The sequence below is a fragment of the Streptomyces sp. Ru72 genome (assembly GCF_002920635.1).
GTDB lineage: Bacteria > Actinomycetota > Actinomycetes > Streptomycetales > Streptomycetaceae > Streptomyces.
On record NZ_PQSR01000020.1, the window covers coordinates 55,764 to 107,956 of the forward strand.

Here is a 52,193-nt window from a genome sequence, read left to right on the forward strand (position 1 = left end):
CGCTCGTCGGCGAGGACCTCGGCCCGGTTATCGGCCAGAGCGCGCATGGTCTGCTCGGCGACGTCCTCGGCGCCGATCTTCGGCGCGTCCGTCCAGTTGGCCAGGTCCGTGTCCACGAAGCCCGCGTGCACCCCGACCACCAGGGTGCCCTGGTCCCGCAGCCCCTCGCGCAGCGCGCCGGTCAGCGACCACTGCGCCGCCTTCGAGGCCGCATAGCCGGGCCAGCCGGGCCGGCTCGCCCAGGACGCCACCGACAACATGTTCACCAGGGCGCCGCCCCCGTTCCGCGCCAGGACGGGCGCGAAGGCGCGGGCGACGGCCCAGGTGCCGAAGAAGTTCACCTCCAACGCCTCACGGGCGCCGTCGAGGGAGCCGTCGAAGAGCTTGGTGCCCCAGCCGCCCACACCCGCGTTGTTGATCACAATGCTGACGTCACCCGCCGCGGTGGCGGCCGCGGCGACCTCTTCGTGCCGGGTGACATCCATACGCAGCGGCGTGACGTCCGGGTCCTTCACGCTCTCCGGGTCACGCGCCGCCGCGTAGACCTTGACGGCACCGTGGTCGAGCAACGCGCGGGCGAACGCCCTGCCGATGCCGCGGTTGGCGCCCGTGACCAGGGCCACCGATCCGGCGATGTCCATAGCTCCTCCTCATGCCGTGGGACGGGACTCGTGCGTCCGCCGACGCACCGTCGCCCCGGGCCCATCCTTCCCGGGGGACGGCGTCGACTCGCGGTCAACGTCGTGACGACGTGTTCCGCGGCGCGACTCGGCTGTCGCCCGCTCTGCCCTCCGCATCACCATCACGTGTGGCGCGGCGATGCGCACCTCTGACCGGCCGCGGCCGGGATCCGGTCCGGCATTACCTGTCGAGGTGGTGACGGGAATCTCGGGTCACCATCGAGGCCACGCCGCCCGGGCGGAGGCCCGGCCCGCCCGGGGTCACCGGGCAACCGCGCCCCGGAACGCCCTTCGGGCGCACGGGTTCCGAGTCCCGTACGCCCGAAGCATCAACGGCTCAGCGCCTCATTGCCGAGAGGCTCAACCCTCGTCCTGCTCCACCGCCACCTTCTCCGGCCGCGGCGGCACGAACCCGTTGAGCCCGGCCGTCCCCGCCGCCGGCGCTGCGTTCTGGTTCATCGAGGACAGCAACTGGCGGGCGAGCCCCAGGCCGGTGCCGCCCATCGTCAGGGCCTTGGCGAACATGTCGGCCATGCCGTCCGCCCCGTTGAGCAGCACCATGTTGTCGACGTTGCCGAACGCGGACGCGCCCGCCTGGACGATCTCCGGCCACTTCTCGGCGAGTTGCTGCGCGACCACGGCCTCCTGGTTGTCCGCGAGGGCCGCGGCGCGCGCCTTGATGGCCTCCGCCTCCGCAAGGCCCTGGGCGCGGGTCGCCTCCGCCTCGGCCAGACCCTTGGCCTGAGCCGCGGCCGCCTCGGCCTCACCGGTCGCGCGGGTCGCCTCGGCCGCCGCCGCTCCGCGCGTCTTGGTGGCCTCGGCCTCCGCCGCCGCGGCCGTCTTGACCCGCGTCGCCTCGGCCGCCGCGGCCAGCTCGGTCTCCTTCGCGTTGGCCTGCGCCGCCGAGATCCGCGCGTCACGCTCGGCCTCGGCCAGCGTGCGCTTCTCGTAGGCCTTCGCGTCCGCGGGCTTGCGGACGTCGGCCTGGAGCTGCTGCTCGCGCCGGTGCGCCTCCAGCTCCGCTACCCGGGTCTCCTGCACCACGACCTCCTGGCGGGCCGCGGCATCGGCGAGCGGACCGGCCTGGCGCGCCTTGGCGGCCGCCTTGTCCCGCTCGGCCTGGTAACCGGCCTGCAGGATCTCGCTGTCCCGCGTCGCCTCCGCCATGCGCGCGAACGACTGCTGCTCCGCCTCGGTGGCGAGACGGTTCGCCTCCGCCTGCGCGATGCGCGCGTCCCGCTGCACCGCCGCAGCGTGCGGCGCCGCCAGGTTCCGGATGTACCCCGTCGGGTCCTCGATCTCGTGGATCTGCAGCGAGTCCACGATGAGACCCAGCTTCTCCATCTCCGTACCGCAGGCGGCCCGGGTCTGCCCGGTGAGCTTCTCCCGGTCGCGGATCATGTCCTCGACCGTCAAACCGCCCACGATGGACCGCAGATGACCGGCGAACACGTTGTGCACGCGCTCCGACATCAGCTTCTGCTGGTCCAGGAAGCGGCGGGCCGCGTTGGCGATCGACACGAAGTCGTCGCCCACCTTGAAGATGACCACGCCCCGCACCTTCAGCGGAATGCCCTGATGGGTCACGCAGTCCACGTGCAGTTCCGTCTCGTTGAGGTCGAGCGACAACTTGCGCACCGCCTGCACGCCCGGCAGGACCAGCGTGCCGCGCCCCGTGACGATGCGGAAGCCCATCCCTTCCTCGAGACCCTCCGTCCGATGGTTCGAACCGGAGATGATCAGTGCTTCGTTGGGCTCCGCGACACGCCACATGAGCTTGAAGACCCCAACGATGACAAGCAGCGCGAGGACGACGGCCCCCGCGACGACGCCGATGACCATCGGCATACGCCCCCTTTGCCTGGTGCCGGGTCGGCACCGAACGAAGGCGAGTCTGCGCCTGCGCAAGCCCGGGGTGAAGACACTGACGGAACCTTGTTGCAATCTTGACGCCTGTGCCTCTCACCTGCGGTGAGAGGGGCTCAACTGTCGTACATGGCCTCGACGTAGACGGTTCGGGGCGGCAGATACTCCACCACCATCACCACCGCGCCCCGCTCGATACGGCCCGTCCCGTCCGCGGGATACGCGAGGAAGTGCTCGGCCCCGCCGCGCACGCGGACGATCACCTCGCCGACCAGTCCGGGCCCGACGGTACCGGTGACACGTCCCATCAAGCCGACCATCGGCGCATCGTCCATGGTCACAGGGTACGGTCCGCACGCTCCTGCGTCGCCGGTGCGTCCAGGGCGGCCGCGTACCGCGGCCACTGCCTGAACCAGCGCTGGTCCGCCTCCAACTGGGCCGCCAGCGACACCAGAAGAGGCTCGCTGTTCGCCGGGCCCAGCAACTGCGCGCCCACGGGCAGACCGTCACCGACGAAACCCGCGGGCACACCGACCCCCGGCCAGCCCAGCACGTTCCACGGCCAGGCGTACGGACACGCCGCGATCATCGCCCGGTCGGTGTTCCAGCCGTTCATGTTCGCCAGCGTTCCGATGCGCGGCGGGGGAGCGGCCGTCGTCGGTGCGAGGAGGACGTCGTACGTCGTGAAGAGCGCCCCCACGCGCCGGTGCAGCGTCGCCTCCGCCCGCCGCGCCACGCGCAGCGGAGCCCCACCGAGCAGCCGGCCCAGGCGTGCGGCGTCGCGGGTGCGCCGGTCGAGCAGGTCCGGGGACGGCACGTTGCGCACCCACTCGGCCAGGCCCGCGGTCGCCCGTGGCACGAACGCCAGCCCGATCTGCCCGTACCGCGGCTCCGCCTCCTCGACCACGTGACCGAGCGCGGCGAGACGCTCCGCGAGCGCGAGCACCCGCTCCCGTACGCGGGGATCGAGCCGTGCCGGCAGCGCAGTGAAGGGCGGCTTCAGCGAGAGCGCGATCCGCAGCCGGCCCGGGTCGCGTCCCACCGCGGCCGAGACGTCCAGTGCGGGCGGCCGGTGCCGTTCGCCGTCGTGGTTACCGCTCGCCGCGTCCAGGAGCAGCGCCGCGTCCGCGACCGTACGGGCGAGCGTGCCGTTGACCGTGATGCCGTAGAAGGACTCGGGGCTCGGCCAGGTCGAGATCCGGCCGCGTTGCGGTTTGATGCCGACCAGGTGCGTCCAGGCGGCCGGGATACGGATCGACCCGGCGCCGTCCGAGCCCAGTGCCGCCGGCACCAGGCCCGCCGCGACCGCCGCCGCGGAGCCGCCGGACGACCCGCCCGGCGTGTGGCGGAGGTTCCACGGGTTGCGGGTGGCGCCGAAGGCGGGCCCCTCGGTGAACGGCCACTGGCCCAGCTCGCAGGTGTTGGTCTTGCCGACGATCACCGCGCCTGCCGCCCGCAGCCGCCGTACCGCCTCGCCGTCCTCGGCCGCCGGCGGGAAGTCGCCCGGGCAGCCGAACGCGGTGGGCTCGCCCGCCACGTCCATGTCGTCCTTGACCGCCACCGGCACCCCGAGCAGCGGCCGCCGGACCCCGGCAGCCAGCAGCCTGTCGGCCGCCTCCGCCTCGGCGAGCGCGGCCTCGGCGCGCACCACGCGGAACGCGTTCACCGTGGGCTGCGCCGCCTGGATCCGGGCCAGCGTGCGCTCCACGAGTTCCCGGGAGGTCAGCTCGCCGGCGGCGAGCGCGCGGGCGCACTCCACCGGTCCCGGAATGCGGTCGGACGTCATGGGGACACCTCCGCGGAACCCTCTTGTACCGAACGGTAACCTGTGCGGGCGGCGTGCGACAGCGATTGCGCAACTTCCCTTGTGGGAGGGGCGGTTACGGCTACGAACGCACCCCGGGAACGCGCGGTGTGAGCGTTCTGCGAAGATGCGGTACGTCATGGTGCAGATACCGGAACAGCCCGTCCCTTCGTCGCCCGCACCACCCGCCGTGCCGACGAGTGCCGATGTGGCACGTCTGGCCGGTGTCTCGCGCGCGACCGTCTCCTACGTCCTCAACAACACGAGCGCCGTACGCATCAGCGAACCCACCCGCCGCCGCGTCCACGAGGCCGCCAAGGAACTGGGGTACGTCCCGCACGCGGCCGCCCGCAGCCTGCGCGCCGGACACAGCCGCATGGTGCTCATGCCCTCCCCGAACGTGCCGGCGGGCCCGCTGTACAGCCGGTTCCTGAGCGAACTGCAGTGGGCGCTCAGCCGGCTCGACTACACGGTCGTGCAGTACGGCGGCATCGGCCTCGACCGCGACGAGGCGGCCCGCGCCTGGGCGGAACTGCGGCCGGTCGCGGTCATCGTGCCCGGCGGCGGCCTCGGCGCCGAAGGCGTCCACGTCCTCAAGCGCTCAGGCGCCCGCGCCGTCGTCACCCTCGGCTCCGAACGTGTCGAGGGCGCGCACGCGCTGCTCCTGGACCAGGACGGGGTGGGGCACAGCGCCGGGGTCCATCTGCTGGCCCGCGGCCGCCGCCGCGTCGGTGTGGTCATGCCCGAGGAGCCCGGTCTGGAGTCCTTCTCCAGGCCCCGCCTTCAAGGTGTGCGGCGCGCCCTGGAGGGCACCGAAGCGACCGTCACCGAGCTGCCGCTCGCCTACGAGGAGGACTCCGCCGCCCGGCTGGCCGGGCGCTGGCGCTCCCTGTGCCTGGACTCCGTCTTCGCGTACAACGACGAGTACGCCATGCTCCTGATGCGCGCCCTCCAGGACGAGGGCGTGGACGTCCCGGAGGACACGGCCGTGGTCGGCGCCGACGACCTGATGCTCGGCCGGCTTTTGCGCCCGCGGCTGAGCACCGTCCACATCGAACTGCCGTCCGGCCGCGATCTCGCCGAGCTGGTCGACCGCGCGGTGCGCGATCCTGGAGGTGTGCCGGAGGTGCACGAGGTGTTCGGGGCACGCATCGTGCACCGCGAATCGAGCTGAGCACGCGGGACGGGGACCCTCACGGGCACCGTGCGCCCCGCCCGGTGCCGGATCGGAGAGCCGTCATGCTGCTCGACACGCGGACCTGGCAGCCGCAGGCGCTGACGGGCGCCGAGTACACCGTCACCGAGCCCGCCACCGGCGAGTCGCTCGGCACCGTCACGCTCGCCTCCGAACAGGACGTCGAGACCGCCGCCCGGGCCGCCGTCAGTGCCCAGGGCGCCTGGGCGAGGACCCCGTACAGCACGCGCGCCGCCGTGCTCCGCAGGGCCGGCGACCTGCTCACCGCGCACACCGACGAACTGCGGGACTGGCTCGTCCGCGAGTCCGGCTCCGTCCCGGACAAGGCCGGCTTCGAGCTGCACGTCGCCGCGCAGGAGTGCTATGAGGCGGCGGCCCTCGCGTCCCACCCGACGGGGCAGGTCCTGCCCTCGGAGGCGCCCCGGCTGTCGTACACGCGCCGTGTCCCCGTCGGCGTGGTGGGCGTGATCGCCCCGTTCAACGCCCCGCTGATCCTCGCGGTCCGCTCCGTCGCACCGGCCCTCGCCCTCGGCAACGCCGTCGTACTCAAACCCGATCCGCGCACCGCCGTCTGCGGCGGCCTCGCCGTGGCCGCCGTGTTCGCCGAGGCGGGGCTGCCCGAGGACCTGCTGCACGTCCTGCCCGCAGGACCGGACGTGGGCCAGGAACTGGTCGCCGACCCGCGCGTCCCGGTGATCTCCTGCACCGGGTCGACCGCCGCCGGCCGCGCGATCGCCGAAGCCGGCGGACACCACCTGAAACGGGTCCACCTGGAGCTCGGCGGCAACTCCGCGCTGATCGTCCTGGACGACGCCGACCTCGACGCCGTCGTCTCCACCGCGGCCTGGGGGTCCTTCTTCCACCAGGGCCAGATCTGCATGGCGACCGGCCGCCACCTCGTCCACGCGTCCCTGTACGAGGAGTTCGTCGAGCGGCTCGGCGCCAAGGCCGACACACTCACCGTGGGCGACCCGTACCGCGAGAAGGTGCACCTCGGCCCCGTCATCGACGCGAGCCAAGTGGCCCGGATCCACGGTCTGGTGGCGGCCAGCACCGCCCGCGGCGCGAAGCTCGTGGCGGGTGGCACGCACCGCGGCCTGTTCTACCGGCCGACGGTGCTGGCCGGAGCCGACGACACGACACCGGCCTACACCGAGGAGGTCTTCGGGCCGGTCGCACCCGTACGCCCCTTCACGACGACGGAAGAGGCCGTCGGCCTCGCCTCCGCGGGGCCGTACGGCCTCTCCCTGGGAATCGTCACGCGGGACGCCGCGCGCGGCCTCGACCTGGCCGAGCGGATCCCGACGGGCATGGCCCACATCAACGACCAGACCGTGGGCGACGAGGCCGTCGCGCCCTTCGGCGGCCTCGCCGCCTCCGGCACCGGCGCGCGCTTCGGCGGTGAGGCCAATCTGGACGCCTTCACCCACCTGCGCTGGACCACGGTGCGCGGGGACGTGGCCACTTACCCCTTCTGACCGCCTGCCGGCAGCCGTCACTCGCCGTTCTGCTCGGCCTTCTCCTGCTGCTCGGCCACCGCCTTGCGGACCTCGTCCATGTCCAGCCTGCGGGCCTGCCCGATCACGTCGTCCAGAGCGGCCTGCGGCAGGGCGCCCGGCTGCGCGAACACGGCGACCCGGTCACGGACGATCATCAGCGTCGGGATGGACTGGATGCCGAACGCCGCCGCCAGCTCGGGCTGCTCCTCGGTGTCCACCTTGCCGAACACCAGGTCAGGGTTCTCCTCGGCGGCCTTCTCGTACACCGGCGCGAACTGACGGCACGGCCCGCACCAGGACGCCCAGAAGTCGATCAGGACGAAGTCGTTGTCCTGGACCGTCTGGTCGAAGTTCTCCTTGGTGAGCTCCACGGTGTTGCTCATGGCGTATCCCTCTTCCTGATGTCGGGGCCGAGCCGCTGTCGTCAACTGTCACACTTGGTCACGTATTCCGCGCCCTACCCGTGTGGCCCCCGGGCACACCACCCACCAGACTGTCCCCATGACGGAAACGGAATCCATCGCGTACGACGTCGTGGTGCTCGGAGCCGGGCCCGTGGGGGAGAACGTCGCCGACCGTACCCGCGCGGCCGGCCTGTCCACCGCGGTCGTGGAGAGCGAGCTGGTCGGCGGTGAATGCTCCTACTGGGCGTGCATCCCCAGCAAGGCACTGCTCCGCCCGGTGATCGCCCGCGCCGACGCCCGCCGCGTCCCGGGTCTCGCCCGGCTCGCCGAGGGACCCCTCGACGCCGCCGCGGTCCTCGCCCACCGGAACTACGAGGTCGGGGACTGGAAGGACGACGGGCAGGTCTCCTGGCTGGACGGCATCGGGACCGACCTCTACCGCGGACACGGACGACTGGACGGGCCGCGCAGGGTCACGGTGACCGGCCCGGACGGCGAGCGGCACGTGCTGACCGCCCGGCACGCGGTGGCCGTGTGCACCGGCAGCGACGCCCAGCTGCCCGACCTGCCCGGGATCGCCGAGGTGAACCCGTGGACCAGCCGTGAGGCGACCAGCGCCCAGTCCGTCCCCGGCCGGCTGGTCGTCGTGGGCGGCGGTGTGGTGGCCGCAGAGATGGCCACCGCCTGGCAGGCCCTCGGCTCCCAGGTCACCGTCCTGGTGCGTGGCAAGGGCCTGCTGCCCCGCATGGAGCCGTTCGCCGGGGAACTGGTCGCGGAGGCGCTCACCGAGGCGGGCGCGGACGTGCGCACCGGCACCTCGGTGGAGTCGGTACGGCGCGAGGGCGACACCGTCGTGGTCGTCACGGACGCCGGCGACCGCCTCGAGGCCGACGAGATCCTCTTCGCCACCGGCCGGACGCCGCGCACCGGCGACATCGGCCTCGACACGGTCGGCCTGGAGCCCGGCTCCTGGCTGCCGGTCGACGACACCCTGAGGGTGGCGGGCAGCGAGTGGCTGTACGCGGTCGGCGACGTCAACCACCGCGCCCTCCTCACCCACCAGGGCAAGTACCAGGCGCGCATCGCGGGCGCGGCGATCGCGGCCCGCGCGGCGCACGTCCCGCTGCTGGAGACGGACCGCTGGGGCGCCCACTCCGCGACCGCCGACCACGCGGCCGTCCCGCAGGTGGTCTTCACCGACCCGGAAGCGTCGGCCGTGGGCCTGTCACTGGCCGAGGCGGAGCAGGCGGGCCGCCGGGTGCGCGCCGTGGACGTCGAGTTCTCCTCGGTGGCGGGCGCGAACCTGTTCGCCGACGGCTACCGCGGCCGCGCCCGCATGGTCGTCGACCTGGACAGCGAGACCCTGCTGGGTGTCACGTTCGTCGGCCCCGGCGTCGGCGAACTCATCCACTCCGCGAGCATCGCCGTCGCCGGCGAGGTGCCCATCGACCGTCTGTGGCACGCGGTGCCGTCGTTCCCGACGATCAGCGAGGTGTGGCTGCGGCTGCTGGAGGCGTACCGGGGCTGACACCGGACCCCTCAGCCGGGCAGCGTGAACCCCAGTTCTCGCGCTGCCCGTTCCGGCGTCGGCCCGCCCCACCGCGCCGCCACCGCCTCGTTCGACGACAACGAGCGCAGCTCGGCGCGGTCCAGGTAGAGCGTGCCGTCCAGATGGTCCGTCTCGTGCTGGACGATGCGCGCCGGCCAGCCCGTGAACTCCTCGTCCACGGCGGCCCCGTGCTCGTCCAGCGCGCGCAGCCGCACCCGGGCGTGCCGGGCCACCACGGCCTGCCAGCCGGGCACGCTCAGACAACCTTCGAAGAACGCGGCGCGCTCGGTGCCGACCGCCTCGTACGACGGGTTGACCAGCACCCGGAACGGCTGCGGCACCCGCCCGCGCACCACCCGCACCTCCTCCGGGACCGGCGCCGGGTCCTCGATCACCGCGATCCGCAACGCCACCCCGACCTGGGGCGCGGCGAGACCCACACCCGGCGCGGCGTGCATCGTCAAGCGCAGGGCCTCGACGAAGCGGGCCAGCAGCGCGGGCCCCAACTGCCCGTCGAACGGCTCGGCGCCGGAGCGCAGCACCGGGTGACCGGCGGCGACGATCGGCAACGGGCCACCGGCGGCGAGCAGTTCCTCGACCTGCTCGGCCAGAGGCTTGTGGTCACGCGGAGATCCCATCGCGCCAGCATGCCACGGCCCCGTCGGCACCCCCGTGTGACGCACGCCACGTACACCTGCGGGAACTCCGCCCCGGCCTGCCCCGACCTCTGGACCGCCCGCGCTGAGACACGAGCACCCGGAGAGGCCCGCCGATGCCCACCGCTCCCTCGCCCACGACGGACGAGTCCCCGCAGTCCGTCGCCCCCTCACCCTCGCGATGGGCGCCCCTGCGCCCCCTGGTGCTGCGTCTGCACTTCTACTCCGGTCTGCTCGTCGCCCCGTTCCTGCTGGTGGCCGCTCTGACGGGGTTCCTGTACGCCGCCTCGTTCCAGGCGGAGAAGATCGTCTACGCCGACGAGCTGACCGTCCCGGTCGGCGACGGCAAGCTGCCGATCAGCGAACAGGTCGCCGCCGCCCGTAGGGCCCATCCCGAGGGCACGCTGTCCGCCGTACGGCCCTCCCCGGCGAGGGACGCCACGACCAGGGTGCTGCTGTCCGGCGTCCCCGGCGTCGCCGAGGACCACACGCTCGCCGTCTTCGTCGACCCGTACACCGGGAAGGTGCGCGGCGCCCTGGAGCAGTACGGCTCCACCGGCGCTCTGCCGCTGCGCACCTGGATCGACGAGTTCCACCGCGATCTGCACCTGGGGGAGAACGGTCGTCTCTACAGCGAACTCGCCGCCAGCTGGCTGTGGGTGATCGCCGGTGGGGGGCTCGTGCTGTGGTTCGCGCGCCGGCGCTCACAGCGCGCGGTCCGCGGCACGACCGGCCGCCGCCGCACCCTCGGTCTGCACGGCACGGTCGGCGTGTGGGCCGCCGCCGGGTTCTTCTTCCTCTCGGCGACGGGCCTGACCTGGTCCACCTACGCGGGGGCCAACGTCGACGAACTGCGCACCTCGCTCGGCCAGGCCACCCCGTCCGTCTCGGCGGCCGTGAGCGGCGAGCACGCGGGCCACGGCTCGACCGCGGCCGCCGGCGGCGGCGAGCACGGCGTGGGCCTCGACGCGGTGCTGGCGGCGGCACGCGGGAAGGGGCTGAGCGACCCGGTGGAGATCGTCCCGCCCGCCGACACGACCTCCGCGTACGTCGTGAAGCAGGTGCAGCGCAGCTGGCCCGAGAAGCAGGACTCGGTCGCCGTCGATCCGGCCACCGGCGAGGTCGCCGACATCGTGCGCTTCGCGGACTACCCGGTCCTGGCCAAGCTGACCCGCTGGGGCATCGACCTGCACACCGGGGTCCTCTTCGGGATCGTCAACCAGATCGCCCTGATGGCCCTCGCGCTCTGCCTGGTCCTGCTGATCGTCTGGGGATACCGCATGTGGTGGCAGCGCGGCCGGGCGGGCGCGTTCGGGCGGCCGATCCAGCGCGGCGCCTGGCAGCACGTGCCGCCACAGATCCTCGTGCCCTGCATGGCGGCGATCGCGGTCCTCGGCTACTTCGTGCCGCTGCTCGGCATACCGCTCGCGGCGTTCATCGCGGTGGACGTCGCGCTGGGCGAGATCGCCCATCGGCGCGGCAGGCGCACGTACGGCGGCCGCGAGGCGTGATCCGACGCGCGGAAGCGGACGCCGGACCGAGACGACAGGTGGTCCACCAAGTCACGTCCTACGAGGGCGGTCGCGCCGGTTGGCGTAGTCGTCGACGTTGAACGGGATGGGGCTGATGCCGCGAGCGCTCTCCAGGGAGCGATGTCGAGGCGGCATCCGACGGCCGAAGTGCTCCGCCGGATGCCCGTCACGTTCACGGGGCCCGGCCCGGCGACCAGGAAGTCGATCCGGGCCTGTCCCTCACGGCATCAGGACAGACTCCACTGCTGGCTCGTCGCACCGGTGCCCGTCTCCTGGTCCACTGCCGCCCCCTTGGTGGTGGAGGCGCCCGCCACACCGACGTTCAGGTCGCTGCCCACGCCGGCCAGCATGTACGTGCTGCCGGTGTAGCTGCCCACCAGGTCGAGGAACCACTGCTGGTTGGTGCCGCCGTTGCAGGTCCACTGCTGCAGTTGCACGCCGGTGGCCGTCGACTGGTCGGGCACGTCCAGGCACAGGCCGCTGTTCACGCTCTTCAGCGTGTAGACGTTGTCCCCGACCCGGGTGAAGGTCCACTGCTGGTTGGCGCCACCCGTGGACGACCACTGGATGACCTTTCCGCCGGTCGACGTGGAGGCACCCGACACGTCCATCAGCAGGGTGCTGTTGACGTCGGTGAGGGTGTGGACCCCTGCCGCGGGGATGCCGCTGTCGGCGGTCCAGGTGCCGGCGCCGGCGTCGAGGGACCACGTGGGGTACTGACCGAGATTCACCGTGCGTCCCCTGATGGTCAGCGGCAGCCAGATCAGCTTCGACGAGCCGAGGTCGGCGGTGTTCCAGCGGTCGCCTGCGTAGATGTAGGTCGTCCCGGAGGTGCCCTGGACCGTGATGACGTTCGCCGTCTGGCTGCCGTAGGTGTGGGTACCGGGAGCGGCGAAGTTCCGGAACGCCGACCAGGGGCCGCCCAGTGACGTGGCGGTGGCGTAGATGTTGTCGTTCAGGCTCCACCCGGTGAGGTGGGAGCCGAACACGTAGTAGACGCCGTCGACCTTCACCATGGCGGGTGCCTCGACGCTGTTGCTGCCACTGCCGCCCAGCACCGCCACCGCGCTGTCCACGGAGAGGTAGTCGGCGGAGAGCCGGTCGATGCGCAGGCCGTTGTTGCGGTCCTCGCTCAGCAGATAGGCGGTGCCGTCGGTGTCCTGGAACAGCCCGATGTCACGGCTGAGGTTGCCCAGCGGCCGGAAGCTTCCCCGGTAGGTGTAGGGGCCGCACGGGGTGCTGCTGGTCGCCACGCCGACCTTGGCCTCGGAGTAGTTCGTGCTGTCGATGTGCATGTACATCACGTACGTGCTCGTCGAGGCGTTGAAGATGACCTTGGGGCGCTCCACGATGCGGCCCGGCCCCAGGTCGCCGCTGCTCTCTCGGGCCAGGGCGACTCCCTGGTAGGTCCAGGTGCCCAGGTCGGTCGAGGTGTAGCAGGGTATGTCCTGGAACGACGTGTCCGACGAGGTCTCGCCGGTCTTGTCCTCGCCGAAGCCGTACCAGGTGCTCCCCACCTTGATGATGCCGAGGCCGTGCAGCTGCAGCACGTTCCCGTTCTGGTCGGTGCGTGTGGCACCGGTGGTGAACGACACGGTGGCCGCGTGCGCCTCGGCCGCCGGGAGCAGCAGTGCCGCCACGGCTCCGAGAAACGTCAGAAAGGCGGCGGCTCTGCGCCGCTGTCGGCCGACCGGCCGACGGGGTGTTCCCTCGGACATGCTTCGTCCCTCTCTTCAGGTGCCCGGCGGGGACCCATGAGAGTCGGACCTGTTCAGTGGCGTCAATATATGCGTTTGATTTTGTTGATTCTTGACCGACCGGCGGGCCCTTTGGTGTGCCTCGAGGAGGTGGATGCGCCCTTACCGTTCGAGGTTTCGGGCAATTCTCGTGCCGGCTCGGAGGGTTGACCTTGCGGGTGACCACGCATGAGAAACGTTGCCAGTCGAACCCTGTTGCCTGCTGATTGAATTTGTTTGATCTTTCCCCTCTGGAACGGTTGGATCCGGACCGCAGGCGCGGATCAGAAGGCCGTGTGGGCGAACCAGCGGTCGAGTACCGCGACCTCTCCGGAGACGCCGAAGGCGGACTCCCGGTACGACCGCCGTCCGTACAGGAGGAGCAGGAGGTCGGCCGCCTTCCCCCGGACCTGCGCCGTCGACGACCCGGTCGGCGCCGCATCGCCTGCCGCCGTTGCCAGCAGGCGGAAACCGTCCGGATCCAGCCGCACCCGCCACTCCTCGCCGGTACCACCGGCCGGGTCCGCGCACCGGAAGGCGATGACCTCGCCGTTGCCGTGCAGCTTGGTGACCGCCGGCGCGAAGAGACCCGCGTAGGGCAGGTTGACGAGGAACTCGTCCACCCCGTCCGCCGCCAGCACTGGGTCGATCTCCGACTCCCGGCCGACGGCCCGCTCCGCGTCCACCCGGTGCACGAGCGTCTCGCACAGCATCCGGCGGGCCCAGAACCGCGCATGCTGGTCCTCGCCCCAGGCCCACATCCCGGCCTGAGGATCCGTTGCCCGCAGCACCTCGGCCACCGCCGGTACGCCCGCCGCCACCCAGTCGGCATACTCCTGCGCGCGCTCCGGCAGACCGAGTTCCACGTCACGGCTGCGCGGAGGCTCCTGCACCAGCCGGGTCAGCAGCGTGCCGAACCAGCGCTGCAACGACCCGACGTGCCGGGTGAGTTCGGCCAGGGTCCAGTCGGGGCAGGAGGGCACGGCGGTCCCGGGGTCAGCACCCTTCACCACCTCGGCGAAGCGCAGCGTCTCCCGCTCGATCGCCTGCCGGTAGATGTCGTACGGCAGAGGGTGCCCTGCCGGGCTCGCCGTCCCCATGCGCTGCCGCCTTTCCCGTCCGTGGTCGGATTCCGCCGTGATCAGTGTGCGGGTTGAAGCCCGCTCGAAGCCAAATCCGCGCCGCGCCCGGGCGAGCGACTGACGGGTGCGGACGGGGGTACCGGTCACGCCGTCAGAAGTCGGCAGCCGGACGTCAGGAGGCCATCGCCTGCCGATCGAGCCGTGTGGAGGGTGATGAGGTGCGTCTGCGTCACAGTCGTCCCTGCGATCCGGGCTACACACGCAGGCGCCGCGGTCGGGGGTTCCAGTATCTCGACGCCTCCGGGAACGTTCTGACGGATGCGTCGGAGATCGAGCGGATCAAGGGGCTGGTCATTCCTCCCGCCTGGAAGGACGTGTGGATCTGCCGTCACCCCCACGGTCACCTCCAGGCCGTCGGCACCGATGCCGCAGGACGCCGCCAGTACCTGTATCACCCCCAGTTCCGGTCCCAGCAGGAGGAGAGCAAACACGAACACGTCCTGGAGGTCGCCGACGCGCTGCCGCGCCTGCGGGAAGCCGTGGAAGCCCACCTCGGCCTGCGCGGACTGACCCGGGACCGTGTCCTCGCCACCGGAGCGCGCCTGCTCGACCTCGGCTTCTTCCGCATGGGAAGCGAGCGCTACGCGGACATGAACAACTCCTACGGCCTGACGACGCTGCTGCGCCGGCACGCCAGGGCCTCGCGGGGACGCATCGTCTTCAGCTACCCGGCCAAACACGGCAAGGAGCTGGTACAGGCCGTGGGGGACGACGCCATACTCCGTGCGCTCACCTCCCTGCTGCGGCGGCGCGGGGGAGGCGACCGGCTGTTGGCCTACTGGCAGCCGCCCAGCTGGCACGAGGTCTCGGGCGACGACCTCAACGCCTACCTGAGGGACGTCAGCGGCGTGGCCGTCACCGCGAAGGACTTCCGCACCTGGCACGCCACCGTCCTGGCCTCCGTCGCCCTCGGGGTCTCACAGCCCGCGGCCCGCAGCGAGACCGGGCGACGCCGGGCGATCGCCCGTGCCGTCAGGGAGGTCGCCGACTACTTGGGCAACACGCCGGCGGTCTGCCGCGCCTCCTACATCAACCCGCGCGTGATCGAACTCTTCGAGGAAGGCGTCACGGTGGCCCCGAGCCTGGACCGGCTGGGGGACGGGGCCGCCTTCGGCGTTCCGGCGACGCAAGGCGCGATCGAGAAGGCCGTCATTCATATGATCAGAACCGGCCGTCCTCCCGCTGGCAGCGGGACTGAGCCGATCTAGGGCGACACCCCGGCGGCCCGGTCGCGCTCCGGCCCGGTCGCGCCCCCTTGGTCGGTTTCCCGTCGCCCGTTCCAGGTGTTTTGTCGGGTGCTGCCCGGGTACTGCGGCCCGAGGGTGTCGGAGGGTAGGGAGCAGCGCGTGCGATGCAGGCCGGGTGGCCGGCGGCCGGATGGCGGTGCGGCCGGCTGAGCGGTGACCGCGGGAAGGGACGGTGACGCGTGCCGGGCACGACCGCACCATCCATCGGCCGGGGGCGCGACGGGCGCGTACGGCTGCGGTTCGACGGGTGGATCGCGGGGATCGGCACATCGTCGGGGACGCGGGTGGTGCTGGGGCGCTGGGTGCGGTCGCCGTTCGGTCCGTTCAGCGATGTGATGATCGAGCGGAAGGACGGACACCGTGTCCTTCTGGCCCCCTCCGCGCAGACGGCGCGCTTCGTCGCCGACACCTACGTCTTCGACGAGGTCCGGGTCGTACCGGTCCGGGTGAAGGCCGGCCGTGGGGAATGCACGGTCACGGCCCCGCCGCTCGACCTCCGTTTCGTCACGGGCTGCAGAGGGTTCACGGGCGTGCTGCTCAGAGCCGTGCCCGGTCCGCTGGCCGCCCGCCCGTTCTGGGCGGTACTGGTGGCCCCGGCCGCCAGGGCGTTGCTGGGGGTGCGGACCCATGGCAGCGCGGGCGCCGGCCGGTACGAGTGGTACGGGGCGAAGGACCTGCGTCCTGTGACCGAGGCCCGGGCCGTCTACGAAGGGGAGGACCTAGGTTCCATGGCGCCGGTCGAACCCCCGGTACGGTTCGGGTTCGGTTCGACGCCCCGCAGGCCGTGCCTGGTGAGCGTCACCACCACGGTGGCCGTGGAGGATGGCCGGCAGGGGGCTCCCGTGCGGTGACCTGGCCGAGAGCCGCCCCACCGGTTCAGGTGCCGGCGGCGTCGCCGCCGGTCCCGCGCTCGTCGGTACCGGCGTCCGGCTCCTGCCGGGCCCGTTCGTCCTTCTCGACACCTTCGAGGGGCTTCCCCGCAGTGGTGCCGCGCTCGGTCTGGTAGCCCTCCTTGGCGCTCGCCGTACCGGGCACCGTGCGCTCCTGCGCCTGGCTCTCCGCGCCCGAGTGGGCACCCGGCTCGCCAGGGTCACGCCCCCGTGCGTATCCGCTACCGCGGTGGTCCTTGCGATCTCTCATGGCCGTGCCTCCGGTCCGTCTCTCGGGTCGTCTCGGAACTCCGGAACCCCTTCGGGTTCCCTCGGGGCACAGGCGGAAACGGCGTCGCGGCGCCCGCCAGGCCCGGACGTCCGTGTCCCAGTGCCCGGCACAGGTGCCGCGGAGCCGAGGCCGAGCGGTGCGACGGCGGCCACCGCGGCCGTCGGGGCGGACGACGTCCGGGGCGGCGGAACCGTCGTCGTCGCGTTCAACTCCTTGCCGTCCGACCGGAGTCGGGCGCCTTCCCTGCTTCATCTCTTGACGCTTCTGGTCCAGACCTTTAGATTCAACGACCGCTCACGGTTCCATGAATGCGCTCGACTTTCACCCTTGTGAACGCAGGGTGGTGCTTCGGGGCGCAGCTCGGTGTCGCCCAAGCGCGGCGTCGTGCTCCGTCCCCCTGCCCACCGCCTCCGTAAGGCCGTACTCCGCACGGCCGGACGCCCCCCACCATCAGCCGCGTAGCCGGCACAGGAGGACCCGTGTTCAGCCTCTTGCGCACCACCCGAACGCACCGTCGCAGAACCCCTCCCGCCGCCCGCCCCTGGGCGGCGGCAGCCCTGGTCGCGGCATCGGCCGCGTCCCTGCTCACCGCCCTGCCCGCCCGGGCGGTCACCGCCATGTCCACCCCGGCGGCAGCTCCGCGAGCCGCTGCCGCTCAGGCCGCCGCCCTGCCGACCGGCTGGGCGACGGTCGTGAACGCCGGCAGCGGCAAGTGCCTGGACGCCAGGGGCGCCGGAACCGCCAACGGCACCGCCGTCCAGCAGTACAGCTGCAACAACACCGGCGCCCAGCAGTGGAGTTTCACCTCCACCAGCGACGGCTCCGTGCGCGTCGGCAACCGCAACGACGCCAACCAGGTCCTGGACGTGACCGACGTGTCCACCGCCGACAACGCCCTGGTGCAGCTGTGGACGTACGGCGGCGGTGACAACCAGCAGTGGCAGGCCGTCGACGAGGGCGCGGGCGCCTACCACTTCGTCAACCGGCACAGCGGCAAGTGCCTGGACGTCCCCTCGGCGTCGACCGCGGACAGCGTCCAGCTGCAGCAGTACACGTGCAACGGCACCGCGGCCCAACGCTTCCAGGTGACGCCTGTCTCCACCTCGCCGAGCGATGTGGACCTCGGCCCCAACGTCGCCGTCTTCGATCCCTCCATGTCGTCGTCGGCCATCCAGAGCAGACTCGACTCGATCTTCAAGCAGCAGGAGACCAACCAGTTCGGCTCCCAGCGCTACGCGGTGCTGTTCAAGCCGGGCACGTACAGCAACGACGTCAACGTCGGCTTCTACACCCAGGTTCTCGGGCTCGGCCTGTCACCCGACGCCGTCACCGTCAACGGCGCGGTGCACGCAGAGGCCGACTGGTTCCAGGGCAACGCCACCCAGAACTTCTGGCGCGCCGCGGAGAACCTCTCGGTCGCCCCGGCCGGCGGCACGGACCGGTGGGCGGTCTCCCAGGCCGCGCCATACCGGCGGATGCACCTGCGGGGCAACCTCCAGCTGGACGACGGCGGTTGGTCCAGCGGCGGCCTCATCGCCGACAGCAAGATCGACGGGCAGGTGCGCTCGGGGAGCCAGCAGCAGTGGCTGACCCGCGACTCGCAGCTCGGGAGCTGGACCGGCGCCAACTGGAACATGGTCTTCGTCGGCAGCCAGGGCGTGCCGGCCACCAGCTTCCCCAACCCCCCGTACACCACGGTGGACCAGAGCCCGGTCAGCCGTGAGAAGCCGTTCCTGTACGTGGACGCCTCCGGCGCCTACCGGGTGTTCCTCCCGTCCCTGCGCACCAACTCCACGGGGACCAGCTGGGCGAGCGGCAGCGCAGCCGGAACCTCCCTGCCCCTGGACCAGTTCTTCGTCGTGAAGCCCGGGGCGACCGCCGCACAGATCGACGCGGCGCTGGCAGCCGGCAAGAACCTCCTGGTCACCCCCGGCGTCTACCACCTCGACCAGACCCTCGAGGTGACCCGCCCCGACACGGTCGTCCTCGGACTCGGCCTCGCCACCTTCGTCCCCGACGACGGCATCACCGCCATGACCGTCGCGGACGTCGACGGCGTCAGGATCGCCGGCCTGCTCTTCGACGCGGGAACGACCACCTCGCGGACGCTGCTGGAGGTCGGGCCGACCGGATCCGCCGCCTCTCACGCGGCCGACCCCACGTCCCTGCACGACGTCTACTTCCGGGTCGGCGGCGCGGCCGTCGGCAAGGCCACCACCAGCCTCGTGGTCAACAGCGACGACGTCATCGGCGACCACATGTGGCTCTGGCGCGCCGACCACGGCAACGGCGTCGGCTGGACCAGCAACACCGCGGACACCGGACTCGTCGTGAACGGAGACGACGTCACCATGTACGGCCTGTTCGTCGAGCACTACCAGAGGTACCAGACGATCTGGAACGGCAACGGCGGCCGGACGTACTTCTTCCAGAACGAGATGCCCTACGACCCGCCCAGCCAGGCCGCCTGGATGAACGGCGCGACCCAGGGCTACGCGGCCTACAAGGTCGCCGACTCGGTGACCAGCCACCAGGCGTACGGTCTCGGCAGCTACTGCTACTTCAGCGCCGACCCGGGCGTGGCCGCCGAGCACGCCATCGAGGCGCCGAACAACGCGAACGTCCGCTTCCGGGACATGGTGACCGTCTCCCTCGGCGGCACCGGAACCATCCGCCACATCGTCAACGACCGTGGCGGGCCGTCCAACTCCAGTACCAACGTGGCCGATCTGGTCGCCTATCCGTGAGCCTGTCTGCGACCGCACGGCAGCGGTGCCTCCCGTCGTGAGAGTGCGGCGGGAGGCTCTGCTGCCGCTCTGGGCGCAGCGGACGGCTCGAGGGTGACCGGTTCCGGACGGCGGCCGGTCGCCGATACGGGGCCGCGCCTCCCGGACGGCGGCCCCGCGGTTGCGGGTCAGCGCTCGAGGCCGTGGACTTGAGTGCGTGGGGCGCCCGCAGCCCTGCCTGCCTGGCGTGGAGGAGACATGATCGTCGCTGCGGGGGCGGTGGCACCCGGGGACGGCGCGCCGTGCTGAGTGTGCTGCTCGCCGTCCTGGCGGCGGTCGCGAACGCCCTGGCCTCCGTATTGCAGCGCAAGGCGGCACGGGACCGCCCGGAGAGCGAGAGCCTGAGCTGGAGGCTCGTACGGCACCTGTTGCACCGGCCGGTGTGGTTCGCCGGCGTCCTCTCGGTCATCGCCGGATTCCTGCTGCAGGCCGCAGCGCTGGGCAATGGCCAGATCTCCGTCGTGCAGCCGATGCTGGTGCTGGAACTGCCCGCCACCCTGCTGCTGGCCTCGCTGGTGTTCAGGAGCCGACTGGGCGTGCGGGAATGGGGCGCCTCGGTGATGATGGCCGCCGGCCTGGCGGGGCTGCTGTTCTCCCTCTCCCCCTCGCAGGGCTCGGCCGCACACGCCACCGCTGTGAGGTGGGCGTTCGCCTCGGGAGTGAACGTGCTCCTGGTCGCCGCCATGGTGGTGTGGGCACGTCTCGCCGATCCCGGGGCGCGCAAGGCGGCCCTCCTGGGCGTGGCGACCGGGTGCGGTTTCGGGTTCACCGCCGCGTTGATCAAGGGCATGACGGAGGCGTTCAGCCACGGCATCGGCGCGCTGTTCACCAGCTGGCAGCTCTACGCCATGATCGTGGCCGGCGCCGGCGCGATGTTCCTGCTGCAGTCGGCGATGCACGCCGGACGACTGCTCGCCAGCCAGCCCGGGCTGACGATGTCCGACCCGGTCGTCGCGATCCTGTGGGGCGTCTTCGTCTTCGGCGAAGGGGTCCGGGGCGGCGTCTACACCATCCTGTCGGTCGCGGGGGCAGCCGTCGTGGCCGTCGCCGTGACGCTGCTCACCCGCTCCCCCCTGCTCGCCGGCCGGACCGGTCGCGGAGAGGAAGGTCCGCACCGCGGCGAGGCCGAAACGGAGACGGGATAGCCTCCCCGAGTTCCGACCCGAGGCAGGCGAAGGGACCACTCGCCTGCCAGGCGGCGGCCAGGGCGACGCCGTCACGGCGCGCCGGGGGCAGCAGCCGGCTGATCGGGGAGAGCGCCCGGGGCGGGATCCGGCCCTCACATGGCGGGGTCGCCGAACTGTTCCAGGAGGACGTCGACCGGCGTGGGGTCCGTCGCGGCGGACGTGCTTTCGTGGACGTCGTGGAGGGTCTGCTCCGCCCAGATCACCTTGCCCTTGGCCGTGTAGCGCGTCCCCCACCGCTGGGCGAACTGGGCCACCAGGAACAGCCCCCGCCCGCCCTCGTCCGTGGTCGCCGCCCGCCGCAGCCGCGGCGAGGTGCTGCTGCCGTCAGCCACCTCGCAGATCAGGCAGCGCCCGTACAGCAGCCGCACGGTCACCGGTGGTGACCCGTGCCGGATCGCGTTCGTGACCAGCTCGCTGATGATCAGCTCCGTGGTGAACCCGATCTCCTCCAGTCCCCACTCCAGCAACTTGTCCCGGCACCGGGTCCGGACCGAGGGCACGACCGCCGGGTCCGGCGGCACGCCCCACTCGGCCATGCACGAGCGCGGGAACAGCCGGGTCCGCGCCACCAGCAGGGCGATGTCGTCGGCGGGTCGCGCCGGCCCCACCGCATCGATCACCGCCTGGCACGCCTCCTCCGGACTGCGCCTTCCGGCCGCGCCCAACGCCCGGCGCAGCCGGTCCAGGCCGACGTCGATGTCACGGGCGCGTTCCTCCACCAGGCCGTCGGTGTAGAGCACCAGCTGGGAACCCTCGCTCAAGCGCAGCTCGGCGGTTTCGAAGGGATAGCCGCCCAGGCCGAGCGGTGCCGACGCCGGTACGTCGGGACAGGTGACGGTTCCGTCCGGGCGCACCACCACCGGTTCCGGGTGCCCGGCGCGGGCCATCGTGCACGCCCCCGTCACCGGGTCGTAGATCGCGTACAGACAGGTCGCTCCCGTCACCCCCTCGCCCTCGTGGCCGTCGTCGGCCTCGGCGGCTTCCTCCTCGTTGTCCATCCGGGCGACCAGGTCGTCCAGCTTCCCGAGCACCTCGTCCACGGGGAGGTCCAGCGTCGAGAAGTTGTGCACCGCGGTGCGCAGTCGCCCCATCGTCGCCGCCGCGTGCAGTCCGTGACCGACGACGTCGCCCATCGCCAGCGCCACACGTGCGCCCGGCAGCGGGATGACGTCGAACCAGTCCCCGCCACCCCCGTCGCAGCCGGCAGATACCGCCAGGCCACCTCGAGCGCATCCTGCTCCGGTTGCCCCCGCGGCAGCAGACTGCGCTGCAACGTCACCGCCATCTCGTGCTCCCGTGTGAACCGCCGGGCGTTGTCGATGGCCACCGCCGCCCGAGCGGCCAGCTCCTCCGCGAAGTACAGGTCGTCCGGCTCGAACGAGGGGGAGTCCGTCGTCCGGTAGAAGTTCGCCACGCCGAGCGGCACGTTCCGCGCCTGCAACGGCATGGTCACCAGCGAATGCAGCCCGAGTTCCAGCGCCTTGCGGGCGCGTTCCGGATCCTGCTCCCGCCAGCCGTGCGCCTGCCGCAGGTCCGGCTCCACCATCCCCCGACCCTCCTGGAGCGCGTGCATCTGCGGGGTCCCCGGCGAGAACGTGATCGTCTCGCCCACCCGATACACCGGCATCACCTGCCGGTCCCCGCTGATCGCCGTACGCCGCAGATGCCGCCATCCCTCCGCCGTCGGCTCCAGGCCGCGCAGCACCGCATCCAGCAGATCGACGGTGACGAGGTCGGCGAACTGCGGCACCGTCACGTCCGCCAGCTCCTGCGCCGTACGCTCCACATCGAGCGTCGTCCCGATCCGCAACCCCGCCTCGTAGAGGAGCTTCAGCCGCTCCCGCGCCACCTCGGCCCGTCCCGAGACGGCCGCCAGCTCCGTGGTGTCCCGCAGCGTCACCACGCTGCCTCCCGGGCCCCCGTGCGGGAAGGTGGGCCGCTTGTTCACCACCAGCAGCCGGTCCTCCGCCAGATGCACCTCGTCGGTCACCGCGTCCGGCGAGATCAGCAGCTGCGTGATCTGCTCAGGCAGCCCCAGCTCCCGCACCGGGCGCCACTGCGCGTCGGCCGACAGGCCCAGCAGCCGCCGCGCCTCGTCGTTGGCCAGCAGCAGCCGCCCCTCGGGGGTGGTGATGAGCACCCCTTCCCGCACCGCGTGCAGCACCGCCTCGTGGTGCTCGTACAGCCGCGCGAGCTCCACCGGGGCGAGGCCGTGCGTCTGCCGCAGCAGCCGCCGGGACGCCAGCGTGGTCCCGGTCGCGGCCAGTGCCAGCGCCGCCGCGCCACTGCCGACGATGATCGGCAGCTGAGGCACCCACAGGCGCGACACGTTCTTGACCGTGATCCCCGCCGAAACCAGGCCGACGACCGTGCCGTGCGAGTCGTTCACCGGGACCACGGCCTGCACGGCCGTGCCCTTGCCCGCGGGAATGGGCGGCCCACCGGCCTGCTCTATGACGGTACGGCCTTCCAGCGCCGGTTTGATCTCGCCGACGAACTTCTTCCCGATCTCGTTCGGGTAGGGGTACGTGTAACGAATTCCCTTCGTGTCCGTGACGACGACGAAATCCACGCCCGCCTTCTTGCGCGCCGCTTCGGCACGCGGCTGCAGGATTGCCGACGGGTCCCGGCTGCGCAGCGCCTCGGCCACACCGGGCGCGTTCGCGAACGACTGCGCCGCGACGACCGACACCCGGCGCCCCTGCTGCAGCGCGTCCCGCGCCGCCTGGAGCACCACGCTCGCCATGGCGGCCAGGACCAGCAGCACGACGATCACGATCTGAAGGAGGAACACCTGCCCGGCCGCGCTGTGAGGGTTCAGCACGGAAGCGTGACGCTCATGCGCGCGTCCGGTGGGCGGGGGTCGCGCCTGGGTCCGATCTCGTCCGAAACGTACCCTCATGTTCCCTTCATAGCACCGCTGTGCGCACCGGGACCGATCGATGTGAAGCCGTCAGCGTTCCCTCTCCCACACCTCGGGGCCGCCGCCGTGCCACTCGATCAAGGGCGACTCGGCGACGTCCACCTCGTCCACGCCCTCCAGCCCGGCGTGCTGCAGGAAGACCGTCAAGTCATGCAGCGAGTAGGCCGTGCCGAGAATCTCGCCGTCCACGCGAACGCGCCTGCCGCCGCTCTCGCTCGGCGGGTACACGATCACTCGACGCTCGGCCATGGCACCAGCCTCGCCCCCGGGGGCCGGACCCGCATGCCGGGCTACTCCGCGCACGGCCCCGCCCTGTCCTCCCGGCGTGTCGAGCGGGCGGCCGTGGGCACTGGGAGACGATGGGTTTTCCTCGGACAGCCGGACCGGGGCCGGAGAGGCAGGGGCCGCATGGAGCAGGGGGTCACACCGGAGGGAGTCGGTGACGGGACCGGTGCGCTCGCGTCCGCGGTCGGACACGCGCCCGGGCGAAGCGGCGCCGCCGACACGCGACGGCGCATTCCCCGCACCGACACGCTGCTGAGCGATCCGCGCCTGGCGGAGGCGGTGGGCCGGCTGGGGCCGCGCGTGGTGAAGGCGGCCGTGCGGCAGGCGCAGGAGCAGGCGCGCGACGGCGGCATCCCGCCGGAGCGGGTGCGGGACGCGGCCCTCGCCCTGCTCCCGGGCACCGCCGGCGGGCTGCGCCCGGTGATCAACGCCACCGGCGTGGTGCTGCACACCAACCTCGGCCGGGCGTCCCTGTCGGCCGCCGCCCGGCAGGCGGTGCTGGAGGCCGCCGGGCCCACCGACGTCGAACTGGACCTGCACACCGGCGTCCGGGCCCGCCGCGGGCGCACGGCCGTGAAAGCGCTGTGCGACCGGGTGCCCTCCGCCGCCGCGGCGCACGTCGTCAACAACGGAGCCGCCGCGCTGGTCCTGGTCGCGACCGCGCTCGCCGGCGGCAAGGAGATCGTCATCAGCCGAGGGGAGATGGTGGAGATCGGGGACGGCTTCCGGCTCCCGGACCTCCTGGTCTCCACCGGGGCCCGGCTCCGCGAGGTCGGCACCACCAACCGCACGACCGAGGCGGACTACGCCGCCGCGATCGGACCTCAGACGGGGTTCGTGCTGAAGGTGCACCCCTCCAACTTCCGCGTCACCGGTTTCACCCGCGCCGCCGATGTCGGCGAACTGGCCCCGCTGGGCGTCCCGGTGGTCTCCGACATCGGCTCCGGGCTGCTCGCCCCGCACCCGCTGCTGCCCGAGGAACCCGACGCCGAGACGCAGTTGCGGTCGGGCGCCTCACTTGTCACCGCGAGCGGCGACAAACTGCTCGGCGGCCCGCAGTGCGGACTGCTCCTCGGCGACGGGGAGTTGGTCCGCACCGTCTCCCGGCACCCCCTGGCCCGCGCCCTGCGCGTGGACAAGCTGACCCTGGCCGCCCTGGAGGCCACGCTCACCGGCCCGCGCACCCCGACCGCCGCCGCCCTCGCCGCCGGCCCCGAACAGCTCATGGCCCGTGCCGAGGAGCTCGCCAAGGCGCTGAGCGCCGACGGCATCGACGTACACGCCGTCGACAGCGCGGCGACCGTGGGAGGCGGCGGCGCACCCGGCGTGACGCTCCCGAGCGCCGCCCTGTCCCTGCCCGAGTCGTACGCCGCCGCGCTGCGCACCGGGGCGGTCCCCGTGGTCGGGCGCCTGGATGCGGGGCGCTGTCTGCTCGACCTGCGGGCGGTGCCGCCGGAGGACGACGAGCGGCTTGCCGAAGCCGTGCGCTCCGCGGCGGGAAGGTGGGCGCCATGAGGGTGCTGGCCACCGCCGGGCACGTCGACCACGGCAAGTCCGCCCTGGTGCGGGCGCTGACCGGGATGGAACCCGACCGCTTCGAGGAGGAGCGGCGCAGGGGGCTCACCCTCGACCTCGGCTTCGTGTGGACCCGGCTCGGCGCGGACGGGGAGCATCTGGCCTTCGTGGACGTGCCGGGACACGAGAGGTTCGTCGCCACCATGCTGGCGGGGGTCGGACCCGTGCCCGCCGTGCTGTTCGTCGTGGCCGCCGACCAGGGCTGGCAACCCCAGTCCGAGGAACACCTGGCGATCCTCGACGCGCTCGGGGTGCGGCATGCCGTGCTCGCGGTGACCCGCAGCGACCTGGCGGACCCCGAGCCCGTGCGCGCCGACGCCGTGAAGCGCCTGGCCGCCACCTCGCTCGGCACGGTGCCGTCGGTGGCGGTCAGCGCGGTGACCGGCGCCGGACTGGACGAACTGCGCGCGGAACTGGCCCGGTTGGCGCGCTCGCTGCCGGTGCCGCCCGCGGACGCGGACGTGAGACTGTGGCTGGACCGCGCCTTCACCGTACGCGGCCACGGCACCGTGGTGACCGGCACGCTCGGCGCGGGCACCCTGCGCGCCGGTGACCGGCTGGTGACGGGCGACAGCCCGGCCCCGCTGAAGGTGCGCGGGCTGCAGTGCCTGCACGAGGAACGGTCCGCCGTCGGCGGTGTGGCACGGGTGGCGGTCAACGTGCACGGCTCCGTGGACGGTGCCCTGCGACGGGGGCAGGTGCTGCTGACACCGGACCGCTGGCTGCTCACCGATCTGATCGACGTGCGTGTCACCGGCGAACCGGTCGCCGACCTGCCCCGGACGGTCACCCTCCACATCGGTACGGCCGCCGTCCCGGTGACGGTCCGCCCGCTGGGGGAGGACACCGCGCGGCTGACCCTGATCCGGGCCCTTCCCCTGCGTGTCGGAGACCGGGCCGTGCTGCGCGAGCCGGGCGGGCAGCGCGTGCCCCGCGGGGTGACCGTGCTCGACGTACGCCCGCCGCGACTGGCCCGGCGGGGCGCGGGGCGTTCCCGGGCGGCGGAACTGGCGGCCATGACCGGCCGTCCGGACGGTGCCGGGGAACTGCGGCGCCGACGGCTCGTCCGCCGCTCGGAGCTGCTGGCGATGGGGGTGCCGCCGCCCACCGCGCCCGTCGCCGGGGAATGGCTGGTCGACGAGACCCACTGGGCGGCACTGCGGGAGCGCCTTGCCGCCGAGGTGAAGCGGCACGCCGAGCAGCACCCGCTGGAACCGGGCCTGCCGACCGAGGCGGCCCGGCGCCTGCTCGGCCTGCCCGACCGGACGCTGGTCGACGCGCTCGCCGAGACACCGGGCCGGGCCCGACTGCTGCGGCGGCAAGGCCGGTTGTACGGTCCCGGCAGCCTCCGGCCGACACTGCCACCACCCCTGCGGGCCGCCGTCGACGCCGTGCGACGCGAGCTGACGCAGGCGCCGTTCCGCGCGCCGGAGGCCGACCGCCTGAGGGAACTCGGGCTCACCCGCAAGGCGGTTGCCGCCGCGGTCTCGGCGGGAGCACTGCTGGCGGTGGGCGACGGCATCGTGCTGCTGCCGGGAGCGGACGCCCGGGCCGCCGACGTCCTGCGCCGGCTGCCCCAGCCGTTCACACTCAGCGAGGCCCGCCGGGCCCTGGACACCACGCGCAGGGTGGCCGTGCCGCTCCTGGAACTGCTGGACGCGCAGGGACGCACCGAGCGGGTGGACGACCAGCACCGACGCTGCCGGCCCGAGCCGGGCAGCTGAGGCGTACGGGAATCGAACCCGTCCTGCGGCGCAACCACGTGATCACCGGGCCGCCGCCCTCGGGGCACGGCTCAGCCGGCCTTCGGCAGCTTGTCCTCGCAATCCGGGTTCCGGACCGGCCCGCTGCGGCGACGCCGTGGCCTTCGCACCACCCGCTCGGGCCTGACGGTGAGTGCCGTCTATGGTTCCCCGATGAGCAACGCTGCTGCGGCCGCAGTGCTCACCACCGCCGACCTGGCCGAAGCGATACGAGCCCCTGCCAGGCCGGGATCTGGGAGAGTGCGGGTGAAAGACGGAGGCGGACGGGAATCGAACCCGCCTGCCCGAGATCCTCGGACACCTCGGTTTTGAAGACCGGGAGGGCCACCAGGCACCCACACGCCTCCACCGCTCGCCAGGCTAGTGCCCCGGGAGACAGGGATGACACCGACCCGCCAAACAACCGTCCGCCTCACGCAGTTCGCCCACGGTGGCGGCTGCGCCTGCAAGATCCCGCCCGGAGAGCTGGAGGAGGTGGTCGCGGGGCTGACCGTGCCACCGCTCGCCGGGGGCGACACCCCGCTGCTGGTCGGCCTCGCCACCGGCGACGACGCGGCAGTGGTCACCCACCGGGGAGCGGCGATCGTCTGCACCGCCGACTTCTTCACCCCGGTCGTGGACGACCCCTACGACTGGGGGCGCATCGCCGCCGCCAACGCCCTGTCCGACGTGTACGCGATGGGCGGCCGTCCCGTGCTGGCCGTGAACCTCCTGTCCTGGCCGCGCGACCGGCTCCCGTTCGACCTGGCCCGCGAGGTGCTGCGCGGTGGACTGGACGTCGCCACCGAGGCGGGCTGCCACGTGGGCGGCGGGCACAGCGTGGACGACCCGGAACCGAAGTACGGCATGGCCGTCACCGGTGTCGCCGACCCCGAGCGGCTGCTGCGCAACGACGCCGGCCGGCCGGGACTGCCGCTGTCGCTGACCAAGCCTCTGGGCATCGGTGTGCTCAACAACCGGCACAAGGTCACCGGTGAACGGTTCGAGCAGGCCATCGCCACGATGGCCGCACTCAACCGGGACGCGTCCCAGGCCGCCCTCGCTGCCGGAATCACCTGTGCCACCGACGTCACCGGCTTCGGCCTCCTCGGCCATCTGCACAAGCTGGTCCGCGCCTCCAACGTCACCGCCGTGGTCGACACCGCGGCCGTGCCCTACCTGGACGGCGCCCGGGAAGCCGTACGGGACGGTTACGTCAGCGGCGGCACCCGGCGCAACCTGGAATGGGTCGCCCCGCACACCGACTTCGGGGACACGGACGCCGACACCCGCCTGCTGCTGGCCGACGCGCAGACCTCCGGCGGCCTGCTCGTCGCCGGGGAGGTACCCGGCGCGCCGGTGATCGGGGAACTCGTCCCGCGCGGCTCGCACTCGGTGGTGCTGAAGTGAGCTCCGCGACGGCGGTTCAGACCTCCGTACCGGTGTGGTCGTCGATGCCGGCCCGGGCCCGGTAGGCACGCACCAGCTCGACGGCGGCCGGTCCTCTGGGACGCCGACCGGGCCGGATGTCGACGGCGAACGCCTTCGTCTCCTGGATATGGGTGTTGGGGTCGAGGGACATGTGCAGCAGCTCGTTGGCCGCGTCGCCCGTGGTGTAGCCGTTCGGCCCCCAGTGATAGGGCAGACCGACCTGGTGCAGGGTGCGGCCGTGCACGGTCAGCGGCGGCACCCGGTCGGTCACCAGCACCCGCGCCTCGATGACGTTCCGGGCGCTGACGATCGTCGCCCAGCCGGTGTGCTCCAGGCCGCGCTCGGCGGCGAGTTCGGGTGACACCTCGCAGAAGAACTCCGGCTGCAACTCCGCCAGGTAGGGCTGCCAGCGGGACATGCCGCCCGCGGTGTGGTGCTCGGTGAGCCGGTAGGTGGTGGCGACGTACGGGAACACCTCCGTGCCCGGCTCGTCGCCGCTGGGCTGGTAGCGGTTGTCCGGGTGCGTCGGCATCAACTGCCGTACGGGATTGCGCTGCTGGGGGTAGAGCAGGTTGGTGAAGGGCGAGTCCTGCGGCTCGTAGTGAGTGGGAAGCGGCCCGTCGGTGAGCCCGGAGGGCACGAACAGCCAGGCCTTGCCGTCGGCCTGCATGATGAACGCGTCGGTGCCCGACAGCGCCTCGGCGCCCGTGGCGTCCGGCGGGGGCTGGTGGCCGGGCGACTTGTCGTTCGCGAAGTCGGGGATGTCGTGGCCCACCCACAGCGCCTTCTCCTCGTCCCACCACACCAGTGCCTTGCGCTCGCTCCACGGCCTGCCGTCCGGGTCCGCGGAGGCGCGGTTGTACAGGATGCGGCGGTTGGCCGGCCAGGCCCAGCCCCACTCGTTCGCCACCCAGTTCTGCTGCCGGCCCGGCTTGCGGCGGGCCGCCTGGTTCACGCCGTCGGCGTAGACCCCGCAGTAGATCCAGCAGCCGCAGGCGGTGGAACCGTCGTCTTCCAGCTGCTCGTAGGAGGCCAGTGGGTTGCCCTCGGCGTCGTAGCCGTTGATCTCCGCGAGAACCGCCTCCGCATCCGGTTCGGCGATCTGGCCCTTCGTGGGGTAGTCCCAGGTCAGGTCCAGCACCGGGCGGTCCATTCCGTCGGCCGACCCGGCGAGCTTCTCCCGGATGACGCGGCCGAGGTGGTAGGTGAACCACAGGTCGCTGCGCGCCTCGCCGGGCGGCTCGACGGCCTGGTGGTGCCACTGCAGCAGGCGCTGGGTGTTGGTGAACGTGCCGTCCTTCTCGGTGTGCGCGGCGGCCGGCAGGAAGAACACCTCGGTGCGGATGTCCTCCGTGCGCAGCTCGCCCGTCTCGATCTCGGGGCCGTCCTTCCACCAGGTGGCCGACTCGATGAGGGAGAAGTCGCGTACGACGAGCCAGTCGAGGTTGGCCATGCCGAGGCGCTGCATCTTGGAGTTCGCCGAGCCGACCGCCGGGTTCTCGCCCATCAGGAAGTAGCCCTTGCAGGTTCCCTCCAGCTGGGCCATCACCGTCTCGTAGGTCGAGTGGGAGCCCGTCAGGCGCGGCAGGTAGTCGAAGCAGAAGTCGTTGTCGGGCGTCGCGGCGTCGCCCCAGTACGCCTTGAGCAGGCTCACCAGGTACGAGCGCATGTTGCCCCAGTAGCCCTTGTGCGCCGCCTCCGCCTCGATGAAGGCGTCGAGGTCCTGGTTGTGGTGCGCGTGCGGCATCGGGATGTAGCCGGGCAGCAGGTTGAACAGGGTGGGGATGTCGGTCGAACCCTGGATGGAGGCGTGTCCGCGCAGGGCGAGGATGCCTCCACCCGGACGGCCGATGTTGCCGAGCAGGCTCTGCAGCACGGCGGCCGCACGGATGTACTGGACACCGACGGTGTGCTGCGTCCAGCCGACCGCGTAGGCGAAGGCGGTGGTCCGCTCGCGTCCGGAGTTCTCCGACACGAGTTCGCACACCTGGCGGAACAGGTCCTGCGGCACCCCGCAGATCCGCTCGACCATCTCCGGTGTGTAGCGGGCGTAGTGGCGCTTGAGCACCTGGAAGACGCAGCGCGGATGGGTCAGTGTCTCGTCGCGCTCGGGCTCGCCCTCGGGGATCGCGGCGCCGCCCGAACCGTGGGCCTCACCGCGCGCCGCCTCCGACACCGAGCGGCCGCCACGGGTGCGCTCCTCGTACTCCTGGTCACGCTCGCCCGAGGCCGCCTGGATCTCCGTGCCCTCGTACTGCCAGCTGCTGTTGTCGTAGCTGCGGCTGTGGGCGTCCAGACCCGAGAAGACCCCGTCGAGGTCCTCGGTGTCCCGGAAGTCCTCCCGCAGCACCACCGGCGCGTTGGTGTACGCCACGATGTAGTCGCGGAAGTACTTCTCGTTGCTCAACACATAGTTGACGATCCCGCCGAGGAAGGCGATGTCCGAGCCCGCGCGCAGCGGCACATGGAGATCGGCCAGCGCGCTGGTGCGGGTGAACCGCGGGTCGACGTGGATCACCTTCGCTCCGCGGGCCTTGGCCTCCATCACCCACTGGAACCCGACCGGATGGCACTCGGCCATGTTCGAGCCCTGGATGACGATGCAGTCGGAGTTCTGCAGGTCCTGCTGGAAGGTGGTCGCGCCGCCGCGGCCGAACGAGGTTCCCAGACCGGGAACGGTGGAGGAGTGTCAAACACGTGCCTGGTTCTCGATCTGAATCGCTCCCAGGGCGGTGAACAGCTTCTTGATCAGGTAGTTCTCTTCGTTGTCGAGGGTCGCCCCGCCGAGGCTCGCGATCCCGAGCGTACGCCGGGTGCGGGTCCCGTCGACCTCCCACTGCCAGCCGGCCCGGCGCGCCGCGATCACCCGGTCGGCGATCATGTCCATCGCCGTGTCGAGGTCGAGACGCTCCCACTCGGTGCCGTACGGGCGCCGGTACAGGACGTGGTGCTCGCGCGCGTCGCCGGTGGTCAGCTGCAGGCTCGCCGCGCCCTTGGGGCACAGACGGCCGCGGGAGACGGGGGAGTCGGGGTCGCCCTCGATCTGCGTGACCCGCTCGTCCTCGACGTAGACGTTCTGGCCGCAGCCCACGGCGCAGTACGGGCAGACCGACTTGACCACCCGGTCGGCGGTGGCGACCCGGGGCGTGAGCCGCGCACTGGTCCCGCTCTTGGCGGCGGCCCCGCGGCCCAGCGGGTCGGTGCCCTTGAGCTGGCGGTAGACCGGCCAGGAGTCGATCCATGTGCGTACGCCCATGTCTGCTGCTCCTCCCGCTCCGTTCCTCGTCGTGCGGCCTCCCCGGCGCGGACGACGCCGGACCCCGGACGTTCCCGGCCCTCCTGCGGCAGATTCTCCCGCAGGCGGGCCAACACGGCATCCTCGAACGCCGCGTGTCGGCGCAGCCGGTCCCCGAGTTGACCGCCCGGATCGTCGAACTCCTCACCGGGCAGACCTTCGCCGCCCTCCGGTCCGGCTGGTCCTGGGTACCCGCCGGGCGGCCGGCGAAACGGCCGCCCGGTAGGGCGCCGGACCGTCAGCGACCGCGGGCGTCCAGCCGTTCCCGCTGGGGTACGACCGTGTACTTGGGGTCTTCGGCGGACACCACCCCGGCCTGGAACACGGCGAACCGCAGGGCCGCCGAGCCGGCCAGCAGTGCCGCGCCCGCCGTCGCCGGCAGGCGGCGGCCCGGACGCCGGCCCGCGAGGGTCGCCAGCACGGCGCCGCCCGCCGTGAGCGCCTCCGCGGCGCGCAGCAGCGCATGGGGCCTGCCGTGCTCGTACGGTTCCGCCGCCAGACCCGTGCGCCGCTTCATCAGCCGGAAGGCGCCGAGTTCCAGGGCGGCACCCAGCACCGCCATACGGCGCGCGGGCCCCGCCTGCGTCGCCGGGGCGCCGATCAGGCCCAGTCCGGCCGCCGCGCTCGCGGCGGACCCCGCGAACACGAACGGCATCTCGCGGTAGCCCTCGTGCCACGAGGGCACCGCGGTGTCGGAGATCAGGACGGCGGTGTAGGTGGCGACCGCCGGACCCAGGACGGCCGCGCCCGCCGTGGCGGCGGCCCCCGCCGTGCGGTGGCGGCCCGCGACGTCGGCGGCCGCCGCGGCCACGGTCAGCGGCGCGTAACCGGCGAGCAGCCAGGAGCCGACGCTCATCGGTGAGGTCGGCTTGAGGACGCGGAGCATGTTGATGAAACGGGCCGGGCGCCCGAGATCGTGCACGAGCGCGGCCAGCGACAGCGAGATCGCGCCCGCGGCGCCCAGCTTCGCGGTACGGGCCAGCACCGGCCGCCCGGTGACCTGCCCCCCGGCGGCGAGCAGCGACGACGCGCCCGCGAGGCCACCGAGGTAGAGGTAGCCCGCGATGTCGAGGGGTTTCCAGACCGGCTTGTTCAGGATCGGTTTGCCGTAGTACGAGGAGAACCGCGCCTCGGGCACCATGGACCGCTCGCCGCGTCCGCGGCGCCGCCGACGGCGTCCGGTGTGCGCACCGGTCAGAGCCTCGCGTCCGGGGCGGGCCCCCTGCACGCCCTCGCGGGTGACGTCCGATCCGGTCATCGCGGCCTCCTGGCGAAGCTGACGGCGGCCAGCGCCGCGAGCGATGCGGCGGCCGCCGCCGCGTGCCGCCACATCGAGGGCAGATCCCGGGTGGTGACGACGGGGTCGGGCGGCAGACCGTAGACCTCCGGCTCGTCCAGCAGCAGGAAGAACGCGCCGTCGCCGCCGACGCCGTCCTCGGGGTTCTCGCCGTACAGCCGGGCATCGGTGACACCGGCGGCGTGGAGCCGGGCGACCCGGGCGGCCGCGCGTTCGCGCAGCTCGTCCAGCGGGCCGAACTGGATGGAGTCGGTGGGGCAGGACTTGGCGCACGCCGGTTCCATCCCGACGCCGAGCCGGTCGTAGCACAGGGTGCACTTCCACACCCGCCCGTCCTGGGGACGCTGGTCGATGACGCCGTACGGGCAGGCGGGCACGCAATACCCGCAGCCGTTGCAGATGTCCTCCTGGACCACCACTGTGCCGAACTCCGTCCGGAACAGCGACCCGGTCGGGCACACGTCGAGACAGGCCGCGTGGGTGCAGTGCTTGCAGACGTCGGAGGCCATCAGCCAGCGCAGTTCGGTGCGCCCGTCCGGGGACACCGGCGAGATCTCCCCGGCCGGTGCGCCGGGGGGTGCGGAGCCGGGCGTGGGCGCCGTGGCTCCCGGGCCCGGGGAGGAGGCGGAGGTGCCGAGGCTCCGGGCGGCGTCGAAGACGTCGACGTCCTGGTGGCCTGCACCGGGCTCCTGCCCGCCGAGCGGCTTGCGCTGCTCGATGAAGGCCACGTGCCGCCAGGTGTCCGCACCCAGCCCCTGGGTGTTGTCGTAGGACATGCCGGTCAGTTCAAGGCCGTCCTCGGGTACGGAGTTCCACTCCTTGCACGCCACCTCGCACGCCTTGCAGCCGATGCACACGGAGGTGTCCGTGAAGAAACCCATGCGCGGCGGGGTGTCGGTGTACCCGGCCGCCTTCGCCACGTCGGGTTGCGGGCCGAAGAGCAGGTTGGCGCGCACGGCGTCCTCGCCTGCCCCGCCGGCCTCCGCGGCGCTGCCACGCGTCATGCCCCAACCTCCTAGGCCCTGTCGTCATCGGCACCCGTCGAGCTCGGCGCTCACTCGCGTTTCGAGCCTGGCACGAGTCCCCCGGGCGCGCTCGCCGGAAACGCCCTCGGAGGATTCCGTGCCGGAGGCGGCAGTTCCGCGGCTCGGCCGTTCGGCCCGCGCGGGCGGGCGTCAGTTGGCCGACGGGCTGGGCGTGGGGGCGGCCGTGTTGATGTTCAGGTCCGGGCGCGGGGTGAGGACGACCATCGGCTCTCCGGGCTGGGGCGCCGGCGGGGTGAGCTGGTCCTTGGGGAGCTTCGGCGGGGTGGTCTGCTGGAAGTTGGCCTGGTCGAAGTTGACCGTGCCCGTCTTCTCCATCATGGTCAGGTGGTCCAGGACGGTGTCGTTGGCCAGGTCGGCGAGCTGACGCACCAGCGTGTTCTTGGTGGTGGCGCGGATCTTGGCGATCACCGGGAAGATCTGGCCGTGGGTCACCCGCATGATGTTGGCGGCGGTGGAGTCGAACTCCTTGCCGTTCGCGGCCTGTGCGGTCGCCACGAACTGCTGCTGTTGCGGAGTGGCCCGGTTGGGCAGGGTGATGCCCAGCTCCGGGGCGATCTTGCGGCACATCTCGTCGAGTCCGGCGTGCCCGACGATCAGGTGCTTGCCCGCTTCCCGCATCTCCGGCGACGATCCCTTCTTCAGGGAGATCTCCCCCAGGGGGTACTCCCACAGCCCCGCTGAGCGCACCTTGACGACGAAGTCGCGGTCGGCCTCGGTGAGCGGCCCGTACCGGGTGTTGGCGATGACACGGTCCGGCGAGCTGGACGTGGTCTGGACGCCGAGCATGGCGGGGTAGGCGAGGGCGGTGAGGGTCAGGCCCAGCGCCCCGGCCACGAAGAGGGTTCCTGCGATGTTGCGGGATATGGGCATGCTGCCTCCATGCACGAGCGGCTTGTACAGCAGGAGGTACGTAGGCGCCAGCCGCATCGATCATTGCTTTGGGAAAAACTTGTTCAGCGCCCTGTGTCGTGCGTCACAGCGGGAGGCGAGCCGGAGGTGTGCTCAGGGTGTCAGCCGGAAGACAGCCGTGATCAGGCCGGCGATGCCGAGGAGCGCGCAGGCGCACGCCGCGTGGGCCTTGAACAAAGCGCGCCGCAGTGTGATGTACCGGGCCTCGTACTCGTCCCGCAGCTCCCGGGCGCGCCGGGCGATGGTGGCCAGCGTCTGACGGGTGATGTCGAGACGCCGGCTGACGTAGTGGTGTACCAGGTCCTCGGCCTGTGCGGTCGTCAGCCACGGGAGCCGGGCGCACAGGGCCTCGGCTTCGCGGTGCGCCCTGTCGTACTCGGCGTGGGCGAGCAGGTACCCCTCGACTTCGGCGGCGAGCGCGGGACCCTCGGCGTGCGGCGGCCTGTCGTCCGGTGCCGGGCTCACCGCGGGGGTCCCTGGTGCCCCGGCGCCTCGATGACGTCGCGCTTGCCGGTGTACGTCACGTAGTCGACCTCGGCCATGTCGGGGTGGTGCAGGTCGAAGGCGGGGGACTCCGAGCGGATGCGGGGCAGGGTGGTGAAGTTGTGGCGCGGCGGTGGGCAGGAGGTCGCCCACTCCAGCGAGCGGCCGTAACCCCAGGGGTCGTCGACCTGGACGCGCTCGCCGTACTGCGCGGTCTTCCACACGTTGTACAGGAACGGCAGGGTGGACAGGCCGAGCAGGAAGGCGCCGATGCTCGAAACGGTGTTCAGCCAGGTGAAGCCGTCGGCGGCCAGATAGTCGGCGTAGCGGCGGGGCATGCCCTCGGCCCCGAGCCAGTGCTGGACGAGGAACGTCGTGTGGAAACCGACGAACAGCGTCCAGAAGTGGATTTTCTCCAGGCGGGTGTCGAGCATGGTGCCGGTCATCTTCGGCCACCAAAAGCTGAAGCCGCCGAACATCGCGAACACGATCGTGCCGAAGAGCACGTAGTGGAAGTGCGCCACCACGAAGTAGGTGTCGGTGACGTGCCAGTCCAACGGCGGCGAGCCGAGGATGACGCCGGTCAGGCCGCCGAAGAGGAAGGTGACGAGGAAGCCGGCCGCCCACAGCATCGGTGGCTCGAAGGACAGCGAGCCCTTCCACATGGTGCCGATCCAGTTGAAGAACTTCACCCCCGTGGGTACCGCGATGAGATACGTCAGGAAGGAGAAGAACGGCAGCAGTACGGCCTGGGTGGCGAACATGTGATGTGCCCAGACCGTGACCGAGAGGCCGGCGATGGCGATGGTCGCGCCCACCAGTCCCAGGTACCCGAAGATCGGCTTGCGGGCGAAGACCGGGATGATCTCGCTGATCACGCCGAAGAACGGCAGCGCCAGGATGTAGACCTCGGGATGGCCGAAGAACCAGAACAGGTGCTGCCACAGGATCGAGCCCTCGACGGCCGGGTCGAAGACGTGGGAGCCGAAGTGGCGGTCGGCCTCCAGCGCGAGCAGCGCCGCGGCGAGGACGGGGAAGGCGAACAGGACGAGGACCGAGGTCAGCAGCACGTTCCAGGTGAAGATCGGCATGCGGAAGATCGTCATGCCGGGGGCACGCATGCACACGATCGTGGTGATGAAGTTGACCGCACCCAGGATTGTCCCGAATCCGGACAGGGCGAGTCCCATGATCCACAGGTCGCCACCGAGGTGCGCGGTTCGTGCAGGTCCGCTGAGCGGGGTGTAGGCCGTCCAGCCGAAGTCGGCGGCACCGTCGGGGGTGAGGAAACCGCTCATCGCGATCAGGGCCCCGAAGAGGAACAGCCAGTACGACAGCATGTTGAGTCGTGGGAACGCCACGTCGGGTGAGCCGATCTGCAGCGGCATCACCGCGTTGGCGAAGCCGGCGAAGGTGGGGGTGGCGAACAGCAGCAGCATGATCGTGCCGTGCATGGTGAACGCCTGGTTGTACTGTTCGGGCGACAGGATCTGCAGGCCCGGGCGGGCCAGCTCGGCCCGGATCAGCATCGCCAGCACCCCGCCGATCAGGAAGAACACGAAAGACGTGGCCAGGTACAGGTGCCCGATCTTCTTGTGATCCGTCGTCGTCAGCCACGCCACGACCACGCGGCCCGGATGGCGACGCCCCTCGACCGGTACGAGTGTGACCGGCTCCGTCTGTGAGGTCATCGAAACAACTCCCGATACGGGAAAAGCGGCGAATGGGAATTACCCGGTCAAAGATCCCGTAACGGTGCTTGATGCGCACGTGCATGGGGGCTGAATGGCTCGTCGTGTCGGACGCGGGCGCGTGCGTCCGCCGGTCATGGCGCGGTCGGTGAGGCGGGCGTCCAGTGGCGGGTGCATGCCACCTGACCTATCCTCACGAGCAGGACGACGTGAGGTGCCGGCGGGTGCCCGGCGGAGCGCACGAGGCAGACCATGGGAGTCGTGGCCCGCGTGGACGCGTACCAGCGGCGCCACCGCTGGGCGGGGCTGCCGCTCGCCGTGCTGTACAAGTTCTACGACGACCAGGCGACCTATCTCGCCGCGGTCCTCACCTACTACTCGTTCCTGTCGCTGTTCCCGCTGCTGCTGATCCTCGTCTCCGTCCTCGGCACCCTGCTCAGCGGCAACCCCCAGCTACGGGAACGCGTCCTGAACTCCGCGCTCGGCGAGTTCCCCGTCATCGGCGACCAGCTCGGCGAGAACATCCACTCCTTCCACGGCAGCGGCGTCGCCCTCGTGGTGGGCGTGGTGGGCAGCCTCTACGGCGCCCTGGGTGTGGCCCAGGCCGCACAGCACGCGCTGAACAAGATCTGGGCCGTGCCACGGTACGCGCGCCCCGATCCGTTCCGGTCACGGCTCAGGGGCCTGCTGTTCCTGTCGATCCTCGCGCTCGGGCTGTGCCTGACCACGGCGCTGTCCGTCGCGGAGTCGCGGGCGAGCGTGTTCGGCGCCCGGCTGGAGACCGGAGTCAGGGTCGCCGCCGCGGCCGCGGCCATCGTCCTCAACGCGGCGCTGCTGCTGCTCATCTACCGGACACTGATCCGGCGCCGGCTGCCGCTGCGCCGGCTGTTCGGCGCCGTCCTCGGCGGTGCCTTCGCCTGGCAACTGCTGCAGTGGGGCGGCTCGTACTACGTCAGCAAGGTGCTGCACGGCGCCACGGCCACCTACGGCCTGTTCGGCATCGTCCTCGGTCTGCTGGCCTGGCTCTACCTCGGCGCGCTGATCTTCCTCATGACGGCCGAGGTCAGCGTGGTCCGGATCATGCGGCTGTGGCCGCGCAGCCTGCTGACCCCTTTCACCGACCGGGTGCAGCTCACTGCGGCCGACCGGCGGGCCTACCAGTCGTACGCGGCCACCGAGGCCTTCAAGGGCTTCCAGAAGATCAGGGTGCGCTTCGGCCCGCCACCGCAACCGCCCTCCGGCGGCCCTCCCGAGGAAGAGGGCTGACCGCTGGGCGGCGGGCATGAGGGCGGCGTGCCGTGTCCGTGACACGACGCGCCGCACTGATGCGCTACTCCGCTCGTCTCAGCGGGGGGCGCGGCGGGTGATGCCGACGGTCAGGCCCATGGCGGCCAGCCCCAGGACCGCCGTCACGGCACCGATCCAGCAGTTGTTCCAGATGATGCCCGCCCGTGCGCCGTGCGTGGCGGTGACCACCCAGGGCGAGATGATGAGCCACACCCCGAGCGGGGCCACCACCCATGCCGGGCGGAGCATCCGTTCCGGAGCCAGGGCGGCACAGAACCCGATGAGACCGACTGCGACGCCGACGATCAGGTTGTTCACGGCGATGAACGGGGTGCCCGAGAAGTGCACGACCCAGGGCGAGATCGCCGCGTAGAGACCCGCCAGCAGGACCAGACCGCCCAGAGCGACGGCCGACCCGCTGGACGCGGTGCGTTCCAGCCGTTCCCGCATCTCCGCCAGGTCGGGATGCGTGGTCAGGCCGGTGGTGTGCTGCGCCATTGCTGTCGCCTCCTTTGATCAGGGGCGTTCTTTGCCTCATGCAATAGTTTACTCTGATTGGGTGGTTATGCCAGGTTTCTTCGGTTTTTTCGGGGATTGCTGGCGCCTATGACATGAGGGTGGCCGCGTCGCTGCGCTGTTTACGCAGGGCCCGGAAGGGTCACTCATCGTGTCGGCACGTGGCGGCAGAGGGGCGCGGCGAGGGAGCGGACATGGCGTTGGTGGCGGATTTCGTGTTGCAGCGGCTGCGCGAGTGGGGGGTCGGGCGGGTCTACGGCTACCCGGGCGACGGGATCAACGGACTGCTCGGCGCCTTCGACCGTGCCAAAGGCAGCCCGGAGTTCATCCAGGTCAGGCATGAGGAGATGGCCGCGTTCATGGCGTGCGCTCATGCCAAGTTCACCGGTGAGGTCGGCTGTTGCACGGCCACCTCCGGTCCCGGCGCGGTGCACCTGCTCAACGGGTTGTACGACGCCAAGCTCGACCACCAGCCGGTGGTCGCGGTGGTGGGTCAGCAGAAGCGGCTCTGCCTCGGCTCGCACTACCAGCAGGAGATCGCCCTCGAGCAGCTGTTCGCGGATGTCTCGGAGTTCTGCCAGATGGTGGTGCATCCGGGTCAGGCGCGGCACGTCGTCGACCGGGCGTTCAAGACGGCGCTGACCACTCGGGGCGTCGCGACGATCATCATTCCGGAGGACGTACAAGAGGCGGATGCCCAGCCGTCGCCGCCCAAGACGCACGGCTCGGTCTTCTCGAGTGTCGGCTGGAGCCGGCCGCGGGTTCTGCCCGATCCCGATGAGCTGCGCAAGGCCGCGGACATTCTCAACGAGGGCTCGAAGGTCGCCATGCTCATCGGCCAGGGAGCCGCCCACGCGGAGAGCGAGGTCGTTCAGGCGGCCGAACTGCTGGGTGCCGGGGTCGCCAAGGCGCTGCTGGGACGTGAGGTGCTGCCGGACGACCTGCCGTTCGTGACCGGTCCCATCGGTCTGCTCGGCAGCAAGGCCAGCGACAACATGATCCAGAACTGCGACACGCTGTTCATGATCGGCAGCAGCTTCCCGTACTCCGAGTGGCTGCCCGACGAGGGCCAGGCCCGCGGTGTGGAGATCGACATCGACGGTCGGATGATCGGCATCCGCTACCCGATGGACGCCCATCTCGTCGGGGACTCCAAGGAGACGCTCAAGGCTCTTCTGCCACTGCTCAAGCGCAAGGAGGACCGCAGTTGGCGCCAACAGATCGAGAAGGACGTACGGGAATGGAACGCCGTCTGTGAGAAGTGGTCCGACCAGCACTTCGGTGGGCGGATCAATCCCCAGGCCGTGGCGGCGGAGCTGTCGCCCCGGCTGCCGGACGACTGCATTCTGACGGCCGACTCGGGTTCGGGGACGAACTGGTGGGCGCGTCACCTGAAGCTGCGCAAGGGGATGCAGGCGTCCTTGTCGGGCACGCTGGCCACGATGGGGCCGGGGACGCCGTACGCGATCGCCGCGCGGTTCGCCTATCCGGACCGGCCGGTGATCGCGTTCGTCGGCGACGGCGCGTTCCAGATGAACGGCATGAACGAGATGATCACCATCAAGCGATACCTGGACCGGTTGTCCGGGCCAGCGCCGTTCGTCTTCTGCGTGTTCAACAACCAGGACCTCAACCAGGTCACGTGGGAGCAGCGGGCCATGGCCGGGGATCCCAAGTTCCCGGGTTCGCAGTACATTCCGGACGTCCCGTACGCGAAGTACGCCGAGCTCCTGGGCCTGAAGGGCGTGTACTGCGACAAGCCGAAGAAGATCGGCGCGGCCTGGGACGAGGCACTGTCCAGTGACAGGCCGGTGGTGCTGGAGTTCAAGGTGGACCAGGAGATCGCGCCGATCCCGCCGCACATCATGACCGAGCAGGGGAAGAAGGCCGCCAAGGCCGCCGTGCACGACCCCGAGAGGGTGGGCATCGCCACCAAGGGCGTGCGCCAGAAGCTCACCGAATACGCCGAGCGCCTCCCCGGGCGCCACCATGGGAACTGACCCGGGGTCCGTCGGGGCCGCCGGTCCGGCGCCGGACGAGTGCCGCATCGACGCGGTCGACGTGCACGCCTTCGAGGTGCCGACCGACGGTCCGGACGGCAAGGAGCAGGACGGAACGCTGGACTGGGAGTCCACCACGGTCGTGCTGGTCCGGGTCCACGCCGGCGGACGGACCGGACTGGGGTACACCTACGGGGACGTGTCGGCCGCCTCGTTCGTCGAGTCCAAGCTGGCGCCGGCGATCAAGGGCCAGGACGTGACCTCGCCGCCGGCCCTGTGGCAGCGGATGGGCGTGCAAATCCGCAACGCCGGGCGCCCGGGCGTCGGAGCCATGGCGGTGTCCGCCGTCGACGTGGCGCTGTGGGACCTCAAGGCGAGGCTGCTGGGGCTCCCCCTGGTCCGGCTGCTCCCCGTCTACCACGACCGCGTCCCCGTCTACGGCAGCGGCGGCTTCACGAACTACTCGCCGGCCCGCCTCACCGACCAGCTCACCGGATGGGTCGAACAGGGCATTCCCCGCGTCAAGCTGAAGACCTCGCGGGAACCCGAGCGCGACCCGCTGCGGCTGACCGCGGTGCGCAAGGCGGTCGGCGACGAGCCGGAGCTGTTCACCGACGCCAACGGGGCGCTCGGCCGCAAGGAGGCGCTCTACTGGGCGCGCCGCTTCCACGACGAGTGGGACGTGCGCTGGTTCGAGGAACCCGTCAGCTCCGCCGACCTCGAAGGACTGCGCCTGCTGCGCGAGCGCGGACCGGAACGACTCGAGATCGCCGCGGGCGAGTACGCCTACACGATGCGGGACTTCGTCAACCTCGTGGAGCGTCCCGCCGTGGACTGCCTCCAGGCGGACGTCACCCGCTGCGGCGGCATCACCGGCGTCCTCGAGGTGGCCGGCCTCGCGGCGGGCCATGACCTCGACCTGTCGGCGCACTGCGCCCCGGCGGTGTCCGCGCACGCCTTCTGCGCCGTACGACGCCTACGGCACCTGGAGTACTTCCACGATCACGTACGGGTCGAGGACCTGCTGTTCGACGGCACTCTGTCGCCGATGGGCGGTGCCCTGCGACCGGACACCGGCCGTCCGGGACTCGGGCTGGACGTCAAGTGGGCCGACGCCGAGCCGTACCGCGTCTACGGGCTGCGGTCGGCCTGACCAGGTCGCGAAGGAGAGGTGAGGATCCGATGGCGAAGGCAGCACGCAGGGCGAAGCGCGAGGTGCCGACCAGAACACACCCTGAGATCGCGGGCCCGCCGCGGGCCCGGATGACCCTCGACGTGGGCAGGCTGGAGCGGGCTCTGCGCAAGGCGGTGGAGGGCGAGGTCCGCTTCGACACCGCCTCCCAGGGGTTGTACGCGCAGGACGCGTCGAACTTCCGTCAGGTCCCCATCGGCGTGGTCGTTCCGCGCACCCTCGACGACGTGGTCGCGGTCCACAGGATCTGCCACCGCTTCGGTGCACCGATCCTCAACCGTGGTGGGGGCACGAGCCTGTCGGGTGAGACGGTCAACGAAGCGGTGGTGATCGACCACTCGAAATACCTCACCGACATCGGAGAGCTCGACGTGGACCGGCGCCTGGTCACGTGCGAGCCGGGTGTCATCAACGAGGAACTGAATCGGCACACCGGCCGGTGGAACCTGGTCTTCGGACCTGACCCGTCCTCCCACTCCCGGTGCGTCATCGGCGGCAACATCGGCAACAACTCCTGCGGTATCCACTCCGTGCAGGCGCAGCTGTACGGCCCCGGGCCCCGCACGAGCGACAACGTCCACGCGCTGGAGATCGTCACCTACGACGGAGCGCGCTTCTGGGTGGGTGTGCAGGAGGAGAAGGACCTCGACCGCATCATCGCCGAGGGGGGCCGCAAGGGGGAGATCTACGCCGCGCTGCGGGATCTGCGGGACAAGTACGCCGACGCCATCCGGGCCGGCTTCCGCTCCGCGGAGGACGTGCCGCGCCGGGTGTCCGGTTACAACCTCGACGAACTCCTCCCCGAGCGCGGCTTCAACGTCGCCCGTGCCCTCGTCGGCACCGAGAGCACCTGCGCCACCGCCCTGCGGGCCGTCCTCATGCTCACCCCCGCCCTTCTGCAGCGCACCCTCGTCGTGGTGGAGTACGACGACCTGGCCGACGCGGCCGAGCACTGCACGGAGATCGTCGAGCGGTTCCGGCCGATCGGTCTGGAGGCGCTGGACGACGAGCTGATCCGCGACCAGCAGGTGCAGAACATGAACGTGGAGGACATCCAGGAGCTTCCGCGCCTCGGCGGAGGGGCCTGGCTGCTCGTCCAGTTCGGCGCGGACTCCGCCGAGGAGTCCGTCGACCAGGCGCACCGGTTCCTGCGGTGGCTCACCGAGGACAAGGGGTATGACCGGGACCGCGTCCGTATCGCCAAGAGCAAGCAGGAGGGCGGCACCAGCGAGCACCTGTGGGCGATCCGGGAGAGCGGTCTCGGCTCGACCGCGTTCCCGCCGGACGGGAAGGACCACTGGCCGGGCTGGGAGGACTCGGCCGTCCCGCCGGACCGGATCGGCGAGTACGTGCGCGAGCTGCGCAAGGTGATGGACCGGCACGGCATCACGGGCGCCATGTACGGCCACTTCGGGCAGGGCTGCATCCACTGCCGGCTCAGCTTCGACCTGCGCACCGCCGACGGCCTGGCGACTTACCGGGCGTTCATGGAGGAGGCCGCCGACCTGGTCGTCTCCATGGGGGGCTCGGTCTCCGGGGAGCACGGTGACGGCCAGCAGCGCGGCGAGTTGCTGGAGAAGCAGTACGGGACCGAACTCGTCCAGGCCATGCGGGAGTTCAAGGCGATCTGGGACCCGCAGGGGAAGATGAACCCCGGCAAGGTCGTCGATCCCTACCGGATGGACGAGAACCTGAAACTGGGCACCGACTACAATCCGCCCCGGCACCCGACCAAGTTCGCCTACGAAGAGGACGGCGGGGACTTCGCCCACGCGACGCTGCGGTGCGTCGGGATCGGCAAGTGCCGCGTGCCGCAGGCCGAGACGACGATGTGCCCGAGCTACCAGGTCACCCGGGAGGAGAAGCACACCACCCGCGGCCGGGCCCGGCTGTTGTTCGAGATGCTGCAGGGCGAGGTGATCACCGACGGCTGGCAGTCCAAGGAGGTCGCCGAGGCGCTCGACCTGTGCCTGGCCTGCAAGGGCTGCACCAACGACTGTCCCGTCAACGTGGACATGCCCACCTACAAGGCGGAGTTCCTGTACCACCACTACAAGTCACCCCGCCGCCGGCGGCCCCGCTACGCCTACGCCTTCGGGTTCATCGACCAGGCCGCCCGGATCGCCTCGCGCGCTCCGGAAGTGGTCAACCTCGTCACCCACACCCCCGGACTGTCCCACCTCGCCAAGCTGGTCGCGGGCATCGACCGCCGCCGGCCGCTGCCCCGCTTCGCGCCCATGACGCTGCAGGAGTGGTTCACCCGCCGCGGCGGCACCGCCAACCCGAACGGGCGCCCCGTGGTCCTCTTCCCCGACACGTTCAACAACCACTTCCACACAGACGTAGGGGTGGCGTGTGTCGAGGCGATCGAGGCCGCGGGCTGGCGGGTGATCATGCCCGAGCAGCACCTCTGCTGCGGACGGCCCCTGTACGACTACGGCTTCCTGGACACCGCCGAACGCTATCTCCACCGGGTCCTGGACGTCCTGCGGCCCCATCTCAGGGCCGGCACACCGATCGTCGGCATGGAACCGAGCTGCCTGGCCGTCTTCAAGGACGAACTGCCCAAGCTGCTCCCGCACGACGACGACGCGAAACGGCTCACACGCAACGCCTACCACTTCCCGGAGTTCTTCCGGACGTTCGACATCGACCCTCCCTCCCTCAAGGGCAAGGCGCTGCTGTGGGGGCACTGCCACCAGCGCGCCACCGGCGGCATGGGCCCCGAGCAGGAGCTGCTGGAGAAGATGGGCCTGGAGGTGGAGAACCTCCAGGGCGGGTGCTGCGGGCTCGCCGGATCCTGGGGCTTCGAGTCCGGCAAGTACCAGATCTCCATGGAGTGCGGCGAACAGGCCCTGCTGCCCGCGGTCCGCGACGCCGACAAGGACTGCCTGGTCGTCGCCGACGGTTTCTCCTGCACCACCCAGATCAAGGACGCGCGCACGGGACGGCAGGCCCTGCACGTGGCCGAGGTGATGAAGATCGCCCGCGACAAGGGCGCCCATGCCATCACGCGGCGGCCCGAGCGCGGTGCCGCCCGCAGGCCGGCTCCGCCCTGGCGGGAACGGGCACGGCGGGTCGCGGTGGTGGCCGCGGTGGTGGCCGTCCTCTCGGCAGCCGGGGTCCGTGCGGTGCGCCGCTGAGCCGTGGTGCGTGCGCCCCGGGCCGGTCACTGCTCGCACGTGTGGCCGGTGCGGGCGGTTCGGGCGCCTGCGTGACGCGCGGCCGGTGAGGTCGGGCCGGTCAGTGCGTGACGCGCGGCCGCCAGTGGTGTTCGCAGAACCAGCGGCCGAACAGCGCACCGCCGTAGACCACGAACCCGACACCGGTCAGCCAGGACTCCAGTACGAGGACCACCCCGAGCGGTCCGTAGCTGACCGCGTTGCTGACGATGAGCGGTGTGAAGACGAGATAGGAGAAGACCCGCAGACCGATCAGCCCGACCATGGTGGCGAGCGCGCCCGGCAGCAGGTCCCGCCAGCGGACCTGGCCGCCCAGGAGGAAGCGCTGGCCCCACCAGAAGAACAGCACGCCGGTCGCCAGGGACGCCACGACCCGCAGCCATCCGTGCAACGCCAGACGTGTCTGCACCTCCTGGTAGAGGTAGGCGGTGAGCACGATCAGCCAGGTGGCCTGGCGCCAGATGCGGTGCCACGGGCCGGGAGGCAGGTTCCAGATCCGCTCGTACCCGTTCTGGACGCTCCCGCCGAAGGACACCCCGAACACGGCGAGCAGAATCCCGCCCCACACGCTGGTCGCGCTGATCACCTTGCGCGGCGCGGTGGTGATGTCGGTGACCACCTGCGCGGACCGGCCGGACAGCCCCATGCCGTCGACCAGCCACGTCGTGAAGCCCCCGTGCGCCAGAGGGTCGGCGGCCGCCACCACGATGAGCAGGGGCGCCAGCGTCACCAGAGCCAGAGTGGCGAAGCCGAGGGCGCGGTGCATCAGCTCCAGTTCACGGCCGCGCCGGACCAGGTCGTACGTCTTCAGCCGGTCCCACATGTGGTGCACGGCCTGCCGGATCAGTTTCACGGCCCGCTCCGCGATCATCCTCCCGCTCCTTGGGCGCCCCGCCGATGCATGACGGGTGATCGGGGGGCGCGGGGACAAACGTTGGACGGCACGGGCGGACCGCCGTGAACCCCGAACGGGTTCCCCCGGGTCACAGCACCTTGCGCCGGACCAGGGCCGCGAGGACCGAGGCGCCCGGGAGCAGTGGCGGCCGGACCGTCAGGACCGGTAGCCGATCACGGTGGCCGTGGCCAGGGCCACCGGCGCGCCGTACGCGACCAGGTGGCCACCAGCCATCGTCACCTCGAACCGGAGAACCGGGCGAGCGGGCCCCTGTGCCGGAGCACGGCGTAGCCGATGCCGAGCCCCAGGGCCACCGGCACCTCGAGAGCGCCCGCGACGGCCAGCGCGCCGAGACCCACGTACAGGGGCAGGCCGTGGGCGTCGGGCAGGACCCGGCGCGCGGCGGCCACGGGAACCGTGACGGCGTCGACCGCCCAGGTGGCGGCCTCGCCGAGCGAGGGGACGGTCAGTGTGATCGTGCGCCCACCGCGGGCGGCGGGCGGTTTCCTCTCCGGCCGTCTCACGGCCGACTGCCGCACGACCGGCCGAGTCGCCACGGCCTGCCTCACGGTCGCCTGTCTCGTGGTCGCCTGTCTCGCTGCGGGCTGTCTGGTGGCGGGCTGCCTCGTGGTCGGCCGTTTCGCGGACGACTGTCGCGCGGACGACCTCGTCTTCGCCTGGCTCGCCGTCGGCGGTGTCGCGGACGCCTGCCTTGTCGTCGCCTGCCTTGTCGCCGGCTGTCTCGTGGTCGGCCGTCCTGTGGTCGGCTGTGTCGCGTCCGGCTGCCCGGCGACCGGCCGTCGCGCGGCCGACGAGGCGTCGGATCGCTGCCTCCTGCGCGCCGCGGCGGCGGGCTGCCCCGCCTTCGTCGTGCTCGTCACCGTGCGTCTCTGAGCGGTCTTCACCGGGCGCTTCTGCGTGGACTTTCGCGCGGTCTTCGGCGTGGTCACGGTTCACATCCGTTCGTGGGTCCGGGACATCGCCCCCCACCGAGGCAGACGGTACCGGCGGGGAAAGGGGCCTGCGAGCCGGGAATCCGTTCGGATCAGCCCGCCGGGCGGGTGCTTACGGTGCGCGCGATGATCGGATCCGTACCAGGACCGGTCCGCTCGGGAGGTGGCACGGATGTCGCTGCTGTCAGGGACGCGCCTGCCACTGCCGGGCCCGCTGGCCGACGGCCTGGCCGCCGGTGCCCGGGGCGCCGCAGAGGCGGCCGTGACGTTGCTCGGCCTCGGCCGGCGGGACGTGTGGTCCCGCCCCGGCCGCTGCCACATCCAGCTCCGCGGTGTGCACGGTCCCGGCGGTATGCGGGTGGGCCGGATGGTGGAGCGCGCTCTGGAGGAGCATCCCGGGGTGCTGTGGGCGCGCGTGAACGCACCGGCGGAACGGGTCGTCGTGGAACTGGCCTCGCCGCCGCCGTCACGGCAGGAGCTGCTCCGGATCGTCGCCCACGCCGAGTCCCACGGGGCCACCGCCACCGCGGAGACCGGCGAGCACGACGAATGGTGTCCCGGACCGCACCACCCCTGCGAGGCGGCCCGCAGCCGGCCCGCACTCCCGGTCCTCGCCGCGGACATCGCGGGCCTGCTCCTCTCGGCCGCCACCCGCCTGTCGCCGTGGACACCGCTGCCTGCGGAGGTCGGGGCGCTGGCCACCGCCGTCCAGTGCCACCCCCGGCTGCGCAGGCTGGTCACCTTCGGCCTCACGGAACTGGAACGCCCCGAATCGGTGGTTCCGACGCTCAACGCGCTCGTCCAGGGCCTGGCCACCCGTGGCGGAGGACTGATGCTCGACGCCGCGCAGCGCATCGCGCAGTGGCGGGAGGCCAACGCGACCCTCGAGGCGTGGGCCGACGCGGAGCCGCGGCTGGTGCGGGGACCGGAACACGCGCAGGCCGAGCCGGTCGTCGTGGAACGGCCGCGAGCGCACCGCGACGTGACGGCACGTTACGCCGAACGGGCCCTGGGGGCGGGCGCCGCGGTGGGTTGCCTGGCCGCGCCGTACGCGGGACCGCGGCGCGCGCTCGCGGTGGCGCTGGCCGGCATGCCGAAGGCTCCCGAGGCCGGGCGCGAGGGCTTCGCCACCAGCCTCGGCCGGTTCCTGGCGCTGCGCGGCGTCGTGGCCATGGACCGCGGTGCGCTGCGCCGCCTGGGCCAGGTGGACACCGTGGTGCTGGACGTGGACGTGCTGCGCGGCGGGCGGTACGAGCTGACCGACCTGGTGCCGCTCGACGGCGCCGACACCGAACAGTGCTCCGACCGGCTCTTCGGCCTCTTCGACCCGGCCGCGCCGACCCGGGTCCGGCGCGACGGCGAAGGCTGGGTGCTCGGCCCGCTTCAGGACCTGGAGCTGACCGGCCGCACCGGGCACCCGGCCGCCGAGCGGCTGCGGTCCCGGGGCAGCGAACAGGTGCTGGGGCTCGCCCTGCGGCGCCGCCTGATGGCCGTCGCCGGTGTGGCGACGCAGACCCTTCCGGGCGCGCAGGCCCTGGCCGCGGCCGCCCGACGCTCCCAGATCCGGGTGGTTCTCGCCGGCGACCGGACCGACCCGGGGCTCGGCTTCGTCGACGCGACGGTGCCCTCAGGGCGTCACCTGGTGGCGTCGGTGCGGGCCCTGCAGGCGGACGGCGCGGTGGTGCTGCTGGTGTCGGCCGACCGCCGTGCGCTCGCGGCGTCGGACTGCGGCATCGGCGTGCACCGGGACGGGGAGCCGCCGGCCTGGGGCGCCGACCTGCTGGTCGGCACCGATCTGGAGTCGGTGGCGCTGATCCTGTCCGGCGTCGGCGTGGCCCGCCGGGTCGACCGGGACAGCGCCGTGCTGTCCACCGGCGGCAGCGGCATCGGCGCGGTGGCGGCGTTGCGGGCACCGGCCGCCGAGGCGTGCTCGCGCGGGCAGTCGGCGTGCAACACGGCCGGGGCGATCGCCTTCTGCCTGGGCGTCTGGCGCGCCCGGCAGCTCTGCTCCCGCCCCGTCACCCCCTCCGTGGCGACCGTCCCCTGGCACCTGATGCCGCCCGCGCGCGTCCTCGAGAGGTTGCGGACGTCCGCCGACGGGCTCTGCCCGGAGGAGGCCGCGGCGCGGGCCAAGGGCCCCTCGGCGACGGGCGCCGCGCCGCACACCACCCTGCTGTCCGCGTTCGTCGAGGAACTGGCCAACCCGCTGACACCGGTGCTCGCCGGCGGGGCCGCCCTGGCCGCCGCCGTCGGGTCCGGTGCGGACGCCGCACTCGTCGCCGCGGTCACCGCCACGTCGGCGCTGGTCGGCGGCGTGCAGCGGGTCCGCACCGAGCGTGCCCTCGCCGAGTTGACCGCCCGCTCCGCGGTCGGGGCCCGGGTGCGGCGCGGGGGCGTCGAGCGGCTGGTCACCGCCGAAGAGCTGGTCCCGGGGGACGTCGTCGTGCTGAGGCCGGAGGACGTGGTGCCCGCCGACTGCCGGCTGCTGTGCGCCGAGGGTCTGGAGGTCGACGAGTCGTCACTGACCGGCGAGTCCCTGCCCGTCGCCAAGACCCCGGCCCCCGTGGTCGCCGCTCAGCTCGGCGAGCGCTCCTCGATGCTCTACGAGGGCAGCACCGTCTCCGCCGGAGAGGCGGTCGCCGTGGTGGTGGCCACCGACGCGGCCACCGAGGTCGGGCGCACCATGGTCACCGCGCGGGAGGCCGCACCGGTCACCGGCGTCGAGGCGCGGCTGTCGTCGCTGACCAAGGCCAGCCTGCCCGTGGCGACGGCGTCCGCGGTCGCGGTGGCCGGGGCGGGACTGCTGCACGGGCGCCCGCTCGCCCAGAGTCTCGCCTCCGCGGTGAACCTGGCCGTCGCCTCGGTCCCCGAAGGGCTGCCGTTCCTCGTCAACGCCGCCCAACTGGCCTCCGCGCGCCGCCTGGCCGAGCAGGGCGCCCTCGTCCGCAACCCGCGCACCATCGAGGCGCTCGGCCGGGCCGATGTGCTCTGCTTCGACAAGACCGGCACCCTCACCGAGGGCGACCTCCAGCTCGTCGCGGTCAGCGACGGGGAGCGGAACGTGTCCGTGGACCGGCTGGGCGCGCGGCACAAGGCGATCCTGTCCGCGGCGCTCCGGGCCACCCCCGCCGCCCGGCAGTCCGAGCCGATGGCCCACCAGACCGACCGGGCGGTGGACGCCGGGGCCCGGCGGGCACGGGTGTCGGTGGGCCGCGGCGCGCCCGGCTGGCGGCGCACCGGCACCCTGCCCTTCGACCCGTCCCGGGCCTACCACGCCACGGTGGGCAGTACCGCCGGCTCCACCCTGCTGAGCGTCAAGGGCGCCCCGGAGACCGTACTGGCCCGCTGCGGGCGCAGACGCCGGAACGGGGCCGAGAGCGCGCTCGACCACGCCGGTCGCAGGGCACTCGCCCGGGCCACGGAGGAGCTCGCCGGCGCGGGCCGCCGCGTCCTCGCCGTGGCCGAGCGCACCCTGGGGCACGGCGAGGAGCTGACCGACGACGCGGTGCGGGACCTGGCCTTCGTCGGCTTCGTCGTCCTCGCCGACCCGGTACGCCCTTCAGCCGCGCCGGCCACCGCCCGGCTGCGCGCGGCGGGCGTCCACACCGTCCTGCTCACCGGGGACCACGCCGCCACCGCGGAGGCCATCGCGGCCTCCGTCACCGGTGAGCCGCACCAGAAGGTCTGCACGGGGCCGGAGTTGGACGCGCTCGACGACGACGAACTCGACGCGCTGCTGCCCACGGTGGACGTGATCGCGCGGTGCACCCCGCACCACAAGGTCCGTATCGTCGAGGCGTTCCAGCGGCTCGGCCGCGTGGTGGCGATGACCGGCGACGGCGCCAACGACGCCCCGGCCATCCGGCTCGCCGACGTCGGCATCGCCCTGGGGCGGCGCGGCACGCCCGCGGCGACGGCCGCGGCCGATCTCGTCATCGGGGACGACCGCCTGGAGACGATCGTCGCCGCGCTCACCGAGGGCCGCGCGATGTGGACCTCGGTCAGGACCGCGCTGGCCATCCTGATTGGCGGCAACCTCGGGGAGGTCACCTTCAGCGTGATCGCCTCGGCCGTGGCGGGCAGCTCACCGCTCAGCGCCCGTCAGATCATGCTGGTGAACCTCCTCACCGACCTCGCCCCCGCGCTGTCCATCGCCGTCCGCACGCCGGCCGAGAGCACCGGGGAGCAGCTGCTGCGGGAGGGACCGCACCAGTCGCTGGGCACCTCGCTCACCCAGGAGATGGTGCAGCGCGGGCTCACCACGGCGCTCGGCGCGGGACTGGCATGGACGGCCGCCCGGTTCACCGGCACGCGCCGCCGCGCCGCCACGGTGGCGCTGGTCGCGGTGGTCGGCACCCAGCTCGCCCAGACCCTCACCAGCGGCGGCGCGGACCTCCAGGTGCTCGCCGCCACCCTCGGTTCGGCCGCCGTGCTCGTCGGCATCGTCCAGACCCCGGGCATCAGCCGGTTCTTCGGTTCCACTCCGCTCGGCCCCGTCGGCTGGGGCACCACTGTGGCGTCCATCGCGACCGCCACGCTCCTCCACGGGACGCTGAAGCCGCTCTCGCAGCGCCTGGCCGATGCGGGGTGGCTGCCCGCCGGAGGCGAGGACGCCGGAGTGGAGGCGCCCGGGGACGTCGCGCCCGTGCCGGCGGCCGCCGCGCTGACGGCCTGGCTGAGCGGTGCGCTGTCCCGCCTGGGCCTGCCCGTGCCCGGGGTGGGCACCGTCGTCGCGTGAGCGAACAGCCGGTCCCGCGTTCCCGTCACTCCTCGGGCGCGTCCCCGTCCACCCGGTATGTCCTGGTCCAGGTGGCGCCACAGCGGCAGCGGGACGACTCGATCAGTTCGCCGTCCTCGCTCACACTCAGACCGTGTCCGATGCGCACGTGAACATGTTCCCCCACGGCGCGTCTCCTCTCGCTGACGGAAGCCGGCGGAAGAGCCATTGAACGAGATGCCGCGGCAGGGGGTAAGAGCACGTTCGCATGATGAGACGTTTCGAGAAAAGCGCGGATTCCTCCCGGACGTCACAGACGTGAGAATGAAA

Annotated in this window: 37 protein-coding genes, 1 tRNA gene and 1 pseudogene (1 of these 39 only partly in view); 17 read left to right on the forward strand and 22 right to left on the reverse strand. The window is 72.1% G+C overall.

Annotation, left to right across the window (positions count from 1 at the left end; translation table 11 throughout):
- The 4 genes from C3488_RS12720 to C3488_RS12735 form a co-directional block, all read right to left on the reverse strand.
- Nucleotides 1-641 carry the 5' portion of an SDR family oxidoreductase gene (locus C3488_RS12720; protein ID WP_103839502.1) on the reverse strand. It extends 55 nt beyond the left edge of the window, so the window shows 641 of its 696 coding nt (coding positions 1-641); the start codon lies at nt 639-641; its stop codon lies beyond the left edge, outside the window.
- 399 nt (nt 642-1,040) lie between these two features.
- A complete protein-coding gene (locus C3488_RS12725) occupies nt 1,041-2,528 on the reverse strand; it encodes a flotillin family protein (protein ID WP_103839503.1) in 1,488 nt (495 codons plus the stop codon).
- A gap of 134 nt (nt 2,529-2,662) precedes the next feature.
- Nucleotides 2,663-2,881, reverse strand: coding sequence for a hypothetical protein (locus C3488_RS12730; protein ID WP_258053385.1), 219 nt, complete (start codon nt 2,879-2,881; stop codon nt 2,663-2,665).
- A 2-nt stretch (nt 2,882-2,883) separates the two neighbouring features.
- Nucleotides 2,884-4,332: an amidase gene (locus C3488_RS12735; RefSeq protein ID WP_103839505.1), complete on the reverse strand. Its 1,449-nt coding sequence runs from the start codon at nt 4,330-4,332 to the stop codon at nt 2,884-2,886.
- Nucleotides 4,333-4,489: 157 nt separating this feature from the next.
- On the opposite strand from C3488_RS12735, the gene C3488_RS12740 reads away from it, so the two are divergent.
- Nucleotides 4,490-5,524, forward strand: a complete 1,035-nt coding sequence (locus C3488_RS12740) for a LacI family DNA-binding transcriptional regulator (RefSeq protein WP_103839536.1) — start codon at nt 4,490-4,492, stop codon at nt 5,522-5,524.
- A 65-nt stretch (nt 5,525-5,589) separates the two neighbouring features.
- A complete protein-coding gene (locus tag C3488_RS12745) occupies nt 5,590-7,023 on the forward strand; it encodes a benzaldehyde dehydrogenase (protein WP_103839506.1) in 1,434 nt (477 codons plus the stop codon).
- Between the two features lie 17 nt (nt 7,024-7,040).
- Here the strand turns inward: C3488_RS12745 and trxA are convergent, their stop codons facing one another.
- Nucleotides 7,041-7,472, reverse strand: coding sequence for a thioredoxin (trxA, locus tag C3488_RS12750; protein WP_374955411.1), 432 nt, complete (start codon nt 7,470-7,472; stop codon nt 7,041-7,043).
- A gap of 73 nt (nt 7,473-7,545) precedes the next feature.
- Here trxA and C3488_RS12755 point away from each other — a divergent pair, with 73 nt between their 5' ends.
- Nucleotides 7,546-8,976, forward strand: a complete 1,431-nt coding sequence (locus tag C3488_RS12755; protein WP_103839508.1) for an NAD(P)/FAD-dependent oxidoreductase — start codon at nt 7,546-7,548, stop codon at nt 8,974-8,976.
- A gap of 11 nt (nt 8,977-8,987) precedes the next feature.
- Here C3488_RS12755 and C3488_RS12760 read toward each other — a convergent pair whose 3' ends face one another.
- Entirely contained in the window at nt 8,988-9,635 is a 648-nt protein-coding gene (locus tag C3488_RS12760) for a peptide deformylase (protein ID WP_103839509.1), read from the reverse strand.
- A 134-nt stretch (nt 9,636-9,769) separates the two neighbouring features.
- Between C3488_RS12760 and C3488_RS12765 the strand changes: the two genes are divergently transcribed.
- Nucleotides 9,770-11,164 (forward strand): PepSY domain-containing protein, encoded by a 1,395-nt coding sequence (locus tag C3488_RS12765; RefSeq protein ID WP_103839510.1) that lies wholly within the window; start codon nt 9,770-9,772, stop codon nt 11,162-11,164.
- Nucleotides 11,165-11,412: 248 nt separating this feature from the next.
- Here the strand turns inward: C3488_RS12765 and C3488_RS12770 are convergent, their stop codons facing one another.
- Complete coding sequence (locus tag C3488_RS12770; protein ID WP_103839511.1) at nt 11,413-12,903, reverse strand: RICIN domain-containing protein; 1,491 nt, start codon at nt 12,901-12,903, stop codon at nt 11,413-11,415.
- 302 nt (nt 12,904-13,205) lie between these two features.
- Nucleotides 13,206-14,021 carry a maleylpyruvate isomerase family mycothiol-dependent enzyme gene (locus C3488_RS12775; RefSeq protein ID WP_103839512.1) on the reverse strand — a complete coding sequence of 272 codons (816 nt, stop codon included), beginning with the start codon at nt 14,019-14,021 and terminating at the stop codon, nt 13,206-13,208.
- A 200-nt stretch (nt 14,022-14,221) separates the two neighbouring features.
- On the opposite strand from C3488_RS12775, the gene C3488_RS12780 reads away from it, so the two are divergent.
- Both C3488_RS12780 and C3488_RS12785 read left to right on the forward strand, forming a co-directional pair.
- A complete protein-coding gene (locus tag C3488_RS12780; RefSeq protein WP_103839537.1) occupies nt 14,222-15,271 on the forward strand; it encodes a DNA topoisomerase IB in 1,050 nt (349 codons plus the stop codon).
- A 218-nt stretch (nt 15,272-15,489) separates the two neighbouring features.
- Nucleotides 15,490-16,161, forward strand: coding sequence for a hypothetical protein (locus C3488_RS12785; protein ID WP_258053386.1), 672 nt, complete (start codon nt 15,490-15,492; stop codon nt 16,159-16,161).
- 25 nt (nt 16,162-16,186) lie between these two features.
- On the opposite strand, the gene C3488_RS12790 is transcribed toward C3488_RS12785, so the two are convergent.
- Nucleotides 16,187-16,450 (reverse strand): hypothetical protein, encoded by a 264-nt coding sequence (locus tag C3488_RS12790; protein WP_103839513.1) that lies wholly within the window; start codon nt 16,448-16,450, stop codon nt 16,187-16,189.
- Nucleotides 16,451-17,088: 638 nt separating this feature from the next.
- Here C3488_RS12790 and C3488_RS12795 point away from each other — a divergent pair.
- The gene (locus tag C3488_RS12795; RefSeq protein WP_258053389.1) at nt 17,089-19,218 is read left to right on the forward strand and encodes an RICIN domain-containing protein; all 2,130 of its coding nucleotides are present in this window, start codon (nt 17,089-17,091) and stop codon (nt 19,216-19,218) included.
- Nucleotides 19,219-19,499: 281 nt separating this feature from the next.
- Nucleotides 19,500-20,402: a DMT family transporter gene (locus tag C3488_RS12800; RefSeq protein WP_103839514.1), complete on the forward strand. Its 903-nt coding sequence runs from the start codon at nt 19,500-19,502 to the stop codon at nt 20,400-20,402.
- Between the two features lie 134 nt (nt 20,403-20,536).
- On the opposite strand, the pseudogene C3488_RS12805 reads toward C3488_RS12800, so the two are convergent.
- A pseudogene (locus C3488_RS12805) lies at nt 20,537-23,346 on the reverse strand (SpoIIE family protein phosphatase).
- Nucleotides 23,347-23,397: 51 nt separating this feature from the next.
- Nucleotides 23,398-23,616 carry a hypothetical protein gene (locus C3488_RS12810; RefSeq protein WP_103839515.1) on the reverse strand — a complete coding sequence of 73 codons (219 nt, stop codon included), beginning with the start codon at nt 23,614-23,616 and terminating at the stop codon, nt 23,398-23,400.
- Between the two features lie 159 nt (nt 23,617-23,775).
- Between C3488_RS12810 and selA the strand changes: the two genes are divergently transcribed.
- Both selA and C3488_RS12820 read left to right on the forward strand, forming a co-directional pair.
- Nucleotides 23,776-25,167, forward strand: coding sequence for an L-seryl-tRNA(Sec) selenium transferase (gene selA, locus C3488_RS12815; protein WP_103839516.1), 1,392 nt, complete (start codon nt 23,776-23,778; stop codon nt 25,165-25,167).
- Nucleotides 25,164-26,951 (forward strand): SelB C-terminal domain-containing protein, encoded by a 1,788-nt coding sequence (locus C3488_RS12820; protein WP_103839517.1) that lies wholly within the window; start codon nt 25,164-25,166, stop codon nt 26,949-26,951. Before selA ends, C3488_RS12820 begins: the two co-directional genes overlap by 4 nt.
- A gap of 293 nt (nt 26,952-27,244) precedes the next feature.
- Here the strand turns inward: C3488_RS12820 and C3488_RS40470 are convergent.
- Nucleotides 27,245-27,337, reverse strand: a tRNA-Sec gene (locus tag C3488_RS40470).
- Between the two features lie 34 nt (nt 27,338-27,371).
- Here C3488_RS40470 and selD point away from each other — a divergent pair.
- On the forward strand, nt 27,372-28,379 hold the full coding sequence (gene selD, locus C3488_RS12825) for a selenide, water dikinase SelD (protein ID WP_103839518.1): 1,008 nt from the start codon (nt 27,372-27,374) through the stop codon (nt 28,377-28,379).
- A gap of 16 nt (nt 28,380-28,395) precedes the next feature.
- On the opposite strand, the gene fdh is transcribed toward selD, so the two are convergent.
- From fdh to ctaD, 6 genes are all read right to left on the reverse strand, one after another.
- A complete protein-coding gene (gene fdh, locus C3488_RS12830; protein WP_146067855.1) occupies nt 28,396-31,656 on the reverse strand; it encodes a formate dehydrogenase in 3,261 nt (1,086 codons plus the stop codon).
- Nucleotides 31,657-31,933: 277 nt separating this feature from the next.
- On the reverse strand, nt 31,934-32,953 hold the full coding sequence (gene nrfD, locus C3488_RS12840) for an NrfD/PsrC family molybdoenzyme membrane anchor subunit (RefSeq protein WP_181138990.1): 1,020 nt from the start codon (nt 32,951-32,953) through the stop codon (nt 31,934-31,936).
- Nucleotides 32,950-33,996 carry a 4Fe-4S dicluster domain-containing protein gene (locus C3488_RS12845; protein WP_103839521.1) on the reverse strand — a complete coding sequence of 349 codons (1,047 nt, stop codon included), beginning with the start codon at nt 33,994-33,996 and terminating at the stop codon, nt 32,950-32,952. The genes nrfD and C3488_RS12845 overlap by 4 nt, the downstream gene beginning before the upstream one ends.
- Before the next feature lie 171 nt (nt 33,997-34,167).
- On the reverse strand, nt 34,168-34,908 hold the full coding sequence (locus tag C3488_RS12850; protein ID WP_181138991.1) for a DUF4142 domain-containing protein: 741 nt from the start codon (nt 34,906-34,908) through the stop codon (nt 34,168-34,170).
- A 132-nt stretch (nt 34,909-35,040) separates the two neighbouring features.
- Nucleotides 35,041-35,412, reverse strand: a complete 372-nt coding sequence (locus C3488_RS12855) for a hypothetical protein (RefSeq protein ID WP_181138992.1) — start codon at nt 35,410-35,412, stop codon at nt 35,041-35,043.
- Nucleotides 35,409-37,121, reverse strand: a complete 1,713-nt coding sequence (gene ctaD / locus C3488_RS12860) for a cytochrome c oxidase subunit I (protein ID WP_103839522.1) — start codon at nt 37,119-37,121, stop codon at nt 35,409-35,411. The genes C3488_RS12855 and ctaD overlap by 4 nt, the downstream gene beginning before the upstream one ends.
- A 252-nt stretch (nt 37,122-37,373) precedes the next feature.
- Between ctaD and C3488_RS12865 the strand changes: the two genes are divergently transcribed.
- Entirely contained in the window at nt 37,374-38,387 is a 1,014-nt protein-coding gene (locus C3488_RS12865; protein WP_103839523.1) for a YihY/virulence factor BrkB family protein, read from the forward strand.
- Nucleotides 38,388-38,465: 78 nt separating this feature from the next.
- On the opposite strand, the gene C3488_RS12870 is transcribed toward C3488_RS12865, so the two are convergent.
- Nucleotides 38,466-38,906, reverse strand: a complete 441-nt coding sequence (locus tag C3488_RS12870; RefSeq protein WP_103839524.1) for an SPW repeat protein — start codon at nt 38,904-38,906, stop codon at nt 38,466-38,468.
- 212 nt (nt 38,907-39,118) lie between these two features.
- Between C3488_RS12870 and C3488_RS12875 the strand changes: the two genes are divergently transcribed.
- The 3 genes from C3488_RS12875 to C3488_RS12885 are packed head-to-tail and all read left to right on the forward strand — an operon-like array spanning nt 39,119 to nt 45,259.
- Nucleotides 39,119-40,924 (forward strand): thiamine pyrophosphate-requiring protein, encoded by a 1,806-nt coding sequence (locus C3488_RS12875; protein WP_103839525.1) that lies wholly within the window; start codon nt 39,119-39,121, stop codon nt 40,922-40,924.
- Complete coding sequence (locus tag C3488_RS12880; RefSeq protein WP_103839526.1) at nt 40,914-42,077, forward strand: enolase C-terminal domain-like protein; 1,164 nt, start codon at nt 40,914-40,916, stop codon at nt 42,075-42,077. The genes C3488_RS12875 and C3488_RS12880 overlap by 11 nt, the downstream gene beginning before the upstream one ends.
- Before the next feature lie 29 nt (nt 42,078-42,106).
- On the forward strand, nt 42,107-45,259 hold the full coding sequence (locus C3488_RS12885; RefSeq protein ID WP_103839527.1) for an FAD-binding and (Fe-S)-binding domain-containing protein: 3,153 nt from the start codon (nt 42,107-42,109) through the stop codon (nt 45,257-45,259).
- A 100-nt stretch (nt 45,260-45,359) separates the two neighbouring features.
- Here the strand turns inward: C3488_RS12885 and C3488_RS12890 are convergent, their stop codons facing one another.
- Nucleotides 45,360-46,121, reverse strand: coding sequence for a ribonuclease BN (locus C3488_RS12890; protein ID WP_103839543.1), 762 nt, complete (start codon nt 46,119-46,121; stop codon nt 45,360-45,362).
- A gap of 308 nt (nt 46,122-46,429) precedes the next feature.
- Complete coding sequence (locus tag C3488_RS12895; protein ID WP_146067856.1) at nt 46,430-46,717, reverse strand: hypothetical protein; 288 nt, start codon at nt 46,715-46,717, stop codon at nt 46,430-46,432.
- Nucleotides 46,718-46,775: 58 nt separating this feature from the next.
- On the opposite strand from C3488_RS12895, the gene C3488_RS12900 reads away from it, so the two are divergent.
- Both C3488_RS12900 and C3488_RS12905 read left to right on the forward strand, forming a co-directional pair.
- Complete coding sequence (locus C3488_RS12900) at nt 46,776-47,087, forward strand: hypothetical protein (RefSeq protein WP_103839529.1); 312 nt, start codon at nt 46,776-46,778, stop codon at nt 47,085-47,087.
- A gap of 231 nt (nt 47,088-47,318) precedes the next feature.
- Complete coding sequence (locus C3488_RS12905; protein ID WP_103839530.1) at nt 47,319-51,884, forward strand: cation-translocating P-type ATPase; 4,566 nt, start codon at nt 47,319-47,321, stop codon at nt 51,882-51,884.
- A 25-nt stretch (nt 51,885-51,909) separates the two neighbouring features.
- On the opposite strand, the gene C3488_RS40475 is transcribed toward C3488_RS12905, so the two are convergent.
- Nucleotides 51,910-52,050 (reverse strand): hypothetical protein, encoded by a 141-nt coding sequence (locus C3488_RS40475; protein ID WP_181138993.1) that lies wholly within the window; start codon nt 52,048-52,050, stop codon nt 51,910-51,912.
- Nucleotides 52,051-52,193 lie beyond the last annotated feature (143 nt).

Excerpts from the sequence above, each read along its gene's own strand:
- C3488_RS12725 (WP_103839503.1), bottom strand. The coding sequence starts at position 2,528 with ATGCCGATGGTCATCGGCGTCGTCGCGGGGGCCGTCGTCCTCGCGCTG.
- C3488_RS12730 (WP_258053385.1), bottom strand. The coding sequence starts at position 2,881 with ATGGACGATGCGCCGATGGTCGGCTTGATGGGACGTGTCACCGGTACC.
- C3488_RS12735 (WP_103839505.1), bottom strand. The coding sequence starts at position 4,332 with ATGACGTCCGACCGCATTCCGGGACCGGTGGAGTGCGCCCGCGCGCTC.
- C3488_RS12740 (WP_103839536.1), top strand. The coding sequence starts at position 4,490 with ATGGTGCAGATACCGGAACAGCCCGTCCCTTCGTCGCCCGCACCACCC.
- C3488_RS12745 (WP_103839506.1), top strand. The coding sequence starts at position 5,590 with ATGCTGCTCGACACGCGGACCTGGCAGCCGCAGGCGCTGACGGGCGCC.
- C3488_RS12755 (WP_103839508.1), top strand. The coding sequence starts at position 7,546 with ATGACGGAAACGGAATCCATCGCGTACGACGTCGTGGTGCTCGGAGCC.
- C3488_RS12760 (WP_103839509.1), bottom strand. The coding sequence starts at position 9,635 with ATGGGATCTCCGCGTGACCACAAGCCTCTGGCCGAGCAGGTCGAGGAA.
- C3488_RS12765 (WP_103839510.1), top strand. The coding sequence starts at position 9,770 with ATGCCCACCGCTCCCTCGCCCACGACGGACGAGTCCCCGCAGTCCGTC.
- C3488_RS12770 (WP_103839511.1), bottom strand. The coding sequence starts at position 12,903 with ATGTCCGAGGGAACACCCCGTCGGCCGGTCGGCCGACAGCGGCGCAGA.
- C3488_RS12775 (WP_103839512.1), bottom strand. The coding sequence starts at position 14,021 with ATGGGGACGGCGAGCCCGGCAGGGCACCCTCTGCCGTACGACATCTAC.
- C3488_RS12790 (WP_103839513.1), bottom strand. The coding sequence starts at position 16,450 with ATGAGAGATCGCAAGGACCACCGCGGTAGCGGATACGCACGGGGGCGT.
- C3488_RS12795 (WP_258053389.1), top strand. The coding sequence starts at position 17,089 with ATGTCCACCCCGGCGGCAGCTCCGCGAGCCGCTGCCGCTCAGGCCGCC.
- C3488_RS12810 (WP_103839515.1), bottom strand. The coding sequence starts at position 23,616 with ATGGCCGAGCGTCGAGTGATCGTGTACCCGCCGAGCGAGAGCGGCGGC.
- selA (WP_103839516.1), top strand. The coding sequence starts at position 23,776 with ATGGAGCAGGGGGTCACACCGGAGGGAGTCGGTGACGGGACCGGTGCG.
- C3488_RS12820 (WP_103839517.1), top strand. The coding sequence starts at position 25,164 with ATGAGGGTGCTGGCCACCGCCGGGCACGTCGACCACGGCAAGTCCGCC.
- selD (WP_103839518.1), top strand. The coding sequence starts at position 27,372 with ATGACACCGACCCGCCAAACAACCGTCCGCCTCACGCAGTTCGCCCAC.
- nrfD (WP_181138990.1), bottom strand. The coding sequence starts at position 32,953 with ATGACCGGATCGGACGTCACCCGCGAGGGCGTGCAGGGGGCCCGCCCC.
- C3488_RS12845 (WP_103839521.1), bottom strand. The coding sequence starts at position 33,996 with ATGACGCGTGGCAGCGCCGCGGAGGCCGGCGGGGCAGGCGAGGACGCC.
- C3488_RS12850 (WP_181138991.1), bottom strand. The coding sequence starts at position 34,908 with ATGCCCATATCCCGCAACATCGCAGGAACCCTCTTCGTGGCCGGGGCG.
- ctaD (WP_103839522.1), bottom strand. The coding sequence starts at position 37,121 with ATGACCTCACAGACGGAGCCGGTCACACTCGTACCGGTCGAGGGGCGT.
- C3488_RS12865 (WP_103839523.1), top strand. The coding sequence starts at position 37,374 with ATGGGAGTCGTGGCCCGCGTGGACGCGTACCAGCGGCGCCACCGCTGG.
- C3488_RS12870 (WP_103839524.1), bottom strand. The coding sequence starts at position 38,906 with ATGGCGCAGCACACCACCGGCCTGACCACGCATCCCGACCTGGCGGAG.
- C3488_RS12875 (WP_103839525.1), top strand. The coding sequence starts at position 39,119 with ATGGCGTTGGTGGCGGATTTCGTGTTGCAGCGGCTGCGCGAGTGGGGG.
- C3488_RS12880 (WP_103839526.1), top strand. The coding sequence starts at position 40,914 with ATGGGAACTGACCCGGGGTCCGTCGGGGCCGCCGGTCCGGCGCCGGAC.
- C3488_RS12885 (WP_103839527.1), top strand. The coding sequence starts at position 42,107 with ATGGCGAAGGCAGCACGCAGGGCGAAGCGCGAGGTGCCGACCAGAACA.
- C3488_RS12890 (WP_103839543.1), bottom strand. The coding sequence starts at position 46,121 with ATGTGGGACCGGCTGAAGACGTACGACCTGGTCCGGCGCGGCCGTGAA.
- C3488_RS12905 (WP_103839530.1), top strand. The coding sequence starts at position 47,319 with ATGTCGCTGCTGTCAGGGACGCGCCTGCCACTGCCGGGCCCGCTGGCC.